This is a genomic window from Bartonella harrusi (assembly GCF_024297065.1).
GTDB lineage: Bacteria > Pseudomonadota > Alphaproteobacteria > Rhizobiales > Rhizobiaceae > Bartonella > Bartonella harrusi.
Genome location: NZ_CP101114.1, coordinates 1,990,857 through 2,048,527 on the forward strand (window position 1 = coordinate 1,990,857; position 57,671 = coordinate 2,048,527).

General features: G+C 39.3%; 42 protein-coding genes, 1 tRNA gene and 7 pseudogenes (2 of these 50 cut by a window edge). 17 read left to right on the top strand and 33 right to left on the bottom strand.

Annotated elements, in window-relative coordinates:
- Nucleotides 1-508, top strand: a pseudogene (cobT, locus tag NMK50_RS09420) (cobaltochelatase subunit CobT) (it extends 1,404 nt beyond the left edge of the window).
- A 366-nt stretch (nt 509-874) separates the two neighbouring features.
- Here the strand turns inward: cobT and NMK50_RS09425 are convergent.
- Entirely contained in the window at nt 875-1,561 is a 687-nt protein-coding gene (locus NMK50_RS09425; RefSeq protein WP_254770235.1) for a VUT family protein, read from the bottom strand.
- Between the two features lie 84 nt (nt 1,562-1,645).
- Nucleotides 1,646-1,951, bottom strand: a complete 306-nt coding sequence (gene rpmB / locus NMK50_RS09430; protein ID WP_254770236.1) for a 50S ribosomal protein L28 — start codon at nt 1,949-1,951, stop codon at nt 1,646-1,648.
- A gap of 267 nt (nt 1,952-2,218) precedes the next feature.
- Here rpmB and NMK50_RS09435 point away from each other — a divergent pair, with 267 nt between their 5' ends.
- Nucleotides 2,219-3,004, top strand: coding sequence for an SURF1 family protein (locus NMK50_RS09435; RefSeq protein WP_254770237.1), 786 nt, complete (start codon nt 2,219-2,221; stop codon nt 3,002-3,004).
- Between the two features lie 221 nt (nt 3,005-3,225).
- Here NMK50_RS09435 and NMK50_RS09440 read toward each other — a convergent pair whose 3' ends face one another.
- The 5 genes and pseudogenes from NMK50_RS09440 to htpX all read right to left on the bottom strand — a co-directional run bounded on the left by NMK50_RS09440 (nt 3,226) and on the right by htpX (nt 9,492).
- Nucleotides 3,226-3,378 (bottom strand): DUF1127 domain-containing protein, encoded by a 153-nt coding sequence (locus NMK50_RS09440; RefSeq protein WP_254770238.1) that lies wholly within the window; start codon nt 3,376-3,378, stop codon nt 3,226-3,228.
- 147 nt (nt 3,379-3,525) lie between these two features.
- The gene (gene purH, locus NMK50_RS09445; protein ID WP_254770239.1) at nt 3,526-5,142 is read right to left on the bottom strand and encodes a bifunctional phosphoribosylaminoimidazolecarboxamide formyltransferase/IMP cyclohydrolase; all 1,617 of its coding nucleotides are present in this window, start codon (nt 5,140-5,142) and stop codon (nt 3,526-3,528) included.
- Between the two features lie 154 nt (nt 5,143-5,296).
- Nucleotides 5,297-6,997 carry a heparinase II/III family protein gene (locus tag NMK50_RS09450; RefSeq protein ID WP_254770240.1) on the bottom strand — a complete coding sequence of 567 codons (1,701 nt, stop codon included), beginning with the start codon at nt 6,995-6,997 and terminating at the stop codon, nt 5,297-5,299.
- A gap of 64 nt (nt 6,998-7,061) precedes the next feature.
- A pseudogene (locus tag NMK50_RS09455) lies at nt 7,062-8,411 on the bottom strand (RsmB/NOP family class I SAM-dependent RNA methyltransferase).
- 40 nt (nt 8,412-8,451) lie between these two features.
- The gene (gene htpX / locus NMK50_RS09460) at nt 8,452-9,492 is read right to left on the bottom strand and encodes a zinc metalloprotease HtpX (RefSeq protein ID WP_254770241.1); all 1,041 of its coding nucleotides are present in this window, start codon (nt 9,490-9,492) and stop codon (nt 8,452-8,454) included.
- Between the two features lie 83 nt (nt 9,493-9,575).
- On the opposite strand from htpX, the gene NMK50_RS09465 reads away from it, so the two are divergent.
- A complete protein-coding gene (locus NMK50_RS09465; protein WP_254770242.1) occupies nt 9,576-9,788 on the top strand; it encodes a DUF1674 domain-containing protein in 213 nt (70 codons plus the stop codon).
- 125 nt (nt 9,789-9,913) lie between these two features.
- Here the strand turns inward: NMK50_RS09465 and rpsP are convergent, their stop codons facing one another.
- The 4 genes and pseudogenes from rpsP to NMK50_RS09485 form a co-directional block, all read right to left on the bottom strand.
- Nucleotides 9,914-10,279: a 30S ribosomal protein S16 gene (gene rpsP, locus NMK50_RS09470; RefSeq protein ID WP_254770243.1), complete on the bottom strand. Its 366-nt coding sequence runs from the start codon at nt 10,277-10,279 to the stop codon at nt 9,914-9,916.
- 16 nt (nt 10,280-10,295) lie between these two features.
- Nucleotides 10,296-10,624, bottom strand: a pseudogene (locus NMK50_RS09475) (chorismate mutase).
- Between the two features lie 24 nt (nt 10,625-10,648).
- Entirely contained in the window at nt 10,649-12,217 is a 1,569-nt protein-coding gene (gene ffh, locus NMK50_RS09480; protein ID WP_254770245.1) for a signal recognition particle protein, read from the bottom strand.
- 242 nt (nt 12,218-12,459) lie between these two features.
- The gene (locus NMK50_RS09485; RefSeq protein ID WP_254770246.1) at nt 12,460-13,110 is read right to left on the bottom strand and encodes a carbonic anhydrase; all 651 of its coding nucleotides are present in this window, start codon (nt 13,108-13,110) and stop codon (nt 12,460-12,462) included.
- Between the two features lie 265 nt (nt 13,111-13,375).
- Between NMK50_RS09485 and NMK50_RS09490 the strand changes: the two genes are divergently transcribed.
- The gene (locus NMK50_RS09490; RefSeq protein WP_254770247.1) at nt 13,376-18,064 is read left to right on the top strand and encodes an NAD-glutamate dehydrogenase; all 4,689 of its coding nucleotides are present in this window, start codon (nt 13,376-13,378) and stop codon (nt 18,062-18,064) included.
- A gap of 361 nt (nt 18,065-18,425) precedes the next feature.
- A pseudogene (locus NMK50_RS09495) lies at nt 18,426-18,550 on the top strand (integrase); the annotation flags it as partial.
- A gap of 42 nt (nt 18,551-18,592) precedes the next feature.
- Here the strand turns inward: NMK50_RS09495 and NMK50_RS09500 are convergent.
- The 5 genes and pseudogenes from NMK50_RS09500 to NMK50_RS09520 all read right to left on the bottom strand — a co-directional run.
- Nucleotides 18,593-19,137: pseudogene (locus NMK50_RS09500) on the bottom strand (integrase); the annotation flags it as partial.
- Between the two features lie 252 nt (nt 19,138-19,389).
- Nucleotides 19,390-20,445, bottom strand: a complete 1,056-nt coding sequence (locus NMK50_RS09505; RefSeq protein ID WP_254770249.1) for a DUF2125 domain-containing protein — start codon at nt 20,443-20,445, stop codon at nt 19,390-19,392.
- A gap of 147 nt (nt 20,446-20,592) precedes the next feature.
- On the bottom strand, nt 20,593-21,339 hold the full coding sequence (locus tag NMK50_RS09510) for a glutamine amidotransferase (RefSeq protein WP_254770250.1): 747 nt from the start codon (nt 21,337-21,339) through the stop codon (nt 20,593-20,595).
- An 82-nt stretch (nt 21,340-21,421) separates the two neighbouring features.
- Nucleotides 21,422-22,990 carry a heme biosynthesis protein HemY gene (locus NMK50_RS09515; protein ID WP_254770251.1) on the bottom strand — a complete coding sequence of 523 codons (1,569 nt, stop codon included), beginning with the start codon at nt 22,988-22,990 and terminating at the stop codon, nt 21,422-21,424.
- Nucleotides 22,991-23,001: 11 nt separating this feature from the next.
- The gene (locus tag NMK50_RS09520; protein WP_254770252.1) at nt 23,002-24,189 is read right to left on the bottom strand and encodes a COG4223 family protein; all 1,188 of its coding nucleotides are present in this window, start codon (nt 24,187-24,189) and stop codon (nt 23,002-23,004) included.
- A 385-nt stretch (nt 24,190-24,574) separates the two neighbouring features.
- On the opposite strand from NMK50_RS09520, the gene tsaD reads away from it, so the two are divergent.
- The 3 genes from tsaD (at nt 24,575) to NMK50_RS09535 (ending at nt 28,510) form a co-directional block, all read left to right on the top strand.
- A complete protein-coding gene (gene tsaD / locus NMK50_RS09525) occupies nt 24,575-25,669 on the top strand; it encodes a tRNA (adenosine(37)-N6)-threonylcarbamoyltransferase complex transferase subunit TsaD (protein WP_254771237.1) in 1,095 nt (364 codons plus the stop codon).
- A 473-nt stretch (nt 25,670-26,142) separates the two neighbouring features.
- Entirely contained in the window at nt 26,143-26,574 is a 432-nt protein-coding gene (locus NMK50_RS09530; RefSeq protein ID WP_254770253.1) for an EVE domain-containing protein, read from the top strand.
- Nucleotides 26,575-27,826: 1,252 nt separating this feature from the next.
- Nucleotides 27,827-28,510 (top strand): response regulator transcription factor, encoded by a 684-nt coding sequence (locus NMK50_RS09535; protein ID WP_254770254.1) that lies wholly within the window; start codon nt 27,827-27,829, stop codon nt 28,508-28,510.
- Between the two features lie 558 nt (nt 28,511-29,068).
- Here NMK50_RS09535 and NMK50_RS09540 read toward each other — a convergent pair.
- The 5 genes from NMK50_RS09540 to argH form a co-directional block, all read right to left on the bottom strand.
- Nucleotides 29,069-29,833: a class I SAM-dependent methyltransferase gene (locus NMK50_RS09540; protein WP_254770255.1), complete on the bottom strand. Its 765-nt coding sequence runs from the start codon at nt 29,831-29,833 to the stop codon at nt 29,069-29,071.
- Between the two features lie 271 nt (nt 29,834-30,104).
- Nucleotides 30,105-32,531 (bottom strand): TIGR02302 family protein, encoded by a 2,427-nt coding sequence (locus NMK50_RS09545; RefSeq protein WP_254771238.1) that lies wholly within the window; start codon nt 32,529-32,531, stop codon nt 30,105-30,107.
- A 333-nt stretch (nt 32,532-32,864) separates the two neighbouring features.
- Nucleotides 32,865-34,139 (bottom strand): diaminopimelate decarboxylase, encoded by a 1,275-nt coding sequence (gene lysA / locus NMK50_RS09550; protein WP_254770256.1) that lies wholly within the window; start codon nt 34,137-34,139, stop codon nt 32,865-32,867.
- Nucleotides 34,140-34,147: 8 nt separating this feature from the next.
- Nucleotides 34,148-34,327 (bottom strand): LPS translocon maturation chaperone LptM, encoded by a 180-nt coding sequence (lptM, locus tag NMK50_RS09555; protein ID WP_254770257.1) that lies wholly within the window; start codon nt 34,325-34,327, stop codon nt 34,148-34,150.
- 50 nt (nt 34,328-34,377) lie between these two features.
- On the bottom strand, nt 34,378-35,778 hold the full coding sequence (argH, locus tag NMK50_RS09560) for an argininosuccinate lyase (protein ID WP_254770258.1): 1,401 nt from the start codon (nt 35,776-35,778) through the stop codon (nt 34,378-34,380).
- A gap of 32 nt (nt 35,779-35,810) precedes the next feature.
- On the opposite strand from argH, the gene NMK50_RS09565 reads away from it, so the two are divergent.
- Complete coding sequence (locus NMK50_RS09565; protein ID WP_254770259.1) at nt 35,811-36,515, top strand: TlpA disulfide reductase family protein; 705 nt, start codon at nt 35,811-35,813, stop codon at nt 36,513-36,515.
- 1 nt (nt 36,516) lies between these two features.
- Here the strand turns inward: NMK50_RS09565 and NMK50_RS09570 are convergent, their stop codons facing one another.
- From NMK50_RS09570 to NMK50_RS09600, 7 genes are all read right to left on the bottom strand, one after another.
- The gene (locus NMK50_RS09570) at nt 36,517-37,011 is read right to left on the bottom strand and encodes a YaiI/YqxD family protein (RefSeq protein ID WP_254770260.1); all 495 of its coding nucleotides are present in this window, start codon (nt 37,009-37,011) and stop codon (nt 36,517-36,519) included.
- A 12-nt stretch (nt 37,012-37,023) separates the two neighbouring features.
- Nucleotides 37,024-37,878, bottom strand: a complete 855-nt coding sequence (locus NMK50_RS09575; protein ID WP_254770261.1) for a YihY/virulence factor BrkB family protein — start codon at nt 37,876-37,878, stop codon at nt 37,024-37,026.
- An 841-nt stretch (nt 37,879-38,719) separates the two neighbouring features.
- The gene (locus tag NMK50_RS09580) at nt 38,720-39,652 is read right to left on the bottom strand and encodes a prephenate/arogenate dehydrogenase family protein (RefSeq protein ID WP_254770262.1); all 933 of its coding nucleotides are present in this window, start codon (nt 39,650-39,652) and stop codon (nt 38,720-38,722) included.
- A gap of 780 nt (nt 39,653-40,432) precedes the next feature.
- Nucleotides 40,433-41,473 carry a DNA polymerase III subunit delta gene (gene holA / locus NMK50_RS09585; RefSeq protein ID WP_254770263.1) on the bottom strand — a complete coding sequence of 347 codons (1,041 nt, stop codon included), beginning with the start codon at nt 41,471-41,473 and terminating at the stop codon, nt 40,433-40,435.
- A gap of 4 nt (nt 41,474-41,477) precedes the next feature.
- Complete coding sequence (locus tag NMK50_RS09590) at nt 41,478-42,272, bottom strand: ABC transporter ATP-binding protein (protein WP_254770264.1); 795 nt, start codon at nt 42,270-42,272, stop codon at nt 41,478-41,480.
- Nucleotides 42,265-43,161 carry an ABC transporter permease gene (locus tag NMK50_RS09595; protein WP_254770265.1) on the bottom strand — a complete coding sequence of 299 codons (897 nt, stop codon included), beginning with the start codon at nt 43,159-43,161 and terminating at the stop codon, nt 42,265-42,267. The genes NMK50_RS09590 and NMK50_RS09595 overlap by 8 nt, the downstream gene beginning before the upstream one ends.
- 63 nt (nt 43,162-43,224) lie before the next feature.
- Nucleotides 43,225-44,202 (bottom strand): ABC transporter substrate-binding protein, encoded by a 978-nt coding sequence (locus tag NMK50_RS09600; RefSeq protein ID WP_254770266.1) that lies wholly within the window; start codon nt 44,200-44,202, stop codon nt 43,225-43,227.
- Nucleotides 44,203-44,393: 191 nt separating this feature from the next.
- On the opposite strand from NMK50_RS09600, the gene NMK50_RS09605 reads away from it, so the two are divergent.
- Nucleotides 44,394-44,468 (top strand) — tRNA-Gly (locus NMK50_RS09605).
- A gap of 947 nt (nt 44,469-45,415) precedes the next feature.
- Here NMK50_RS09605 and NMK50_RS09610 read toward each other — a convergent pair.
- Together NMK50_RS09610 and thiD are read right to left on the bottom strand one after the other, a co-directional pair.
- A pseudogene (locus tag NMK50_RS09610) lies at nt 45,416-46,270 on the bottom strand (phage late control D family protein); the annotation flags it as partial.
- 105 nt (nt 46,271-46,375) lie between these two features.
- Complete coding sequence (gene thiD, locus NMK50_RS09615) at nt 46,376-47,239, bottom strand: bifunctional hydroxymethylpyrimidine kinase/phosphomethylpyrimidine kinase (protein ID WP_254770268.1); 864 nt, start codon at nt 47,237-47,239, stop codon at nt 46,376-46,378.
- A 143-nt stretch (nt 47,240-47,382) separates the two neighbouring features.
- Here thiD and NMK50_RS09620 point away from each other — a divergent pair, with 143 nt between their 5' ends.
- The 4 genes and pseudogenes from NMK50_RS09620 to NMK50_RS09635 all read left to right on the top strand — a co-directional run.
- Entirely contained in the window at nt 47,383-48,177 is a 795-nt protein-coding gene (locus NMK50_RS09620; RefSeq protein WP_254770269.1) for a lysophospholipid acyltransferase family protein, read from the top strand.
- Between the two features lie 600 nt (nt 48,178-48,777).
- The gene (locus NMK50_RS09625) at nt 48,778-49,884 is read left to right on the top strand and encodes a D-alanyl-D-alanine carboxypeptidase family protein (RefSeq protein ID WP_254770270.1); all 1,107 of its coding nucleotides are present in this window, start codon (nt 48,778-48,780) and stop codon (nt 49,882-49,884) included.
- A 5-nt stretch (nt 49,885-49,889) separates the two neighbouring features.
- A complete protein-coding gene (locus tag NMK50_RS09630; protein WP_254771239.1) occupies nt 49,890-50,951 on the top strand; it encodes a CobW family GTP-binding protein in 1,062 nt (353 codons plus the stop codon).
- A gap of 338 nt (nt 50,952-51,289) precedes the next feature.
- Nucleotides 51,290-51,875, top strand: a pseudogene (locus NMK50_RS09635) (integrase arm-type DNA-binding domain-containing protein); the annotation flags it as partial.
- 445 nt (nt 51,876-52,320) lie between these two features.
- Here the strand turns inward: NMK50_RS09635 and NMK50_RS09640 are convergent.
- From NMK50_RS09640 to NMK50_RS09650, 3 genes are all read right to left on the bottom strand, one after another.
- Nucleotides 52,321-53,070: a L,D-transpeptidase family protein gene (locus NMK50_RS09640; RefSeq protein ID WP_254770271.1), complete on the bottom strand. Its 750-nt coding sequence runs from the start codon at nt 53,068-53,070 to the stop codon at nt 52,321-52,323.
- Nucleotides 53,071-53,107: 37 nt separating this feature from the next.
- On the bottom strand, nt 53,108-54,064 hold the full coding sequence (locus NMK50_RS09645; RefSeq protein ID WP_254770272.1) for an acetyl-CoA carboxylase carboxyltransferase subunit alpha: 957 nt from the start codon (nt 54,062-54,064) through the stop codon (nt 53,108-53,110).
- 79 nt (nt 54,065-54,143) lie between these two features.
- On the bottom strand, nt 54,144-55,082 hold the full coding sequence (locus tag NMK50_RS09650; RefSeq protein ID WP_254770273.1) for a site-specific tyrosine recombinase XerD: 939 nt from the start codon (nt 55,080-55,082) through the stop codon (nt 54,144-54,146).
- Between the two features lie 253 nt (nt 55,083-55,335).
- On the opposite strand from NMK50_RS09650, the gene NMK50_RS09655 reads away from it, so the two are divergent.
- The 3 genes from NMK50_RS09655 to NMK50_RS09665 all read left to right on the top strand — a co-directional run.
- Nucleotides 55,336-55,968, top strand: coding sequence for a shikimate kinase (locus NMK50_RS09655; protein ID WP_254770274.1), 633 nt, complete (start codon nt 55,336-55,338; stop codon nt 55,966-55,968).
- The gene (gene aroB / locus NMK50_RS09660; protein ID WP_254770275.1) at nt 55,943-57,076 is read left to right on the top strand and encodes a 3-dehydroquinate synthase; all 1,134 of its coding nucleotides are present in this window, start codon (nt 55,943-55,945) and stop codon (nt 57,074-57,076) included. Before NMK50_RS09655 ends, aroB begins: the two co-directional genes overlap by 26 nt.
- 410 nt (nt 57,077-57,486) lie before the next feature.
- Nucleotides 57,487-57,671: the 5' end (the start) of an MliC family protein gene (locus NMK50_RS09665; RefSeq protein WP_254770276.1), read on the top strand. The gene runs 211 nt beyond the window's last position; 185 of the gene's 396 nt are visible here — the first part of the coding sequence; the start codon lies at nt 57,487-57,489; its stop codon lies beyond the right edge, outside the window.

Consider the following 57,671-nt stretch of genomic DNA (forward strand, 5'->3'; position numbering starts at 1 on the left):
CGGAAAATCCCGTGAACAGTGGCTTAGCCAAAATAAACCTCTTAATCCGGGACGCCTCAATGATTTATGTCATATTATCTATAAAAGTGCGGATACCCCATGGCGTCGAGCACGGCGTAATTTAGGTTTAATGATGCAGGAGGGCTTACTGAAAGAAAATATCGATGGTGAAGCATTAATTTGGGCGCATCAACGCCTTTTATCACGACGCGAACAACGACGCATTCTCATGGTCATCTCTGATGGAGCCCCTGTTGATGATTCAACACTATCGGTTAATTCCAGCAATTATCTAGAAAAACATTTACGCGCAGTAATTCAAGAAATCCAAACCCATTCTCCTATAGAACTCATTGCCATTGGCATTGGTCATGATGTCACACGCTATTATCAACGTGCCGTCACAATTATGAATGCTGAAGAACTCGCCAACGCTATAACAAAACAATTAGAAGAGCTCTTTAGCAATAAAAAATTCCATCGCCATAAAAGATTAAAAACTTTTTAAATCAGCCGCACGATAGCATAGTATGACATTGAAAGAGATGCTCTACAAACCAGCGCTATCATTATATTTGCCCGCTTTATATTTATCCGCTCTCAATAACGCTAAAAACTTTTACATTTAAGCGCTTCTCATGAAGTATTTTCCATTTTTAAACGATTTTACCACCACATCTCTACCTATAACGTAAAAGTAAACACTCTTTATTAATTTATGATGAGAGTGTTTAAAATAAGAGAATCTTGTTATATTTGCGAATCTCATCGCAAAGTGCGAAATGATAAATATCATTATAAGCCAATATTTTATCATAGAATAACAAAGCACTCCCCATTCCATCTTCAAGAATAAGGAGAGAATAAATCAATACTATTCATTACCAACAAAAGACGATTTATCTTTTAAATGATTGTTATAAAGAGGGATTTTTATAGCTCTAAGAATTGTTCCATAAGGAATCAACATAAACAAACTCATAATAATTTTTACTGAAAAATCGCCAAAAGCAAGTGAGAGCCAAATCGGAATCTCCACCTCTCCCAAAAGAGTCGTCCCCAAGATTGAACTATCAGCATAACCTGTCATCTGATCAATAAAGGAAAAACAACTCGCAAAAGCAAGAGAAAAAAACAAAACCGTATCCAAAGCGGAACCAACCAACGCCGCTGCTAAAGGCGCTTTCCACCATGTCTTACGCCTTAAAGGCGTAAAAACCATAATATCAAGCAGTTGTCCAAATAAGAATGCTAAACTAGAAGCAATTGCAAGCCGTGGTGTCGCCAAGATCCAAGAAACAAAAACACCAGAAACAAAACCAGCATAAACCACACGCCGCGCTACGGCTGGACCACAAAAACGATTAGCTAAATCATTGATCAGAAAAGCTATCGGATAGGTAAAAGCACCATAGGTTAGGAGTTCATTTAAACCAAACCAATAGACAGGATACTGCACCAAAATATTAGAAGCAGTTACAGTAAGGCACATCGCAATGATAGAGAAAGCAATATACCTTCTCTTTTGCTGTGCGAATAAAAGACTCTGTACTGAAGACATTTTTTTAACTTGGGACATGGAACCAATAAAAGACAGTACTCAAAGAGTAAAAAGCCAAAACAAAAGCTTCAAAACGAAAAACAACTATGCTGCTTGTTCAGCCTTATTTTCAGCTTTTTTCTTAATGATTTGGCGTTTTAACAAACGCGCACGTTGCGACAATTCTTTATCATCAGCTTTGATCAAAAAGCCATCAAGACCACCGCGGTGCTCAACAGAACGCAAAGCACTTGCTGAAACACGCAAGCGATAACCTTGCTGTAACACTTCTGAAATCAATGTTACATTGCAAAGATTTGGTAAAAAACGACGACGTGTTTTATTGTTCGCATGGCTAACATTATTGCCATAAAGAACTGTTTTTCCTGTCAATTCGCAGGCACGAGACATAAACTTCACCTTTAAACCCTAAGAAACTGTAAAATCTCAATACCCGAAAAAAGAACAACGCAAAGAACGCCCTTAAACGGACATTATCGAGAAAGTATGTTTCTAATAGGGTGTCGACAATAAAAGGTCAAGTCTTTTATAGAGCCTTTTACATCCCTTGTAAGAGAATTTTTGCATGATTTTCCAGAAAAGACGTACAAAATGTTTTTTTTAGCACCCAATAGTGCTAAAAGAATGCTTATCATTCTAAAAGGGGAAGCGTTAATCATGAACAAAACAGTTTCTTCCATTGCAGAACTTCAAGAAAAACATATCCGCTTTTCTTCACTCCTCCTTAGCATTTTATTGACGTGTTTTTTCCTTCTCTTTAGTGCACTAGGTGTATGGCAAATACAACGATTAAACTGGAAAACAAATCTTATCACCAGTGTCAATCAACGTGTTCACTCACATCCCATCAAAGCACCACCACAAAATCAATGGAGACACGTTACTTTTGAGAAAGATGAATATCGTCCTATCATTATCACAGGAAAGTTTCTAACAGATAAAAATATTTTTGTTATTGCTGTTGCTCAAAATACCACGGGCTACTGGGTTTTAACCCCCTTACAAACAGCTGACAATACCCTGACCTTTGTGAATCGTGGTTTTATCCCCATGGATGCGCGTCAAAACTTTCAAAGAGCAGAACAAGCAGACACAGAGCGATCAACGCAGCAAGATTCTGCGCAAAAGTCAGAGCAAACCACAATCATAGGTTCATTACGAATGAGCGAAAAAAATGGATTTTTCCCACGGAAAAATAATCCTGATAACGATTTATGGTATACACGAGATCTTCCCGCTATGGCACAAAAACTTGGCTTATCCACCGTTGCCCCTTATTTTATTGACGCTGGAAAAAAAACAGCTCCACAAAAAAAGCTTCCCATTGCTGGCTTAACGGTTGTGCATTTTCGCAATAATCATCTTGTCTATGCTATCACGTGGTTTATTTTAGCTGCTGGTGTTCTCGGTGGTTCACTTTTTCTATTGCAACAAAAACGCTAAAAGAAACAAGGCATTCACCTCGTGAAAAGAGGCTGTTAAATGATTTTACTTTGAGGAGAATACTCCACAACAAAATATCCCCTCGCCCTATTGTGTTGAGAGTTTCATAGATGCCTTTATATACTTTATTTTCTTTTGCAAAAAAATATACAGGAACAACCAGCACACACAAACAGGTGCCGCTTCTTGCCATACTCTTTTAAATGTTATCACAAAAACAATTAAAAAGATTTATGCGAATAATAGCGTGCAATTGAACGAATATTGCCGCGACAAATACCAAGATCATTCAATTCATGTGTTGAAAGACGGCGTAACGCATTAACTGTTCGCCGATAACGGCGCCAATTACTATAAGAACGTAGAATATTCATATTTTTACCCCCAAACCTCATTTGAATCATTACTAGATTGTAAGATAAAGCAAATTACAAAAAAAGAGTCGTGCTATAATTTCATAACAGATATGCACTTATGGCAGGAGAAACTGATCCCATTGGCAAAAAGCAAGATCCTAAGCATCAATGGCGAAAATGCCGTACACCTGTAAAAACCATAGCTAAACCATGGGCATCAGCAGCAGCTATCACTTCCTCATCACGCATGGAACCACCTGGTTGAATAACAGCTGTTGCACCAGCGTCAAAAGCTGCCAACAAACCATCTGCAAAAGGAAAAAATGCATCCGATGCAACCACGGACCCTTTGGTTGGAGTTTCTGTTAATCCCGCTCTTTTTGCACTTTCTTCAGCTTTATGCGCAGCAATTTGAGCCGAATCAATACGGCTCATTTGGCCGGCACCAATACCAACAGTTGCACTATTTTTCGCATAAACAATAGCATTTGATTTAACATGCTTTACCACCCGAAAAGCGAATTGAAGATCACGCATTTCATCTTGACTTGGGGCCCGCTTTGTCACCACTTGCAAATTAAGATCATCCACCACCATATTATCACGCGACTGCACTAACATTCCACCAGAAAGCGTTTTGGTAACAAGCCCTCCACATCGTGGATCAGGAACACCACCTGTTATCAACAAACGAAGATTTTTTTTCTTAGCAATAATTTCACGTGCGGCCATTGTTGCATCAGGAGCAATAATCACTTCCGTGAAAATTTTGACAATTTCTGCTGCACATTCTTCATCAAGAGTTTGATTTAACGCAACAATTCCACCAAATGCGGAAACATTATCACATATGAGTGCTTTCAAATAAGCCTCTTTCAAACTCTGTCCTTCCGCAACACCACAAGGGTTGGCATGTTTAATAAGCGCAACAGCAGCAGTCCTTTGAGGATCAAATTCTGCTACGAGTTCAAATGCCGCATCTGTATCATTCATATTATTATAAGAGAGTGCCTTACCTTGCAAAAGTTTAGCTGTTGCAACACCAAAACGTTTCTCATTATTACGATAAAACGCCGCCTTTTGATGTGGATTTTCCCCATAGCGCATAACACTTTCAAGATGACCAGAAAAACTCTGCCACGATGGCATTTTAACTTTTAAATCCTTTGCGAACCAAGCCGCTATGGCGGCATCATAAGCCGCAGTGTGTGCATAAGCACATAGTGCTAACTGACGGCGCATAGACAAACTGAGACACCCATCATGCTTCTTTAATTCCGCAAGAACAGCATCATAATCACTCACTGCTGTAATAACACCAGTATAAGCATGATTCTTTGCTGCCGCACGAATCATTGCCGGTCCACCAATATCAATATTTTCAATAATCGTTTGTCTATCAGCTCCAGATTGAGAAGTCTCTTCAAAAGGATAAAGATTAACTACCAAAAGATCGATTTCACAAATACCATGCTTTTCCATAGCTTCCCTATGGCTAGGATCCTGTCTTACACCTAACAGAGCACCATGAACCAAAGGATGAAGAGTTTTAACGCGCCCATCCATTATTTCTGGAAATCCTGTAATTTCAGCGACATCTTTGACAGCTAACCCCGCAGCGATCAAAGCTTTAGCTGTCCCTCCTGTCGAAATCAATTCAACACCATAACGATGAAGCGCTTGCGCAAATGGCACCAAACCAGTTTTATCCGACACGGAAAGAAGAACACGACGAACCCGATGAAGATCAGGTATGGGAAAACTTTTTGCAACAACATCCATAAAAGGAATCCTAAAAATAATGACCATTTGAGAAAAACGCACTCACGCATCTATAGCATATGCCATTATCAAAATACACTGAAAGGAGAAAATATCTTTCTTAACACACAAAGAAAGGCTTTATCTTTACCAGTAAAAAATCTGATCATTATTTTCAAGGATGGCACGTAAAACGCCAACGAACTTTTTCTTGGAATGCAGGACAGCAATACAAAACGATCTGTTGTGTGCGTTGCGGACCTACAGATTCAGCAAAATCAATCGAATCTTCAAGAAAAATATCAGCATCAGGAGACATAAAATACCACTCTTGTCCACCTTGAGCGGCTAAACGCACACCATTTCCATCATAGTTAACCTCAACTTGGGGATGAAGATGAAACCGAACAGCAACATGATTCTGTTCATTTTGCTCTGCCTTATATCTTTTTGCAAGCCCCTTAGGTGGCACAAAAAAGCGGTCAAATCCCTCAATCATTGTTCCATTTGTTGCTAAAATAAGACCACGCTCATGAACAAGATTAAAAGGCCGCACATAGCCATCATGGCTCGCAATAAAACCCGTTTTTTCTGAATCCTCTATACGGCGCACTTTAACATCCGTTGGCCCTTCAAGCAAAAGTGAAGCGCCTTTCTTCTTTTTTTTACGAAAAATGCCCACCGAACAATCATTAACCGTTGCGGTTGAATGTGCCGCAGTCATACGTCCTAAATGCTGATATTCCTCACGTCCATAAGGGTTAACACCTGTATTGATAATAAAGCGACTTCCTCGTGAAGACATTTCAAACGACAAACATCCAGAACTAGCATGTTGTGCAACAGAACGTGGCGGAAATTTTCCTGTATCTGCAAGCACTGTCGTTTGATGCGCTTGTAAACGTTGAAACCCTGAATAACGTGCATAACTAAAAGGATGTCCAGCTGTCTCATCAAGCTCTAAAACGGTTGATAAATGCTTAGAGACAAGTGGTCCAACCCCATTAAAATGCGCCAATGTTTGATCTTCATGAATAAAAAACCGTAAAGCTGGCAACATACGTTCAACAGAATCAATGAGGATCCGCGGTGCTGTTTCATGACTCTTCGCAAACAGATGACGAAGCGACAATAAATCTGATAACAAATTGAGCAAAATGGCAGGACTACGTGAAATATGACCACCATCAACTAAAATCTGCTGTGAAAGTTCCTCTATAAGAAAGTTTTGCACCTTTTTTTTGATTGCAGCAGAAACAGGCAAAGCAAGAGAGGCAAATGTCAAAGCGGCAGCAGCTTGTAAACGTTGATCATCGCTTTCCATGCTACAAATCACTGTGCGCAAATAACGAAACTGAAAGCCAAGTGCACGTAAAAAGCGTTTTTCAAACCGTTCACTTGCCTTTTGCAACAATATTTTCGAATGGCAAATCCACGAAATCAAACGCCGAGCCACAACCGGACCACTCCAAGCAAGCCCTTTGACTGTTTTACCACCATGATCAAGCCAATCTTCTAAGAGAGAACGCGCATGTGCTACAGCCAAATCACTCTCTGCTGCCGCCATATGCCGTAACCAATGAAAATCATGCAAAGCAGCTTCCCATTCTGGTGCTGGTGGAACCAACGCAAAAGGTGAAACAGCACCAGCCTCAACCATATGACCAGCAAAAGCAAAACGACCATGATAAAATTCGTGTGCCATCACCGGATCAGCTAGATGCAAATCAATGGGATGCGCTAAAATTTTATGGGGACGAAATCCCGAAAACCGCCAACGAAACAGAGGGCCAACGGATAAACGCCGTATCAATTGGTGTATCCTATACCCAAAATCCGACGTCTTTACCTGATAACTTTTGACTGCAACCGCCACAATTTCAACTCCGTACGTACCAAATCACGTACAATTTCAGCCATTTTAGTAAATGAACCGTTAATTAAGCCACTTTCCGCAGGCGTTCCGCAAAAAAACCATCCATTCCTAAAAACAGGTTTTTCTCAACATCAAAATTTTGCTGACAAAAGTCAACAAGAGTCGTTCGTAAAGTCCCTCTCATAGAGAGCAAATGCGCCATTGCGCCCATTTCTTCTGCACCAATAGGTTCCAAAACAATGTCATTACGTGTCGATAAAATTTTCTCAATAAGATCTTCACCCTCTTCCCTTGCTAAGGAACAATTGGAAAAAACAAGACACCCGCCTATCTTCACCAAAGCAATTGCCATGACAAGCAAATCATATTGCAACGCCGCTAATTTAACGATATCGTCCATAAAATATCTGGATGACGGCGTATTGTTCCTGTGGAAGAACAAGGAGCATCGAGAAGGACAGCATCAGAAAGCTGTTGGGGATGAAAGTCTCTCATATCGCCCAACCACGTGTGAACTGTAAAATGCAACCGCTCCATATTCGCCTTTAAACGCGCTACCCGATGAGCAGACAGCTCAACTGCTGTCACTTTAGCCCCCTGCAAAGCCAATTATGCTGTTTTTCCACCAGGGCTTGCACAAAGATCAGCAACATTCTTCCCCTGAATATTTCCAAGTAAATAAGCAGGCAACGCCGCAGCAAAATCCCGAACCCACCAAGCCCCCTCAACCTGGTAAATCAGTCACAGAACAATCCAAACGACTCAACCGAATGGAACCATTCGGCAAAACAACACCTTCAAGCCGTTTAGCTCACCCAACACTATCGGATTTAACAGTCAAATCGAGGGGCGGCGGTGTACTTTGAACAGCCAAAATTTGATCTGCTTTTTCTTTTCCGTAAGTTGAAACCAAAAGCTGCGAAAACCACGCAGGAATCCCTTCCATGGGTAGAAACCTGTTGGCGCAACAACACCGCCTCACGCGCAATATTACGCAAAAGAGCATTCACCACTCCTGAAAAACGGCGCATACACGGATCAATTTTGGCCACACGCACAGCTAAATCAAGAGCAGCATGATCAGGGATATCAAGATAAAGGATTTGCACCACACTGACATGCAAAAGATGCTGAAGTGCAAGCGCTTGCGGGAGCAAAGGTCGCATCAAAAAGCATGATAAAGCAGCTATAATCTGCCCCCGATGATGCAATGCTGCTATCAAAATAGCACGACACAAAGAGCGATCGCGTTGTGAAAGCCCTAAATATTGCGGATGCCCATGTTCATTATCCGTTAAACCAGCAAGAGACGCCTTCTTATAAAGCACCGCTCCCAAAAGACGAACACCACCTGTCGAACAGCTAATCCGGGAACATTTCTTTCGGACACATGCCCCGCTTTCTTGTGTTTCAAATCAATACCCTTACACCTTTTTTCCCCCAGAACTCTATAATCAAGATTTCTTTGTCTTTTCATAACGAAGCCAAGAAGGACGCTTTGTAACACGTTGAAAGCCATTATTTTCAAGATCACTTGATAGATGGGTTTGAACACCCCGCTTCACACTTCCATACTCTAATCCCGTGCTTTTTTCCTGAAAACTATCTTCTCCATTCCACCCCATGTCTTTGACGATTAACCCTTTCATTTCTTTCGCCTGCCGATAAAGAGCAGCAATACGATTTGCCGTCGCCGGATGGGTAGAAAAAAGGCTATCAGCTCCTTCACCGCTCAAGGGATTAATAATAAACATATGTGCTGTTGCTGGATTATGCTCTGCTTCTTCATTATAAATCCCCCGTCCACCATCGGCAATTTTACGCAACGCAGAAGCCAACCATAATGGGTTACCACATATTTCAGCCCCGCGACGATCAGCAGCATATTCACGCGTACGGCTAATCGCCATTTGCACCAGCATTGCTGCAAAAGGCGCCACAAGCAGAGCGATAAGACTGCCAAGCCCTCCACCGTGAGAATGTTCTGAAGAATGACGCTGCCCACCCATAAAAAAAGCAAAATTACCAAGCATCGAAATTGCTCCAGCAATCGTCGCAGTCAACGTCATTGTTAACGTATCACGATGCTCAATATGTGCTAGCTCATGCGCCATAACGCCGGCAATTTCCTCTGGACTCAACATCCTCAACAATCCAGTGCTCGCAGCAACGGCCGCATTTTGAGGATTACGTCCTGTCGCAAAAGCATTTGGCTGTGCATTCTCAATAATGTAAACTTTTGGCTGAGGAAGAGAAGCTCTCCTAGCTAAATCACTGACAATTTTATAATAAACCGGCGAGGAATTCTGATCAACTTCATGTGCATTGTACATTCGGAGAACAATTTTATCCGAATTCCAATAAGAAAAAAAATTTAGACCACTTGCCATCAAGAGCGCAATGATCATACCCCCTCCGCCTCCAACAAGATAACCAACTCCCATAAAAAGAGCCGTCATAAAAGCCAAAAGCATGGCTGTACGCATTATGTTCATTACTCAAAAAACTCCATAATAAAATACAATCAATGTTATATGATGGGGTTTTCTTTCTGCTTCTTCAATGGAATAGGTGTAAAATGGATAACAAAGACCAGAAAATAAGCAAACAAAAAACAACGGATCAACAGCAGCCCCTCTCTCCAGCAGCACAGCGTGCCCTCCACGAAGCTGAAAAAAGGCGAAAAAATGAAACCAGTGAAGAAAAGCCTTTAGAAAAGGGTGGACGCGGCAGCAAAGATCCCTCACGCTATGGAGACTGGGAAATCAACGGGCGCGCCATCGACTTCTAGAAGAACCAATGTTGATTTTAAAAATCAAACGCCCCTTTAGAGAAAACCCGTTTTTGTTTATCAAAAACGGAGAGTTATCGTTGTTCTTCAAAAAACGTGTAGAAGGAATGATATTTGCAGAATCATTATACTTCTTCTGCTGCTGAAGCAGCAGCGTCTTCAGCGGCTTGCTTTGCCGCAGCGATACGTTCTTGTGCTTTTTTGCCAGGTTCACCTTTTTGCGGATTATTGCGGGTTGGACGCTTTTTCAAGCCAGCAGCATCCAAAAACCGCAAAACGCGATCTGTTGGTTGCGCTCCGTGACCAAGCCAATACTGAATACGTTCTTCATTCAGTTTGACACGTGGTGTCTCTTTAGGCAACATTGGATCCCATGCACCAACACGTTCAAGAAACCGCCCATCACGCGGACTACGAACATCCGCAACAACGATATGATAGTAAGGACGTTTTTTTGAACCTCCACGGGACAAACGAATTTTTAATGCCATATTTTATCTCCTATTATCAGTTTTGGCTTTCGTTTAAGTTGATTTATTTTGTTTGTGCTCTTCAGCAATGATTTCATGCTGACGCACCACCTCTTTAATAACAAAATTCAAAAATTTCTCAGCAAAATCGGAATCGAGATGACTCTCGATAGCCAATTGTCGCAACTGCGCAACTTGGTTTTTTTCGCGCTCAGGATCCACCGCAGGCAAATCATAACGGGCTTTTAAGTGCCCAACAGCCTTTGTGCAACGAAAACGCTCTGCCAAAATATGGACCAACGCTGCATCAAAATTATCAATGGATGCTCGTAAATGCACCAATTCATCCAATATCTTTTCCTGCATTATATTTCCTTCCCTCTTTGCATCTTATTTTTTCTTGGGATGCTGAGGAAATTTTTCCCTCTCTGCAGTACCATTGGCAAGCCCCGGAAATGTAAATCCACGCCCTGGCAGGCCAGGTAAGCCCTTCCCTCCATTATCGCTCTCAATCTGCTTTTGAAGTGTTGAGAACTGCTTTGGATCAAACCCTGATAAATCGGGAAGCACCCCAGAATCTCCACCAACAGCTCCCATACTCCCCAACCCCATCTTAGCACCAAGCCCTCCTAACATTTTTCCCATCAAACCGCTTTTGCCTTTGCCGCCCATGGCTTTGACCATATCAGCCATTTGTCGATGCATTTTCAAAAGCTTATTAATATCAGCAGCACTTGTACCAGCCCCCTTAGCAATCCGTTGTTTACGGCTATGTTTCAAAATTTCAGGATTGGCCCTCTCTAAAGGTGTCATTGACGAAATAATAGCCAATTGACGATTAAACAAACGATCATCAAGTCCCGCAGCAGCAATCTGATCTTTAACTTTACTAAAACCCGGTAACATTCCCATAATGCCACCCATTCCGCCAAGTTTTTTCATTTTTTGCAATTGCTCTGCCAAATCATTGAGATCAAATTTTCCCGCCTGCATTTTTTTTGCCAAAGCGGTTGCTTTTTCATGATCCATTGTTTCCGCAGCTTTTTCAACCAAAGAAACAATATCGCCCATTCCAAGGATGCGATCTGCAATACGACTAGGATGGAACTCTTCCAAAGAATCTATTTTTTCACCGATTCCAATTGCTTTAATAGGCTTTCCAGTCACGGCACGCATTGAAAGAGCAGCACCACCGCGACCATCACTATCCATACGTGTTAAAATAATTCCTGTAATTCCCACCCGCTCATCAAAAGAGCGTGCCAGATGAACAGCATCTTGCCCCGTAAGACTATCGGCAACCAACATAATTTCATGGGGAAGGGAACACGCTTTAATTTCGACCAACTCCAACATCAACGCTTCATCAATATGGTTACGTCCTGCTGTATCAAGAATCAGCACATCATAACCACCCAATTTTGCTGCCTGTACCGCACGTGATGCGATATCAACGGGAGACTGTCCAACAATAATAGGTAAACTTGCCAGTTTTGCCTGTTCTCCTAATTGGCGTAGTTGTTCCTGTGCTGCGGGACGGCGTGTATCTAATGACGCCATGAGAACTTTTTTATTATTTTTATCCGTAAAACGTTTTGCAAGTTTTGCTGTCGTCGTTGTTTTTCCGGAACCTTGCAAACCAATCATCATGATAACAACAGGTGCTGGAGCATTTAAATCGCTCAAAACACCTTCACTGCCTAGGATGTTAACCAATTCATCGTGAACGATTTTAACAACCATCTGTCCAGGTTTAATTGATTTAACAATTGCAGACCCAACAGCTTTCTCGCGAACCCTATCGGTAAAAGAACGTGCAACATCAAGAGCAACATCGGCTTCCAACAAAGCGCGACGAATCTCACGCAATGCCGCTGTTACATCCTGATCCGACAAAGCACCACGCCCTGTCAAATGAGACAGTATGGAACCAAGCCGCTCTTGTAAGGATTCAAACATTCTCTACCTCATTGCTACATAATAAACAAACTAAAATGGCACCCGAGAACGCATCGCGCCGTCGAATGTTGACCTCTGAGATCTCTTTATACCCTTCAACTGGGGTCTCAGTCGGTGGCTCCAAGTTTATTTTGTCACTGAAAGCTTGTTCTTTCAAACAATAAAAGCCCACCTTTGTCAAGATTTATCATGTAATAGCGTTCATTTTAAAGTTATTTTAAAGGATAGCAAACATTTACATTTCAAAATTCTCCAACCTCAACACGCATAAAATCACCTGTTTCTTGTTCTATACTCCACAATTCACCGCTTGAGATATCAAACCAAACTCCATGCAATGTTAAAACGCCCCGCTCTTTACGCGCCTTTATCCACGGAAATGTCTCTAAATTTCTCAACGAATGACGAATAGAAAGCTGCTCTAATGCGATCTGCTGCTCTTGCCTAGACAGTGATTTATAGCCAACAACATCTTGCGCGGCTGGTGCCAAAAGGTCAATCCATTGCCCAATAAAATCTTTTGACGATAAAGACTTATAAGTCCCTTTAAGAGCAGTACTCACCCCTCCACAGTGCGCATGACCGAAAACAACAATATGCTTAACTTCAAGCAATTGTACAGCATATTCAAGAGCTGCTGATGTTGCATGATATTGATTATCAGGAGAAAATGGAGGGACTAAATTCGCCACATTACGCAACGTAAAAATTTCACCAGGCCTAGCATTAAAAATCGTTTCTGGTATTGCGCGCGAATCACAACAAGCAATCACAAAAACTTCGGGTTTCTGCCCTTCAAGGGCCAATTGTTGATAATGTGCTGTTTCATAAGAAAAGTGATGTTTTATAAAAGACTGGTAACCACTTAAAAGTCTTTCTGGCAAACGCATCATTCCCCTCTTACTTTCCATTTTTATATTTTACGAACAGACCCTTAAGACAAAAATACCCAAAGTATTCTATCATCAACACAAAGCTCTTCGCCCAAGATAGCAAATTATTACTTTGAAATGGAAGCAACAAGTTAAACGTTTCTCAAAATAAATAACTATTCTCTTCGAGAAGAAGGTGTTACACTGCCAAGAGTGATATAATGGTCTGCTTTAATGAAGAAGGCCTCTAAGAGCAAAAAAGGGAAGTTTAAAGGGAAGAACTATCGTGTTACAACAAAAAGCAGCAGAAACAAAAAACCATCAAAATAACATAGAACAAATTCTTTTTGCTCATACCGATAAAGAAGATATCGTCTGTTACGAAAGCGAGGAACTCCAAAAAGCCGCAACCGCCGCTGTTGAAGCTTTCAACCGCCACCAAGCAGGAAAAACCATCATCTGCTTTGAACAAAATTTAACCCGTAACAACAAACCTATCACCGTCATCACGCTCGTAAACGATAACAAACCATTCCTACTCGATTCTATTTTGAATGTTTTCAATCAGAATAAATATCATATTTATTTGATTGCACATCCCGTACTTAATTGTGCCTCTGGACAACGCATTAGCCTGATGCAAATTCACATTGAGTCCTTAAACGAACCGCAAATACAAAAACTCAAAGAGGGACTCACTCTCGTTCTTGAACAGGTCAATGCAGCTGTACAAGACTGGAAGCCTATGCTTGAAGAAGTGAAAAAGCATATCCATACTTATCAAACAAATCTCCCGCAACACTATAAACAAGAGGGCGAAAAAGCTATAGAGTTTCTTAACTGGTTGATGGACAATAATTTCATCTTTCTTGGCATGCGTAGTTATCATTTCAAAAAACACCAAGAGCCTACAAAAGCTTTTATAGCCAGCGATGTTGAACTTGGTATTCTCACAGATGCCTCTATCCGTATTATCGGTGACGCGTGTGTGGAAGAACCTCCACAAGAAATCTTCTCCTTTATGGAAAGTGACAACTTGCTTATTGTAACAAAAGCAAACAGTCGTTCAAGAATTCACCGTCCTGTTTGGCTCGATTATATTGGTCTTAAAATCTTTGATAAAGAAGATAAGCTATGCGGAGAATTGCGTATTGTAGGATTATTCACCTCCTCAGCTTATACACGCTCTATTTTGCAAATCCCTTTTTTAAAAGAAAAAGCAGAAACTATTATTCAACACCTTGGATACAGTCGAACTGACTATTCTGGAAAAGCGCTCATCAGTGTTTTAGAAACCTATCCAAGGGATGAAATGTTTCGTTCCGACATTGATACATTAACAGAAAATGCCAAGCTTATTCTGCAATTAGATGAACGCCCCCGTTTACGGGTGCTTGCCCATACGGATTCTTTTGGACGTTTTGTATCTATACTTGTTTATGTCCCTCGTGACCAGTATAGCAGCAATATTCGCGAAAAAATTGGCGAATATTTTGTCGAACTCTATCAGGGTGATTTTTTTGAATCCTATCCGCTCTTTTTAGAAAGTACACTCATTCGCGTCTATTATATCATCCATCGCAAAGGAAACGAAAGCGCCCCTATTGTCGAGCGGATGACACTTGAACAAAATGTTCGTTCGATAGCAAGAGGTTGGGAAGATAGCGTTCAAACCATTGCTCTTACCTGTAAAGCAACAGACCAACAAATGTGTTTGGCTAGCCGATTTCCCAATAGCTATCGTGACTTATTTTCAGCTGAAGATGCAATAAAAGACGCTAGTCATATTCTCAGTCTTAATGATAAAAAACCCCTTTTCGTTACTTTTTATCATCCACAAAATAAAGAAAAACAGACCCTTTCTCTCCGGCTTTTTCACCGCCATCAAGCACTTGCTCTTTCCAAACGCGTACCCCTTCTTGAAAATATGGGATTTCGCGTCATAGCTGAACAAACTCTTGAATTACCAGACAGCAATGGAGACTCTGTTTATCTTCATGATATGCAATTGGAGAGTGCTTTCCAACTCTGTATCGATTTTGCAAAAAACGGTCAAAAACATGCTGAAACATTCGAAGCAATTTGGTCGCAAAATGCTGATAATGATGCCTTTAATGCCTTAACCCAAACAGCAAAGCTTCATTGGCGTGAAATTGTCGTTTTGCGCCATTACGGACGCTATCTGCAACAAACTGGAATTCCTTATTCACAAGATCGTGTTGCCCAAACTTTAAACGCTTACCCTGATATTACCCAAGATCTTTATACTTTATTTCATTTAAAATTTCATCAAAGCCATACAGAAAAAGAGCGAGAAAAGAACCAACAGATTATTCAACAACGCATTGAAGAAAAATTACAGAAAGTATCCGGTTTAGATGACGATCTGATTTTGCGCCGTTATCGTAATCTTATCGATGCAAGTTTACGAAGCAATGCCTTTACTCCTTTAGAAAATGGTGATCCACGACGTACTTTAGCAACCAAGCTAGACCCTCGCCAAATTGAAGGCTTACCTGAACCGCGCCCTTATAGAGAGATTTTCGTTTATGGACCAGAAGTTGAAGGGGTTCATTTGCGTTTTGGTCCTATTGCGCGCGGTGGAATCCGTTGGTCTGACCGTGCACTCGATTATCGCACCGAAGTGCTCAGCTTAGTCAAAGCGCAACAGGTTAAAAATGCTGTTATTGTTCCTGTTGGAGCAAAAGGTGGATTTTATCCTCATCGCCTTCCCCAAACGAATGATCGCGCCGTCGTAATAGAGGCCGCACGACAAGCCTATATCGATTTTATCACAGCTTTGCTTTCCATTACCGACAATCTGGTAAACAACCAAATAAGCACTCCTCACAATATTATCTGTCATGATGACCATGACCCTTATTTTGTTGTTGCAGCAGATAAAGGGACAGCAACATTCTCTGATACAGCCAACACCATTAGTCAAGCGAATCACTTTTGGCTCGATGATGCATTTGCCTCTGGAGGTTCAGCAGGTTATGACCACAAAGCCATAGGGATTACAGCGAAAGGTGCGTGGGAAGCTGTTAAAAGACATTTTCGTGAATCCTTTAATCACGATATCCAAACAACGCCTTTTACCTGTATCGGTGTTGGTGATATGTCCGGTGATGTTTTTGGCAATGGAATGCTTCTTTCCAAACAAACAAAACTCATTGCTGCTTTTGACCACCGCGATATTTTTATAGATCCCAATCCCAATATAGCTGAAAGCTATGCTGAACGTCTGCGTCTCTTTCAACTTCCTCGTTCAAGTTGGCAGGATTACGATCAAGCAAAATTATCAAAGGGTGGTGGTATTTTTTCACGAACAATGAAAACCATTACTCTCTCACCCGAAGCAGCACAAGCCATTGGTTTTGAAAAACAAACAGGAACACCCTTTGAAATTATCTCTGCTCTTCTCAAAGCACCTGTTGATCTTTTATGGTTTGGCGGCATTGGGACTTACATTCGTGCAACAACAGAACCGGATGCACAAGTAGGCGATCGTGCAAATGATGCTCTCCGCATTACTGGTGAACAAGTTCGTGCAAAAGTTATTGGTGAAGGCGCTAATCTTGGTGTCACACAACGTGGTCGTATTGAATATGTCTTAAATGGTGGGCGATGCAATACAGACGCCATTGATAACTCCGCAGGTGTTAATTGTTCAGATGTTGAAGTCAATATCAAAATCGTTCTAGCATCAGCCCTTCATGCAAAAACGCTTACCCGCGAAGCACGCAATGAGCTCTTGAAAGAAATGACTTCCCAAGTTGAACAATTAGTCCTACGCAACAATTATTTACAAACACTTGCTCTTTCTTTAGCTGAAAGCCAAAGCATTGCCGATTTACCTTATCAAATACGCTTTATGCATGATTTAGAACAAAAGAAACTTCTCGATCGCAGAGTTGAAATTCTCCCTGATGAACAAATTTTACGACAAAGAATAACACAAGGCCAAGGACTTATACGTCCAGAACTCGCGGTCATTTTGGCATATGCAAAGCTAACCCTCAAAGAAGAGATCGCTCATAGTGCTATTGTTGATGAAAGTTATTTTGACAAAATCTTATTACATTATTTCCCAACGCAAATTCAGACAAGTTTTGAAAAAGAAATCATTAACCACCAATTGCGTCGTCATATTATTGCAACCCTCATTGCCAACGATATTGTGAATCGTGGAGGGCCTACTTTTGTGAGTCGACTCCAAGATGCTACTGAACAAAAGGTTGAAAATATCATTCGTGTTTTCATCGCATTGTGTGATGGCTTTGCTATACCTCAATTGTCTGATCAAATTGATAGACTTGACAATAAAATACCAGGTCTTGTCCAAAACAAATTTTACGCAGCGATTACGTCAATGCTTTTTGAAACAACAAATTGGGGCTTGCGCAATATGGATCTCTCGACTCCATTAGAAGAACTGGCAAAAACAATAAAGCAAGCCCGTACTGTTCTTGAAGAACTGCTAACACATTCCAGCGATAACGATATCAATCAAAAAATCAAGGAAAAAACAAACCATTATAGCGAAGAAGGTGCACCAAAAACTTTAGCACAGCAATTGGCTCTTTTGGACGCAACCCCCATAATTTGTGACATTTCTTTGATTGCCAAACAAAGCAACAGCGACCTTATTAAAACCGCAAAGATTTATTTCTCACTTGCGCAAATCATTCGTATAAATCGCATTAATGAAGCAAGTCGAACAATTCCTGTCGTTGATTATTATGATAGTATGGCCTTAAGCCAAGCTAAAGAAAATATTGCCGAAAGTTTACGCAAAATTGTTCTGAAAATCCTGAAAAATTATGGAGCAAAAGAAGATCCTTTTGCAGCTTGGAGTAAAACAACAGAAGATCAAATTCATAATGTCACAAACCGCATTGGTGCTCTCATTGAAAATGATCTCAACATTTCTCGTTTTACCTTCGCAGCAGGTATGATTGCCCAACTTTAAAACATACCGGTCAGATTTAAAGCAATGCCTTCAGATGTACAGCAATGCAAAACATAAAAGTTTTAAAAACTTTCACTTTCATGATGTCACAAACCGCATTGGTACTCTCATTGAATGATCTCAACTTGCTGTCTTGTACGTAACAAGTAAGGGAAGAAAGAATCTGCTGTCTGCGCTTTTAAATCAAACAACGCATTGATTTATAATGATAATTAATCGTTTTGCATATTGAGTGCCCTCCCCAGATATTGTAAGATTCTCTCATCTTAAATCATCTCATTTTGAATCAATCATAATCATTTATTTGCACATTATAAGCGGAGCTGGTGTGTGGGTAAAAACTCTAAAAAAAGGAATAAAAATATCTCTTATGAAGAATCTCAATACCAAGAGCTATCGCAACATTGGGAAACCGGTAAAGAGTACGATGGGGCAGGCTTGTACCTTCATAAGCGTAAAAATGGCGGTGCTCAATGGCTTTATCGTTAAACAGAGCACTTAAAATACCTTATCCCCATAGTAAAATTGCCCCAATGCAACAGCATATTTGAGACAAATATTAAGATGGTTTAGTGTTTTTTAATTTTCCCAGCTTTTGTATGTCAAATCGGTGCAAACGTATTGCATATATTATCGGTTTGTGTGATCTCTAAAATGGTTAGACAGCCTAATTTGGGGAAAATATAAAGACGTAAAGGTGAAAATCAATCTCCAACCTTTTCATCTTCTTTTAATTTAGCTTTACGAATTTCAAAAGCATCCAAAGCAATATCTTTAAATAATGCAGACTACGCATTGCTTCACGCTTTTGTTTCTCACATTCTTTAATAGGGTCACGACTCACGCAAAACAGAACGTCATTGTATTGCACATTCACAAGCTTTTTTTTAAGAAACATTTCTTAAAACACAGAAGTCCATCTCACACCCCCACCCGTGGATGGTATAACGTAAAAACCATTGATCACCACCATCTTTACGCTTATGATGGTACAAGCTGGTCTCATCATACTCTTTACCGTCCCCCTCCAATGTTGCGACAGCTCTTGCAATAAGACGATTCATTAAAGGTATTTTTATTCCTTTCTAAATGGTTTTTATCCACACGATAATCCCACTTGTGATGTGCAAGGGAATGGATTTGATTGATTCAACATAAGCATGTTTTGAATAAGAGAATCTTAGGATATTCGAGGATATCATTCAACATGCAAAATGATGAATTATCATTATAAGTCAATATGTTGCTCTATCATAGAATTACCCTATGGTAAAATTGTCCCATGGTAAAATTGATTGGCAACATACAAAGAGTAGACTTTAGACTTAAAGTGGCGCAAGCCGGCCGAGTTTTAAAAAACCTAATTTTGCCCATCCATGGGTAATCTTCAAGGGCAGAATGGGAGAGCCATCTGGACTTTTAGGCATCATGCTCAAAACAAAGAATAAAGCTTGCAGATTATTAGCTTGCTCAGGAAACAAGCGTTGCATAGTGGTAAGAAGCTCCATATGCTTCACAAAAACAAGATCAAATTCTGCTGTCAAATAGCCTTCATCATCAAAGGAGAAAGGTCCACTGATACGCAGGAGACCACCTGTATGAAAAGCCAATTCACCACGCTTTAAAACACCACTTTTCCCATACAAACACTGTTTCCAACCACCTCTTCCATTTTCAAACAAATGAGAGAGATCATTGAAAGTCCATTTTAAATTGCCATTAATTTTTGGGAAATCAACAAAATAAGGTGCAAAAAATAGGGAAGAGTCAAAATCATCAACAATAAGGTGCCCTGATAAATGATTTTTCTCATTTTTCAGATCAAGTCGCAAAAATTCTGCCGCTATTTTTTGGGGCACATTCTCTTTATCTAACGAAGGTACCATCATATCCACAGCATCTTGCAAAGATGCTTGATTTCTAACATTTTCTTGTATGAGCTTCTTATTCTTCGTTTTTGATCCAAATTTTTCTGAAAATTTCTGATCCTTACGAGAGGAAGCAATGGTAGAAACCTCAAGCCCTTCAGCCATCAGTTTAAATGTCCTCACCGTTTTCCAATAAGGCTCTGTTTCAACTACAAGATTGCGCCATTGCAACGCAATAGGCATTTTTCCAGAAAAAACAATGGACGCAGGAGAAGAAACATTAAACTCTACAAAACGAGAAGCATAAATTGGTGCACCAACCATCAAACGCGCAGTTGATAAGGAAAACTCGTGTAAAGGCCAAGAAAACTGAAAGTTATCACAAGAAACACCAATACGTAACGGATAACCATTTTTACTGAGATGTTTGCATACAATCGTTATATCACGAGCAGAAGCTCTTGCGAGGAGATCAGAAACACGGTCTTCTATTTTACGTGAAAAAAAAACCAAAGTGCACTATAAACGCATATCACAACAAGACAAAACAGCCCAAAAAGCAAATAACGCAAAGAAAGGCTTTTTCGTAGTGATGTCAACTGAGAGATTATAGACACAATGACAACTTTCCTTATCTTCTATGAATAAAATTTTTAATGCTCAGGCACAAACGCTGGGTACACAAAAAATCTGTTGTAACGCATTTTCAAACCATTTACTCAAAGCCTGATCATAAATTAAACGACCTTTCAAATGTGCAGAAGCAGGTTGAGCACCTTTTTCAGTCAATTTGTGTGCTGAACGCACCACCAAACGCCGCATCATAGCACGTGTGAATTCGGCATGGAATTGCAAACCCCATGCATTATCTCCATAACGAAAAGCTTGTACAGGATATGTATGACCTGTTGCTAAAAGCGCAGCTGCTTTAGGTAAATCATAAATACCTTCATCATGAAAATGGTAAACCATTCCTGGCCAATTCATCAAAGCCTTGCCTTGTGAGGTTGCTTCCAGAGGGTACCAGCCAACTTCAACAATTCCATCACTTCTTGTACCAACACGTCCCCCTAGATTTCGCGCTAACATCTGTGCTCCAAGACAAATCCCCAAAAAAGGCTTATTTTCTTTCAAGGATAAGGAAATCCAATCAATTTCCTTGCCAATATAAGCTTCCTCATCATTGACACTCATCGGTCCCCCCAAAATAACCACACCGGCATAATGCTTCAATGTATCGGGGAGTTTTTGTCCTAAAATAGGGCGATAAATATCAAGAACAAAACCATTTTGTTGCAAAAATTTTCCCAAACGACCAGTATATGTAGATTGACGATGTATCACCACCGCAATTCTTGGTTTGCACTTTTTTTGCTTTGCACTAAAACACCTTTGATGTAAAAACATTTTTTAATCAATCATTTCTGCAACCAAGTCACTTTTCATTTTTTAAGAACAAGAAAATAATATGCACTATAACTTTCTTGATTTAAAATAAACGAAATTTTTTTCTTGACAAAAATGCCTCCTCTTCCTCTGTTTTAACTCCTGGATCATCAACATTTAAGTGGATTTGACTCAATACCGTAATATCTTGATCTTTTATATCTTGTTTCTGTAGTGGTGCATGATACTCAAGGGGACGCTCTACCGAAGATGACTCTCCAAGCATCTTATTTTCGATATCAGCACTCTTCCCTACCCCATTTGCTTTATCTTGATTCTGCTTTTCCAACTCACTCTTGGTCGCCTCCAATGTGAAGGGAGCCATACGAGGAGGCGCTTTCCATTCAAAACAGCCAAGACGTCCGCTAATTGGAGACACAACCGACCAAGAAGGAAAAATGTCCCCATCACACATCCACACCGGATCACGTTCAGCACGAAGTGCCAAAGAAAGCCATTGTCGCACAGCTCCTTGATTATTTCCCTGCGCTTCTTCAATATCTGCCAACAATAAATAAACACTTTCACGCGGATGATATTGCAGTGCTTTTTCAGCTTGTTCCCTTGCTAAGACTATCTCACCAGCATCCAAAGCAGCTTTGGCAATAAGGAAAGTCGCTTCGAATGTCTCCTTATTATAAGAAGCAAGAGTTTTAGCCCTCTTCAATCGCCCAACAGCTCCTTCTTCTTTTTCAAGATAAAGCACTCCCAAATCAGGATGAGGTTCTTTCTGCCAAGCTGTAATAATCATTTTATCCGCTTTACGTGTTTCATTGAGTTTATAAAGAATATCAGCAGCAACAATCGTTATAGGCACAAAATCAGGCAATAATTTATGCGCTTTTAAAATGGCTGAACGTGCTTGCACAGGATGCGTTTCAAACAGATGAAGAGCCTTCCCACATAACAATAAAGCTTGTGTATGTTGACGTTCTACAGTTGAACGAATTGCACGTGGCAAAGCTTTTTGTGCACGTTCAAAAACAGTAAGTGCCGTATCCCATTTACCCTCAACACTCAACCGTTCAAGCACAGCCTGATGCGCCCACAAAAGTGCTGGTGATAAAGCCAATGCTTCTTCTGCATATTGTTGTGCTGCTTCATAAGCTTTGCTTTTTAGAGCTTCACGAAACAAACCGTAAAGCCCCGCCAATTGTGTTGGTGCTTCTTTTCTCATCTCCTCATAAAGGCGGATGGCAGAAGCAGAGTCATTTTGCAAAGAGAGAATTTGAGCTTGTAAGAGTTTTACCAACGGTTCCTGTTTATCAGAAAAATATTTGCCAACATGTGCCTCCATTTGTTGTGCCAAAACACCATCACCGGCAAAAACGGCAAGGATTCCCTGTGAAAGAGCTTGATAACCACGCTTTTTACGACGTTGATAAAAATAATGAGAGAGAGCTCTAGGTACAGAAAAAAAGGCAGATAAAAGCCACCATAAAAGCGCTAAAACTCCAAGCAATAAAATGAATGCGCACAAAAACGTTAACAATGAAACAGAAAACCGAAAGTGCAAAAATGTTATAACAAAAACGCTATTGTGATTAGCAACCCATCCAAAAGCCAGGCCGATCAAACAGACAACAAAACTGTAAATAAAAACACGTATCATCTTGCGCCTGTTTACCTCTTCAGAGCCTTAACAGATCCCTGCTGTGCCGAGAATAGCAACTTCTGAAGCCGCTGATGAATAGCAATATGTCTTTCAAGTTTATGAACAAAATCCACCGAAACATCTTTCGCATTTTGAGGCAATGTTTGCCATTCGCTCAAAGCCTTTTCGTAATCACCCGCTTGAATAGCAACTTCCATTCGTGCCGCAATCGCCTCTAGCGTCATACCCTCGATATTTCCAATTGGTCGTGAAACGACCAAACCTTTTATCCATGCCCAAACCCGTTTAGAAAAAGCAGCATCTGATGCAACATTATTTTGCACACGAACGATTGCATCGGCAACTCTAGCAAACTCATCTGAAAGTTGCGCTGAATTTGGAAGTCCTCTATCTGCTGTTTTTTGTAACAAATCAAGTCCATCCATTGTAGGCGCTAATTGCTGTAATGTTTTCAGTTCATTGATATAAGACCCTCCACGTTCTATGGCATTTTTTAGCGAACTGATGGCAATAAACAGCGCAATACTTACCTCTTGTTTTTCACTCTCTTTAACAGCAATTTCTTCCTGCATGGTTCCTAACTGTTGCTTTAAGAGAGCAAGAGCGCTTGCATTGCTTTGCCCAACGGACAAAGCCGTTTCCATATCTTTCGACCTATCAACCAAAATCTGTACAGACTCTTCTAAACCTTTCACTTTTTCCTCTAAAACAGTAAAAGCTTTTCTGCTTTCTTGTTGCAAGTTTTCATCACCTTGAATTGTTTCAACCTGTTGCGATGAAAAAGAAGAAAACTCTGTTTTTAAAGCATCAATTTCTTGAACCACACGCCCCAATTGTTCTATTGTTTCTTCGCCTTGTTTTTTTGCGATTTCAGCAATTTGCAAAGCCTTTTTGTCTCCAGCATCATTTTCTACAAAAGAAAGAGGCAGCACACGTGCCCATTGAAGCCCTATGAAAAAGCCTAAAGCAATAAGGCCACCTAAAATTCCCGAAAGAAATAAGTACAGCCAAGAGAGATGAGATATAGATTGATGCGATATGTTTTTCTTGTTCTGTTTCTCTTGTGCATCAAATTCTACAGAATTTTGTGTTCTCTTTTCTTCATCATCGCTTACAGTTTCATGTTCAACCACCGGTTTTTTACGGCGCGTGGCAATGTAATGTGTTTTAGCTTTTGGTTTTGAAGAATCTACCATCTTAGTCACTTTTTGTGCACAGTTTTTTACAATTGTAAAAGAATAAAATGAAAAAAGTTTTAAAAATTAAGCTTTTTTCAAACATCATAACTTGTTTTATAACCTTTTTACAACAAATATAACTTTACAGAAATTTTTAACACTGCATTTTCATAAAAAATATTTACAATGATATACTTTAATAAACAACGTTTTTAAAAAATAGCATCATTTTATACTCAACAACAAAACCTCATTTTTTGATGAGCATTAACTCTTATATTCAAAGAAAATATTACAACGCGTTTTTCATGAAAGCTCTTAACATCAAGAGAAGTTCTTTGCATCTTTGCTTATCCGTGGTAGGCACACAATAAAGAATCTTCAACACAAGGTTTTGTCTAAAATGCGTCTGTTAGGAATAGAAACAAGTTGTGATGAAACTGCTGCTGCTGTTGTTGAACAGGACAATAAAGGAAACAGCAAAATTCTTTCCAATATTGTTTGGAGCCAGATTGATCATCATGCACCTTACGGAGGTGTTGTTCCTGAAATTGCTGCCCGTGCTCACGTTGAAATTCTCGACAGCTTAATTTTAAGAGCGCTAAAAGAAGCAAACATAAAATTAAGTGATATCGATGCCATTGCCGCCACCAGTGGACCGGGTTTAATAGGAGGGCTTTTAGTGGGCGTTACGACGGCAAAAGCGCTTTCTCTTGCCACAGGAAAACCTTTTATTGCCGTCAATCATCTGGAAGGTCATGCCTTAACAGCCGTGCTCACGCATAATGTCCCTTTTCCTTATTTATTATTGTTGGTTTCCGGTGGTCATACACAAACAATTCTCGTCCACGCAGTAGGCAATTACCAACGGTTAGGAACCACCATTGATGATGCCTTGGGAGAAGCTTTTGATAAAACAGCAAAACTTTTAGGTCTTCCCTATCCTGGTGGTCCAGCACTTGAAAAAGCTGCTTTATTGGGCGATAAAAATCGTATTCCTCTTCCACGCCCTTTAAAAGGTGAAAAACGGCTAGATTTTTCCTTTTCAGGTCTTAAAACGGCTGTTCGCCAAGCAGCAACAGCCATGGCCCCCCTTACAGAAAGCGATGTAGCCGATATTGCAGCAAGCTTTCAAGCCGCCGTAACCGACACCGTGCATGATCGTGTTCATTTAGCTTTGCAACATTTTATTCACCAATATCCTCTCTCTTGCGAGAAAGGGCATCATCCGCCTGCTTTAGTTGTCGCAGGCGGAGTTGCTGCTAATCAAGCTATTCGATTGACATTGCAAGAACTCGCTCATCAACATAGATTTGAATTTATAGCTCCACCTCTTTCCTTGTGTACCGATAACGCTGCAATGATTGCTTTTGTTGGTGCACAAAAACTCGCACAGGGAGAAACAAGCCCCCTTGATCTTACCCCTCGCTCACGCTGGCCATTGGATGAAAAATCTACCCCCCTCATTGGAATGGGACGCCGTGGAACAAAAGCATAACAAAATTAATGCTTATGCTGTCTAAAAAACGCACGATGAAGCACCATCGTAGAACATCTTATTCCTATAGACTTTGATCTTCCTAGAATCTGTTTTCTTAAACCATTTTTAGAGACAACTTTTAGACGCAACACGACCTACAGACTTAAGTTTTCGAGACAAATGTCAAAAACGACAAAATCTATTATATTTTTATCTTTAATAATTCACTTTAAGCTTATTCTTTGATCGACATAAACATCTTCTCTTCTGAAAGTAAACCAAAGACAAGACAGCCTTATGTAATCCATAAAAACAGGCAGAATGCTTAGTATATTACATTACAATAATTGAGTTTTTTCTAAAAAAGAAGAAAGAAATCGATAATGTGCGTTCTTTACCTCATTTTAAAAATCATACAGAATGGTACACTATAAATACATGGCAAAATACTTATCTTGTACAAGATCGATAATCTATAAAAAGGAAAACACATGGCTTATTGGCTTTTTAAATCTGAACCTCATAAATGGTCATGGGAGATGCAGAAGCAAAAAGGCACACATGGTGAACAATGGGATGGTGTGCGCAATTACCAAGCCCGCAACAATATGCGTGCTATGAAATTGGGTGATAAAGGTTTTTTTTATCATTCTAATAAAGGGCTAGAAATTGTAGGTATTGTAGAAGTATGTGCTGAAGCACATCCTGATCCCACAACCTCTGATCCACGCTGGGAATGTGTAGATATTCGTGCACTCTTCGATATGCCAACACCGGTTTCATTAAAACAGATTAAAGCAAATTCAAAGCTGAACAATATGGTACTCGTCAACGCCTCTCGCTTATCAGTACAACCCGTGACAGAAGATGAATGGAAAGAAGTTTGTTTAATGGGTAATCTTAAACAACAAATTGATTTATAATAATAATTATACTTTTGTAACGTGAATAAGAGCCCTAAACAGAATAGGAACTTTTATTCTCATCTTATCTTATAATGAATCAATAACGATTGCTTTTTTCCATCACAAGCAAGATTAATATGTGGATGATTGTTTAAATAAAAACGCCCTCTGTTTTCATAAACAATTTTAACGCAAGAACAATCTCAACAACGTTAAAATTTCAGTAACAGAAATGGTGATGATCGCTTATACATTATAGAATAAAAATGGTTGTACTCGATAAATTTTGCATTATCTTCTTCACGAGAATCATCGTGAAATAAAATGAAAAACCACGAGAGTAACTTTTTTAAGAAAAAAGAACTTTCATCTTAAGACTATAATTTCTGTCTGCTAACTAACATGCCGACAAAAGATGCTCCCTCTCATAGCCGTAAGCATAATATATCCTACTGTAAGCATGTAATTTTTTCGTTCTAAATAAAGAACAAGAGCACTCTCTCTTTATTTTTCATTCTATAATATTCTATTTCAAAATGAAAACACTTTTATAAAATCCATCTTTACAATACGTCATTTACGCATTGTTATCATTAGCAAAAAACACCAAACGACTATAATTGTCAACACATTGATTTATAAAGATAATTTATCATTTTACATGTTGAATGAGACCCCGAATATTGTAAGATTTTCTCATCTTAAATCCTCTTATGCTGAATCAAGTAAAACCATATTCCTGCACATCACAAGTAAGGCTGGCGTGTGGATAAAAAAACTCTAAAGAAAGGAGTCAAAATGTTTCAATCGTCTTCACGCAGGGATTGTCGCACTATTGGGGACTGGTAAAGAGTATAATGGCGCCAGCTTTCCTCTTCATAAGCGTAAAGATGGTGTTGCTCAGTGTTTTTTATGCCATACCATTATTCACGGATAACATCGTGAAATGGGCTTGAGTGTGCTTTGAGAAATGTCTCTTTAAAGCAAATGCGTGAATTGGCAGCACAGTATCTATTTGACGTTAGAATGCAAAGAAAAGATAAAAAAGAACAATAAGAATTTCTATAGCAACCTCGAAAACAATTTATACAATACCTTGCACGCAATTCTTCACTTTTTGGAAAACTTTTGACAAAAAACCATAGAAGAAACAAAATTTTGTTTTTTAGAGGTTTACTTTTTTAATTTTTCTTGCATGAAAACGTATTTTTCGTGAAACTACTCTCAACAAATTGGTGCATCAACATATCTTATCTTTATAAGGAAAAAAATGAATCATTATACCCTTTTAATCATTGAAGATGATGATGATTTACGCCCTATTTTGGTAGAACAATTGCAAATGCATCAAGAATTTGAAATATTGCCAACAAAAACAGCTGAAGCAGGAATAACAATAACGCAAGAGAAAAATATTGATCTCGTTATTTTAGGAATTGAATTGTCTGATTTTGATGGCCAAACAGCTGTTAAAAAATTACGTGCCCAAGGATTTCGTGCTCCCATTATTATGATCACGAATCATAGCACAAATTGCGATACTCTTTTAGATCTTGAAACAGGCGCCAATGACTATGTAATAAAACCCTTTCGTTTTGCGGTGTTATTAGCACGCATTCGTGTCCAATTGCGTCAATATGAGCAAAATGATGATGCAGTTTTTTCCATTGGTCCTTATAGCTTTAAACCTAGACAAAGACTTCTTGTTGATCAATGCAACAAAAAAATGCACCTCACAGAAAAAGAAGCAGCAATTCTTAAATACCTCTATTCTACCAATGATAAAATTGTAAGTCGAGAAACACTGTTAGAACAAATTTGGGGTTATAATAAAAATGTTGTCACTCATACCTTAGAAACCCACATTTATCGTTTGCGACAAAAAATTGAAAAAGACCCTTCTAATGCACAAATTCTTCTTACCGATCAAAATGGCTATCGCTTAAATCTTTAAAAGTTCTCTAACACTGACTGCTTCAAAAGAAATTTTTATCCTCTTACCTTTTTATGAAACACAACAACACTAAAAAGAAATACAATATTTTGGATTTATAAAGATCATTCATTATTTATAACTTCAATGACAGTCTGAAATAGAGTAAAATTGCTTCTTTTAAACCCATCTGATGGTGAATGCGTAAAATCGGTGACTTATAAAAAAATAAGAATAACCGTAAAACATATCTTGAAGAAGATATAATATAATGGATAGTTTCTTTTACTTACCCAGAAATAAGATTTGTTGTTTTAAACAAACGAGCGATTTTTTGCCGCCTATAGGATGGACTGTAACAAAAAGCTGCACAAGCATTACGTGCCCAAAACCAGAGCGGTTTTGCTTACCCATAACAAAGAGAATTTGTGGAGGAATAACCATTCAGCAAAAGCTTACTTATACCTCTCAAAAACTCTCTCAATATATGAACATTGTGATATTAAGCGAACGGAGAAAATGAGAGTACCGGTTCAGCTCTCTTATAAGCAGGTTATGCCCAATGGATTTTGTGTCTCTTCACAAATGCGATTGTGAGGGGGAATTTGCAACAATGTGAGAAGACCTCTCATAAGCTTGTGGTGATAACGCAGGAATAAAAACACGCTGCGATTGACGGCGCTTTACAAGCAGTCCTTGATAAACACGTTTCTGCGCCTGACACATTAAGAGACCTCCGAAATAAGGCAAAAGATAGCGTGAAAAGGGTTCATAAAAAAATGAAAACAATCGTGAAGCACGTCCTGAAGAAGGCATATAATGGACAATGTCTTGCACGGGTCCAGAAATAAAGTTTGTTTTTTCAAACAAACGAGCGATTTGTTGCCGACTATAGGGTTCGCCATAACCAAAAGGTGTAGAAGCATTGCGTGCCCAAAAACCAGGACGATGAGGAACAATAACGATCAAACTACCATTGGGCACCAAAACACGCCATATTTCATTCAGCGTTTCGAATGAATTTTCTGTATATTCCAGAGCATGTACCAATAAAATACAATCCACCGAAGCATCAGGAAGCGGTAAATCTTCTTCAAAAACAAGTGCCGTAGCGACATTATCAGCACAAGGCCAAGGTGAAGCTCCCTGAGCAGCCGGCATAAAAGCAAAACATTGTTGGGCGCGTGCACACAACACAGAAAGATAAGGAAGTGCATAGCCTAAACCCATTACCCTCTTATCAGTAAGATCGGGCCACCATAAATTTAATTGCTCACACAACGTCCTTTGTACACGCAGTCCAAGGGCAGAATCGTAAAAATCTCTCAGTGTGATTATATCCAACGCAACATACCATATAGAAAAAACTTCAAACCTAACAGGTCTTTACATATACCCCACTTATATGGACTTTTGCCTTTTTTCCGCAATGGCAAAAATTTTAATATTTCATATTTTAAACCCAAATAATAAAAACTGCACAAAATATTTTTCATAATCACTTCACAAAAAAGTACTCTCATCATGCTCTTTCTTTAAACTTTAGATTCTAAAAAGCTTCCAATGTGCTTTTTTTGACATTGATACTTTGGCATCAATGAGAAGGAGAAAGTAACTAATTGAAATGAAGGAGTCTTTCAAGATAGTTTTTCTCTGCTTCTAAAATATGCTCCTTACCAAGACGTTTGCGAATTTCCTCTAAAATCTGCCGTGCACGCATTTGATCATTTTCCTGCTGTAATACTGCCCCTTCTTGGTCTGTTTTTGAAGAGAGTGAACGCCCTAATGGATCTATAGGACCACGAACAGCATTTTGACTTCCATCCGTTTCTTTAAGCCTTTCGCGCATTTTTTCCAAAACATTTTGTGCACCTTGCCGCAAGGATTCTAAAGCATCTGACTGACTTTGCATGGACATTTGATTATTACCATAATCAAGAGCCTCTTCTGCAGAGTTCATTTTTTCTTCTGCTTTTTTGAATGCATCATTCGACGCAAATCCTTGCGCTGATAATTCTTTTTCTAACATTGATAATTCAGACTGCAACTCAGCTTGACGTTTTTTTAAAGATTGTCTTTGTTGTTCAGGAACAGTTTCTCCACGTTGTTGTTGCTTTTCTAATTGATGTGTTTCATTGAGAATTTCCTGCTGACGACGCATCAAATCTCCCAATTGATCCATTTTTTCTTTCATCTTTGTGGATTGGTTCCGATCTTGCCCTCCACCTTGATTACCTTTTCGCACTTGCAAATGATCAAGAGTTTGTTCCACTTCTGCCAACAGCTGTTCAGCTGCTAAAGAAGAGCCCATCTTGGCCATTTCCTCAATTAAATTAAGCTTTTTTTCTAATGAATCCTCTGAAAGATTGGGAGGACTAAAATTATTATTGTGAGGATTACTCTTATCTTGTGCATTTTCTGCCAAAGCGTGAATATAATTATCCATAGCCTGTCGTAAATCTGCCATCAGCCGTTCAATTTCTGTTGCTGGGGCCCCATAACGAAGAGCATCACGCAAAGCCGCTTGTGCTTGTTTAAGATTTTTTTGCACAGATTCGAGCTGATTTCCTTCAATTCCCACAGCAATCTGCCATAAATACGCGACAACACCACGCAAATCATCTTCTGTTTCTGCCATAGAAAGCCTTGTCCACGCACTCTGTAGAACAAGAAAATGTGTGAGATTTTGCAACCCCTTTTTTGGACGCACCAGCAAAGCAGCAAGCATATCAAGGGCTCGCTCTTTTTTAGTAGTATCCAGAACCAACATACGACGCAATTCAATCATCGCACGCGCAACAGGATTCGAAAAAACACGTTGTGGTAGTGTCATAACAAAAGTTTTACTGCGCCCTTCTTGCCCCGCCCCATCTTCTGCTACCAAAGTAATTTTAACGTCTAAGCCAGCCCAAGGATGCGCTGATACATCTTGTACCGTACGCATTTTACCCTTTCCCCCACGGGGCAGCAGAAGTTGTATTTCAGGTGCCTTATAAAGAGAAGAAGCACTTTTATGCCCATTTAAAAAAGGCTCTATTTCAACAAAAGCTTTTGTCACGCCATAATCATCATTGAGCGCATAATGAAGTTCCAATGAACCCGTTAAAATCCGCCCTGGCTTTTCTACCCAACGAATTGTTGGATTCTGGTCTTTAATCACTTGCAAATTCCATTGCTGTTTTTTATGCCGCGATGACACCACGAGATTGATTGAACGTTCTAAGCGTGTTTCAAAATGAACGATTGGATCATGCAAAGCACCCTTTTCATTTTTCTTAGTAAACGAAATTTCTCGTGCATCTTCTTTAGCACTCGCTTTTACTGTAACGCCAGCACCGTTGACAACACGGACAACCAAATCACTTCCTTCAGGAACAGCAAACTTTGTCTTGTTATCTTTTGTCAAATAAAGAGGGGGAACATTGGTATAAGCAGGAGGTGTTACCCAAGCATCAATCCGCATTGATGTTTCATCGATCACAGGACGTAAATCAAATGCATCTGCCAAACGTCCTCCTAATGAACCAAAAGAAAAACTAAAAGCACACACACAAAGGAGAATACCTATAGTCCTCAAAGCCAAAGGGTCATAAACCCCACTCTTAAGGTCGATAAATCCGGTTTTTAAATGATATAACTGTTTTGCCATACGGCGTTGATGTTCACGCCAAACAAGTACAGTCAAATCTTCATCATTCTCAGAACATAAACGATCTGTTTGAGCGCTTAAAGGTTGATTTATGAAGCCATTTATACGTTCAAGATGCTGATCAACTTCCCGCATTGTAGGAAAACGAAAACGAATAAGAAAAAATAAACTTCCCACAGCCAAAAAAAACATAAGCCCAAGTAGGAACACATGAGGCCAATAATCTAGAATGCCAAAAACACCCAGCCAACTAAGCGAACAAAAAAGACTGAGAACGAGAAAAAACGGCAACAACCGTACCCACATTCGTTCAAAGAAGAGGATAAACCACACAAAAATGCGCACAAACAAAAGCTTTATTCTTGCAAAACTTTTGATGTTTTCATTTCTCATAGACAAGCACTGTCCCCTTTTGCAGCGGTGAATTGAGATCTCAACTTCTTCTTCGTCTTAAAAGACAAAGATTCTTATCCACCACTCATTCGTAACCAGATTATTTCCTCTCAAATAGGTTTTATTCTCTGACTACTTATATGACTCACTCCATAGGATAACCCAGCAAATCTTACCCTGAATACCCCATTTAACTTTATACTTTTACACTTAGCTGATGCAAAAGAAAACTGAAATCAGAGAGAAACGGCATTACAGAGAAATTCTCTATAAAACAATTTCCAGACAATTAATTTTTTCATTAAAGTTTAGTAAAAATAAGACCAACTATCCTTAACAAGCTTCAATCCAATCTGGAATATGATCACAATCTATCAATTGGGCATAATCAAGACGAGGACGAATAATTGCATAACGCATATCCTGTACGAGAACTTCTGGCACCAAAAGTCGACTATTATAGGTACTTGCCATCACCGCACCATAAGCACCCGCTCCAGTAATCGCTAAAACATCACCTGCCGTTAAAGGCGGTATAGAGCGGTTTAATGCTAAATAATCACCAGTTTCACAAACAGGACCAACAATATCTGCATTGATCAACGCAGCATTCCCCGATGCTTTTTCCACTGGTATAACATTCTGCCACGCATCATAAAGTGTTGGGCGCATAAAATCATTCATTGCCGCATCAACAATAACAAAATTCCGTCCTTCACCCTTTTTTAAATACACAACAGATGTCACCAATAGACCGGCATTACCAATAATACTACGCCCAGGCTCTAGGATAATATTGATTCCTAAAGGTGCGATATGTTTCTTTACCAGCTGTGCATAATCAAAAGGAGTTGGTACTGGATGCTGCTCGCACCCATAAGAAATACCAAGACCCCCACCAATATCAACATGAGTTATTGCATAACCATCATTCCATAATTGACGCACGAAATCTGCGGCAATCATAAATGCATCTTCAAAGGGCTTTAAGTCACAAATTTGGCTACCAATATGAAGATCAACACCACAAACATGAAGACCAGGCAATTGTGCTGCCTTTTTATAAGCATCCCACGCCAATGACAATGGAATACCAAATTTATTCTCGGATCTTCCTGTTGTAATTTTCTTATGTGTTTTAGCATCCACATCTGGATTAATACGCAAAGAAATACATGCTTTCTTTGCAAGTGCCACAGCCCGTGCCGATAATTGTTCAAGTTCTGGTTCTGATTCAACGTTAAAACAATAAATATCTTGTTCAAGAGCAAAGTCTATCTCTTCAATTTTTTTACCAACACCAGAATAGACAATGCGATGAGCAGGAATACCAACAGCAAGCACACGCCGTAATTCTCCCTCTGAGACGACATCCGCTCCCGCTCCATTATTCGCCAAGAGTTGTAAAACCGCTTGATTAGAATTTGCTTTAACCGCATAAGCAATCAAACTCGGCATATCCCGAAATGCATTTTGATAATCTCTAAAATGTGTTACGAGTGCACTTGCTGAATAACAATAAAAAGGTGTTCCAACCTCCCGTGCAAGTTGCAAAAGTGAAACACCTTCAGCATACAGCACATCATGCTGATAAGAAAAAAAATGCATAAAAGCCTCTATTGTATCAATCGGTCGAGAACAAAAGGTTCATCTGCTTTGCTTTGCGGAACAGATGAACCTTGCGAAGAATCCACCACTGCTGAAGGGGGCAATTCTAATGCCCCTTTACGCCCACATCCAACAATAACAACACTCCCCAAAAGAACAATTGTTAAATTCTTCAAAATAATTTTCATACGCCTTTTTTCTCCCTCTTGTTATTTTTTTGGATTTACAAACCAACCATTCAGGTAGTTACAAGGCGTTTTTTCCAATAAGCAATTTGATCAAGCACTTTTGAAGGCGCGGTACCACCAAAACTTTTACGGCTTTTAATTGATTTTTCAACTGTTAAAACCTCAAAAAGCGTTGCACGAATCTCTGGACAAATCGTTTGGAGTTCACGCAACGATAAATCATTTAAACCACATTGTTTTTTTTCCGCCAAAGCTACAGCACACCCGGTAATATGGTGTGCTTCACGAAAAGGAAGCCCTAACTCACGCACCAACCAATCAGCAAAATCAGTTGCGGTAGCATAACCAGAATCAGCGGCGTGTTTCATAGCTTCTTTATTAACTTGCAAATCACCAATAATCCCTATCATTGCTGTCAGAGATAATTCTAGGTTCAAAGCTCCATCAAACACATATTCCTTGTCTTCTTGCATATCTTTTGAATAGGCAAGCGGCAATCCTTTCATCACTGTTAAGAGCCCCATTAATGCCCCATTCAACCGCCCACTTTTAGCACGCACAAGTTCCGCAGCATCGGGATTTCTCTTTTGTGGCATAATAGATGAACCCGTTGAAAAAGCATCCGATAAACGAATAAAATGAAATTGTGCACTTGACCACAGAACAATTTCCTCTGCTAAGCGGGAAAGATGCATTGCACAAAGCGCACCAACGCTTAAAAATTCCAGTGCAAAATCACGATCCGAAACACTATCAATTGAATTGCGCGTTGGTTCTCGAAAACCCAATGTTTTTGCTGTCATAAAACGATCGATTGGAAAGCTTGTTCCTGCCAAAGCAGCAGCTCCTAAAGGCGATTCATTCATTCGTTCAACCGCATCGCACATTCGTGACAAATCTCGACCAAACATTTCAACATAAGCCATCATATAATGGCCAAATGTTACAGGCTGCGCTGATTGTAAATGTGTAAAACCTGGCATAAAGGTTTCAACATGTTGTTCTGCTCGAATAAGTAATTGCTCTATCAATCTTTTTAAAGCTTGCATAATTCTCTGTGAGGCCTCACGCACCCACAAACGAAAATCAACGGCCACTTGATCATTGCGGGAACGCGCCGTATGCAAACGCCCTGCCACGGGACCAATGAATTCTCCCAATCGCGCTTCAATATTCATATGAATATCTTCCAGCTTTCGTGAAAAAACAAATTTCCCTTCCTCAATTTCTTGACGAATAAGCTTTAAACCATGAACAATTTTTTCATAATCCGATTGTGAAATGATCTTTGTTTGCGCTAACATTGCGGCATGAGCAAGCGATCCTTCAATATCTTGCCGATAAAGTTTTTGATCAAAATCAATAGAGGCATTAATTTCTTCCATAATTGCAGCCGGTCCTGCTATAAAGCGGCCACCCCACATCTGGTTCTTTAATTTTTCATCTGCCATACTCTAAAAACACCCATAAAAGGAAAAAAATCATGATTCCTCAAAATTTTACCAACCAAAACAAAAAGAATAAAAAGAGGCTTTTCATCGCATCCTTTTTTGCTGTCCTACTCTTAGCTGCTATCAGTTTATACGCACTAAAAAGCCGCTCTGACAAGAGAGAGTTCTCTTTTACCAACTTTATATCAGGAGAAAAGACCGCAAAAGTCCAAAAAGGACAAGAAGAAAAAATGAGAGCGATCCGAAAAGCAGCAAAAGGATTTTTTACGCACATACGATTTGCTGACACGCCATCAGATATGACACAGCTCTCTTTCAAAGATATTCAAGGAAAAAACCATAAACTCAGTGAATTTACTGGAAAGCCAATATTGGTCAATCTATGGGCGAGTTGGTGTGTACCCTGCCGCACAGAAATGCCAGAATTGGCACAATTAAAACGTGAGTTGGCTGGAGAAAATTTTGATGTCATGGCCATTAATATCGATAAAACTGCTTCTCCTGAAAGAATTCAGCAGTTTTTACAAGATGTTCATGCTGAGAATTTGCTATACTATCGTGATGAAACAATGGATATTTTCAACAATGTTAGAAAACAAGGGCTTGCTTTAGGATTACCCATAACGTTTCTCATTGATAAAAAGGGCCATCTTATTGCTTCCTTCAATGGCGCAGCTCCATGGGCAAATAACGATGCCAAAACCCTTATAAAAGCTATCATAAAAGAAGCATTATAACCTAATAACCACGCCTTTTTAAACGCTGTATCATAAGATCCAGTGCTGATAAAAAAGCAGAACGATCTTTGCGACAAAAAGGACGAGGGCCACTTATCATATTGCCCTGTCCTCGCAAATCTTCCATCAAGTTGCGCATTGCCAAAGCTTGACCGATAGAGCTTATATCGAAAATACGCCCCGTTGGTGAAAGGCAAGCACCTCCAGCCCGCACAACCCGAGCTGCTAAAGGAATATCACTGGTAACAACGATACCCGCTTCATTTACGTGTTCTACAATCCAATCATCGGCACAATCGAGTCCACCAGCAACAACCACTCTTTCAATGAGCGCTTCATCGGGAAGCGATAAGAAACGATTTGCTACCACAAATGTTTTAAGCTGATAACGATTCATCACACGATAAACTTCGTCTTTTACAGGACAAGCATCCGCATCAATCAATAAAGTGATAGCAGGCTTTACCGAACTACTGATATCTTGATTTTCACGCAATAATAAGTTCTTTCATTCATCTAAATGTTGCAAATTCCTGCGATAAAACATGACCGCGGCATTTATTTCAGCGCCTAAAATAAAAATTGCGCTTAATATATAAAGGAAAATAATAGCAACCATAATAGATGCTAACCCCGCATAGGTAGAAATATAATCAAACATTGTCAAATATTGTGCAAAAGCAATGGAAGCGACAAACCATACGAACATTGTCACCACGATTCCTGGGAGAATCTCTGTAAATTTGCGCCGCTCTGCCGGTAGCCATTTATGAACAATCAAAAGACTGACAAATAAAACAACTGCTGCGATTATATAACGCCATAAACGAATAACCCCAATATATTCAGTCATAAAAAAAGGATGATTGTGCATAATCTTGATGAGCAGAGGTGTTAAAATCAACAAAAAGCTGATCATAACCAAGCCAATTGCTCCAAGGATCACAAAAAACAAACTCTGAAAACGACAAAACAACAAACTACGCCGATCAACAACACGATACGCTTTATTCAAAGCAGTACGCAAAGCCTCTATCCCATTAGAAGCAAAATAAGCCGCCCCAATAACAGAAACCGTCAACACTCCTCCCCGCTGAATAGTTAAAACATTAATAATTTCTTTAGATAAAGGCTCTGCAATAACATCTGGTAATAACTGTACTAAAGCTTTGATTTTTTGCGGTGTATAGGTAAAAGCTCCGATAAAACTAGCAAGAGATGTCCCAAAAATGAAAAAAGGAAAAAATGCTAAAAGCCCTGAAAGCGCGATATGACTAGCAAAAGCCCCCCCATTATCACGCCAATAATGGCTTATTGCATTAACAAGAATACGATAACTATGCCAAAAGATATTTTTTAACAAATCTCAATACTTTCTAGTAACACTCTCTTCATCATCACCCTAAATTTTACAAAAATCATCAAGATTAAAAAAACCTTTTTCACTATAAAGGGCTATAATCAATACCGTCAAGTCTCGCTTTATACTAAAATTGAAAAACACAAACGAGCAATGTTACACGTGAAGAGCTAAAGATATGCATAAAACAAAGCATTGATTTATAATCATAATTCATCATTTTGCATACTGGATTAAACTCTCGAATACTGTAAGATTCTCTCATGTTCAATCCTCTCATTTAAAACAAGTAACATCACGCACCTACATGTCATAAGCGGAGTCGGTATCTGGTAAAAAACGCTAAAGAAAGGCATAAAAATGCCGTATGAATCGTCTTTAATGCAAGGGCTGGTAACATTACGAATTAGCAAAGAGAATGGTGTTGCCGATTGTTTCTACTATCCTTGAGATTATCGATAAAATAGATAATATGTTCCAATAAACAAGAAATCTAAGATGCAAATTTAAAGAAGAAACCAAATAATCTTTTTATTTCAAAATAGACCACCGACAGCCAGAAAGCCAACAAATGCACACATGAAATTATCGAGAAACAACATTTAAATGAGCATAAAAACTTTAATTTTCCAAAACGTACAATCACGCAATATGAGGAATTTCTCTGAAGCTTCGTGAGCTTTTTTTTACATCTATAAATGTTTCAAATAATACTCTTACCTTCACAAAACTTTTTGAACACTGATCATCTCTATCCCCAAATTCCCTTTGTTCTTTATGGCAATTCGCATCTTCAAGGAACAGAGATTTCGAAAAGAAACCAGCATAATTTAACAAAAACTTTTTACACATCTTTTTTAGAAACATTTTGGCGTCCAAAATCAGGAGCATCAATTTCCTGTCCCGCTTCAATAATATTACGGCGCACGGCACGGGTACGTGTAAAAAAGTTAAATAACGTCTCACCATCTCCCAAATGGATTGCCCGTTCCAAAGAAGCAAGCCCTTCACTAAAACGGCTCAACATTTCTAAAATAGCATCCTTATTATGCAAACAAATATCGCGCCACATAACCGGATCAGAAGAAGCCAAACGCGTAAAATCACGAAAACCCGAAGCAGAATAAGCAATCACTTCAGAATTTGTCACTTTTTCTAGATCACTCGCTGTCCCAACCGTATTATAAGCAATCAAATGCGGTAAATGCGAAACAATAGCCAAAACAAGATCATGATGTTTGGCATCCATTTTTTCAACACGTGCGCCACAAGCTTCCCAAAACGCTGTCAATTGCCCAACAGCCACAGCATCACTTTCAGCCAAAGGCGTTAAAATACACCATCGATTCATAAATAAGTCAGCAAAACCAGCATCTGGCCCTGAATATTCCGTTCCCGCAATCGGATGACCAGGAATAAAATGAACAGATTTTGGTAATAAAGGTGCTATTTCTGCAATGACCAACGCTTTTGTGGAACCAACATCACTCACAATCGCTCCAGATTTTAAATGATCACGAATGTTTTTTGCTACCTCCACACTTGCACAAACAGGAACAGAAATAATCACGAGATCTGCCCCTTCAACAGCTTTGGCATTATCAGTTGTATAAAAATCTCCAAGTTCTAATTCACGCGCCCTGTCCAATGTTTTTTGACGACGTGTTGCAATAGAAATATGACCGGCGAGATTTTTCTTTTTAATCACCCTTGCTAAAGAAGAGCCAATAAGACCAATCCCAATGAGTGCTATTTTTTCAAATCGGCTTTGGAGCATTTTTTTCCTTTAAAAACTCTTTGAAAACAGAGCAACAAAACAAAAATCCATCTTTACTGTTTATTCAAGATTTATGTATCAAACATTAAAAAAACCACAAGCTACGAAAAAATAAATAATAAAAGTCATGCATCTCCAATACTGACCTAAGCAAACCACCAACAGATTATTTTTTACCTAGAAAATATAAAAAAAGAGAGAGAGAATACGTAACATTAAGCTCTAAAGCTTATCAATCCATCGTTTACAAGCAAAAATGACTGATATATGTTATTTTTACTTTAAAAGAGCACTATTTTATTAAAAAAACAAATAAATTTTACAAGCAAAAAATCTATTTTATAGAACCTCCAAGGTCTTCAAATCAACCACCATAAATACAAACTTTCTCTTCTCAGTAGAGATGTTCCATAGATTATATTAAATTTGATCTTTATGGATATGACACAAAGGATTTGTGTGAACACCTATAAGGATAAGCAGACGCAACAAACCTATTGTGTCATCGTTGTTGTTTTGCAAACTGTTTGAGAAAAATCCGATATTTTTTTCCAAGCCATTGCCGCCCTATTCATAGTTTTATGACGTTGTTTATCTAAAACAATATATTGATTTATAAAGATAAATCATGTTTTTACAACTTGTATCATAATCAGAAATATTATAAGATTCTTTCATCTTGAATCAAGTAGGACTGAAATAAAATAATCTTACGATTATTCAGGAATCTTATTCAACATGCAAAACGCTAAATTATTATAAATTAATATTTTGTCTGTTTTAAGCAGCTTTTTGACGCCGTGCAGTAATTGTAAGTCCCAGCAAAATTTGACGAACGATCGCTTCGCTTAAAAGTGGGTTTTTACGACTTTCTAAAACAGCACTTTGAATTCTTTCCATTGCATAGGAAATATGTTCTAACTTCCAATATCTTAAAGCTTGTTCAACTGCTTTTCTCCGTTGAAAAAAAATGGGAGGGCGGGCTTGAGAAATCGCTATAGAAGGAGATTTTCCTTCAATCTCGACTTGATAACGTAACAATTGCAATTGTTGAAAATGTCTTTGTGCCGTACTTAAAATAAGAAAAACTGTACTCTGCAATGTTGCATGTCTACTAAAATGATTCTCAAAACCTGTTATATCACCCAATAAAAGAGCATCAATCACGTCATCAAGAGAAAGAATGCTGACATTACTTACAACAGCTTTGACATCTTCGAGAGTGATATGAATACCCGAAGCATAAAGACAAAGCTTTTCTAACTCACTTCGTGATACAAGACGATCCCCACCCAAACTTTCGTGCAACCACTTTCGTGCATCCAAAGAAAGAGTCTTCTTAAAATGACCCAAAACCTCATCAATCAGTCCATCAAGAGAACGAGCATCATCTGCAAAACAGGGCAAAGCCATTGCTTTTTCTGCCGTTTCAACGGCATTACGCAATCCTGTTCCTTTTTTCAAATCCCCTGCCTCAATGAGAATAAAACTTTTCTCTGGTGGTCCCTCAATTAAAGACTTCAAAGCTGTAAGAAAACCTTTTTGATTAGCAGCATGAGAGATCCATATTAAACGGTCTCCTCCGAAAAGTGATAAAGTACGAGCTTCATTTTCTAAACGGGTAGGATCTTTATCAATTTCAGTTGCATCCAAACGAATCGTTGAAAACGGGTCTTCTATAGCTATCCTTGTAAGCTTAGCAAAATGCTGCGCACGTTCACAAACAAGACCACGATCTGGCCCATAAATGAGGACAATAGGAAAAGAACGTGAAAAACGCGTTAGAAAATGATCAACTTCATGCGCTTTTTTCTGAGCCAAAATATTAATCCATTAAGAGTTCATCATCATCGAGAGCTTCTCCACGAACCTTCTGAAACATACCGATAAGATCGCTTACATCCAATCCTTTACGTTCCTCTTGACGCACATCTAAAATCACTTTCCCCCCATGCAACATCAGTGTACGATCTCCATGATCAAGAGCCTGGCGCATAGAATGTGTTACCATAATAGTTGTTAATTTTTTCTCTTCAACAATTTTTTCTGTCAACCGCATAACAAAATCAGCCATTCCAGGATCTAATGCTGAAGTATGCTCATCAAGCAATAAAACATCTGCATAGGCTAAAGTTGCCATCACAAGACAAACAGCTTGACGTTGCCCCCCTGACAAACTGTCCATAGGGTTATGAATACATGTCTCAAGACCAATGCCTAATTGGGCAATTTCATCACGAAAAAATTGCCGTTTTTTATAATTCAACGCTGAACGAAAACCACGACGCCTCCCGCGCATAGCAGCAAGAGCCAAATTTTCTTCAATGGTTAAAGAACCGCAGCTACCCATTAATGAATCTTGGAAAACACAAGCAATTCTATCGGCTCTCTCACTGACTGATTGTTTGGAAATATTTTGCCCATTGATAATCACTTTTCCCTCTGTAGGGGAAATCGCACCCGCTAGCACGCTCAGCAAAGTTGATTTACCGGCGCCATTCGAACCAATAATCGTGACAAAACCACCCCGATCAATTTTGAGATTAATGTCAATGAGGGCTTGTTTTTCCAAAGGTGTTTTTGGTTTAAATGTGACTCCGACATGAGAAAACTCAATCATGTTTAAGCCTCCCCCAATAACGCGGTATAATGAGAGCTGAAGCAACTAACAACGCGGTAATCAATTGAAGGTCTGTCGACGTATCAATACCAATCGCATTTGCTTCAAAAGCAAACTGCACTGCAACACGGTAAAGAACAGATCCAACAATACAACTGATGATAATCCACAAAATACTACGCGTACGAAAAAGAGTTTCACCAATAATAACCGCAGCTAAACCGAAAACTATCGTCCCAGCGCCCCCGGTAATATCAGTAGCAATTGCAGTTTGAATATAAAGGGAACCTCCAAGCGCAACGCATGCATTTGAAAGCCCCATACCAAAATAAATTAACGCTGATCTGTGAATCCCTTGTGCCGTAGCCATACGTGGATTGGTGCCCATTGCTCTCATAGCAAGACCTATTTCGCTTTCTAAAAAGCGCCAAATAAAAAATGCCACAATCAATAATACAGAACCAATAAAAAGAGGACGCACAAAAATATCAGGTAACCCCCATAAACCATAGAAAGGAGTTAAAACAGTATCAGAAAGAGCCAAATTAACATTAGAGCCTCCCATAATCCCCATGATACGGAGATTAACCGTATAAAGCGCTGACATTGTTAAAATTGAAGCCAAAAGATTTAAAATACCAAAATGCAAATTCAGCAACGCTGTTAACAAACCAGCAAGCATACCCGCGCAAAAAGCGCACGCCATCGCCACCCATGGATTGAAGCCCAAAAGAATCAAAACACCACAGACAGATGACCCGAGAAGGAATGATCCATCAACAGTTAAATCAGGAAAATCTAAGACGCGGAATGAGAGATAAACTCCAATTGCAACAAACGCATAAATAAGACCTAATTCTACCGCACCAGAAAGTGCAAATATATTCATCCAAAGTATTCCCCATAAAAACTTAATACACGTTTACCGTATCAACATCACATTAATGGAGACCTATTGAAGAATTTTTGTTGCACGTTCAATAACTGCTTGCGGGATAATAATACCAGCTTTTTTAGCTGCTTTCATATCAATACGGATATCATTATTAGCCGCTAGTACAACATCAATATCACCAGGCTTTTCACCCTTTAAAACACGCACAGCCAACTTCCCAGCATCAACCCCCACATCATAGAAATTGACACCTTGGGTCATAAAAGGTCCACGTCCTATAGAATTAAAGTCAACAGAAAATACAGGAATGTTTGCTTCCTGAGCAACTTTTACTGCTCCTTCTAAAGAAGACAGGATTGTATTATCAGCAGGAATAAAAACCATATCGACCTTACCAATTAAGGCACGTGTTGCCGCTTGAACATCAGAAAGCTTAGGCGCAGATGAAGGAACAACTTCAATTCCCACTTTAGTGGCTTCTTCTTTTAACGTCTTAAGCGTTGACACTGAATTTGCTTCAGAAGCATTATAAAGATAACCAAGTTTTTTCAAATTTGGTTTTACTTCCCGCAAAAGATTAAGACTCCCCGCAATATCTATACGATCAGAAGCCCCTGTTACATTACCACCAGGCTTGATAAGGGAAGGGACTATTTTTGCTCCAACAGGATCAGAAATTGCAGCAAAAACAATAGGAATCGTCTTTGTTGCTGCAAACATTGTTTGTGCTGAAGGCGTAGTAATTGCTACAATAACATCAGGTTTATCACCAACAAATTTACGTGCAATTTGTGTTGCTGTAGAAATATTGCCCTGTGCTGATAAAAAAGTGAGTTCAAAATTTTCACCCTGCTTATAGCCACTTTCCGCCAACGCATCTTCCACTCCTTTGCGCACAGCGTCTGCAGCAGGATGTGACATAATTTGCGTAATTGCCACTTTAACATGTTTAACGTGATCACTTGCTTTTGCAAAACCATTCATAATAAAAAAAGTTGCAATCACAATCCCCCATATGCTTACCCTTTTCGACATTCTACTTCGCCCCTCTTAGCAACAATTAAAGGAGGATAATCTATTGAAAAGGAATACTAAAATCAATCTTTATTTTCATTTCTGAAATATTCATAAAATAAATCAAACTGAAATGTTATTTTTTTGTTGCAATTCGCTAAAGCCTACGCCATACAAGCAGCATCTGAAGCGAATATATTTCGAATCGATGAGCGGGTGTAGCTCAGGGGTAGAGCACAACCTTGCCAAGGTTGGGGTCGTGGGTTCGAATCCCATCGCCCGCTCCATAAGTTGCAAAGGAATTGTAGCTTGCTACTAGTGTAGCTTGCCACTAGGTTTTGCAGCAATTCATTTTTTTTCACAGAGTTTTTAAGCGGTTTTCAGAGAAGCTTTAAGAGGTGTTTAGAGTCTGTAGCTTGCCACTAGGTTTTGCACAATTTGACACTAGGTTTTGCAGCAATTCATTTTTTTTCACAGAGCTTTTAAGCGGTTTTCAGAGAAGCTTTAAGAGGTGTTTAGAGTCGCTTTCATGAGTTCTTATTTTGCCCTGACCAGAATCACAATTTAAGATGATTCATCTCTTCCAATAACCCCATTATTTGACACCTAAAATCTGTAAAACATGCATGCAGAGACCAACAAATTTTGTATCATTTGCATCATATTTTGTAAAAATAACCTCCTTTTCAAAGGATTTTCATTTTTTCAAAGGGCTCTCAAAGGGTCTTCAAAGGCCTTTCAAAGGTCATTTATTGCCTCTTTTAGGGGAATTGAATAATCGTTTCTTCCTATCCCAAGCATATTACTAAAAAGAGAAAAAGCATTTGAGCAATTGGGGCAACTTGACCCTATTGCTCTTTAGCATGCAATTGTGCAATGTTTGCACTATTGTTGGTGTAAGGAATTGGGTAAACATTACCCTATTGCTCATCTTCACGCACTTGGTGCAACCTACACCAATTTCTTCAAATGCCTATCATCATCAATCAAAAGGTCAAGTTGACCCTTTGATTTTTTATCCCCTTCACACTTTATATATTGTGATTTAAAAATGCATTATCGCTTCCTTGAGCAATTGGGGCAACTTGCACCTATTGCATGATAACAAATAATTCGGTCAACTTGACCCTATTTCTCATCAGCAAACCAAAGTGCAATGTTTCCACTTTGATTCACATGCGCATCACCGATCAAAGGGTAAACTTTACTTTTTGATTTTCTTGTGCACGGCATTCTACGAGGTTGACTTTTCCCATGGCTGTTTTCCCTTTTCTGGTGCCTCTAAGGTGATTTCTGTGGTATAGCCGCTTTGTTTCTCATAGCGGTGGGTGACGGTTGCGGCTTTCCATGCTCCATTGATTTGCTCGCGGAACCCTTGCAAAATGAGAGGTTGATCGGCCATGATTTCTGGACGCCCCTCTAAAGCCAAAGAACCACTGCCCATACCACGACAAAGCCGGTCCGATTCTGATGCGGCAGCAGCCAAAGCTTCCTCTCTGCAAGGATAGCAACCACGCAAACGCCGTGTGGGGCCTTGGAGATTCGTGCGATATTTGACAGACAGCTGTTTTCCTTGCGAGCGATCAAAATAGGTTGATTCAACGCTGCCATATTGGGTGCGTGGCTCGAGGGTAAATTCCCAACTGGAACAATCATGCTTGGCAAGAGTGATTGCCGGTAAATTGTTGCCGCTTAAAAATAAAAACTTATTGTCTTTGATAAAAAAACGTGCCTGCATACGCTCCGCAAGGCGGGTTAAAAAATCAATTGTCGACTGATTGGTGCACACCACATAAGGCAAGGTTTTGCTATAAAACTCTTGGTCGACTTTGGCTTGATAACCATGACGCTTGGCTAAGCTTTCGACAATCTCACCAATGGTTTGATTGTCAAAATGCTCACTTGTCTGTTCTTTGAGTTCGCCACGCATCGAAGCGCTTTTGCCGCAAAGGCGTAAAATCTCTCCATCACTGCCCCCGATACTGATAACCGATTCGACAACAAAACGCCCCATAACAGCACTGATGCTGTCCTGATAACCAAACTTCACCTGCAGAGTGCTGTTCTTTTGTGGAACCTCTAAATCATTGTCACATCTTATACCCAATCAAATCTTTATCAGTCTTTGTATAATTGGAAAACAAAGCAGAACGAATCAACAAACCACAGAGTAATTTTTTTTACATCAATTGCATTATTCATTCTTCCATAATTCATAAAAATGGTGCAGTGGTCCTCGCCCTTTTCCTACATGTAAAGCGCTTGAAGCAGATAAAGCACCACTCAAATAGTTTTTTGCTTGTTTAACAGCACAAACCAAAGGCTTTGTCGGCAACAAAGCTGCGATAGCAGCAGAAATGGTACAACCTGTACCGTGATCATGCGTGGTGGTAAGACGAGGGGCTTCAAGCATGATAAGGTCTTCACCGTCACAATAAAGATCTGGACTAGAAGAATCGTGATTTGCTGTCCTTTTGCTTGCAGGATTATTTAAATGCCCCCCCTTCAATAGGACTGCATGGCATCCTAATGCCAAAAGCTGCGGCCCATATTGGTACATAGTATCTAACGACCATTGCACTTCACTTCCCAATAACAAAGCTGCTTCAGGCAAATTGGGCGTAACCAAAGTCGCTATTGGCACAAGAACATCACGCATAACTTCAATTGTATCAGGTGTTAAAAGAACATCTCCACTTTTTGCTACCATAACCGGATCAAAAACAATAAAACGCGGTTTATGATAAGTTAAACGCTCCGCTATAATTTGCGCAATCTGAGCATTTGCCACCATACCAATTTTAACGGCATCGACCTCAATATCTTCAAATACAGAATCAATTTGATCAGCAACAAAAGAAGCGTCCAATGCCTGAAAAGCACGCACACCTTGTGTATTTTGTGCAACAACAGCTGTAACCACGCTCATGCCGTAGGTTTTCATTGCTGAAAACACCTTTAAATCCGCTTGCATTCCAGCGCCACCAGAAGGATCAGTCCCTGCAATAGATAAAATTCGTGGAATAAAAAGTTTGTCTCGGCTACTTTGTGGTTTCATCAGCCTATTTCCTTATGTTTTTAAATATCAGAAAAGAGGTCCCTGAAAAAAGAGAGCTTTGAAAAAACATAAAGAATGATGTTTTCTCATGTAAAGTACGTTATATACACAGTCTCACGATAGATATAAAATGGAAAATCATAGTGCTTATTCTTCGTTCTCTTCTTTTTACATTCGCTTTTTATACAACAACTTTTGTACAAATGATTCTTTACGCTCCAGTCTATTTTCTAATGCCACGTAAAAAAGCATGGATTGTTCCTAAAACATGGGCGCGCGTTACACTCTTTTTACAAAAATACATTGCGGGCACAGACTATGAAATTGAAGGGTTAGAAAATCTCCCCAAAGGGGCCTACATTATCGCTCCAAAGCACCAATCCGCATGGGAAACCTTTGGTCTTGTTCCCTTTCTTGATGACCCTGCTCTAATCCTAAAACGTGAATTAACATGGATTCCGCTTTTTGGCTGGTATATGGCGAAAACACAAATTATCCCCATTAATCGAACAACACCCATTAAAGCCTTAAAAACCATCATACAAAAAGCGAAAAAAAAAGCAAAACAAGGGCGTCAAATTTTGATTTTTCCGGAAGGGACACGTCGACAACCAGGTCAAGAACCAGATTATAAATCAGGGATTGTGGCTCTTTATAATGAGCTAGAGCTTCAAGTTGTTCCCATTGCGCATAATGCTGGTTTATATTGGCCTCGAGGGAATTTTCGCCGCTATCCCGGAACAATCCGTGTTCGCATTCTTCCCCCCATAGAAGCTGGTTTAAGCAAACGTGATTTCCTAGAGAAACTTGTGCAAAAAACAGAAAAAGCTTGCGATAAATTGCTTTTATTAGCAGCCCAAGATCCTAATGCTCCACCTATGCCACCTTCTGCTGTAAAAAAGCTTCAAGAATTAAATCATGATGAAACCACGCAATGACTTAATAGCGGGTAATTTATCACTTTTTATATCGAACTGAAAGTATAGAATAGGGAATATTTATTCTCATTCCTTAAATAATGAAGCATCAAAATTTGCTTACAGCTTACAAAAGAAAACAGCATGTAAACAAAAATATGTGAAAAAGAAACGAACATATCTCTTAGTGAATACTCTCAAATGCAAAAGCCATTGAAGATTTAGAAATAAGCAAAGAGAGTGTAATGTCAACTTATATCTCTATAAGAACAAAAGTGATGATACCCTATAGACTTTATATTATACTATTTGCAAGCAGTGCTAAAATATGAAACTGGAGCGAATAAAGTATCTCTTTAAAGAAAAAGCTTAGACAAACAAAAGACAAAGCATTACACAATATCCATTGTGAAAAAGATAGTGCCATAAAGATATTTGAAAATTGCAAAGTTAAATTCAAAGGGAAAAAGCAAAGTTAAATGCTGATTTTATCCCTGAAGAAAAGTGAAGACAATATAAATGGTATTAACCATCTATCTTCTCTGTTCTGGATTCAAAAGTTTTGTGTGCTACATTAAAACAGTTCTAAATAATGAATAAGTAGAAATTGGACTTAACTTAATGCGGCAACTTTTCTATAATTTACTTTTAGCTCTCATTTTAAGTTTTACGAGTACCTTTGCTTTCGCTCAACCCTTTATCTCTGTTGACGTTGCAACTGGACGCATTTTAGAACACCATCAAGCTTTTGAGCGCTGGTATCCTGCCTCTTTAACAAAATTAATGACTGTTTATGTTATTTTTCGTGCCATGAGTCGAGGGGAAATTTCACCAAACAAACACATCACTCTTAGCGAATATGCAGTAAAGGCTCCAGCTTACCGTTCAGGTTATAAAGCTGGTTCCGTTCTCAGCCTTGATACAGCCTTAACGATTACTCTGGTTAAGTCCACCAATGATTTAGCTATTGCTATGAGTGAAGCGGTTGCTGGTTCACAAGAAGCTTTTGTACGAAAAATGAATGCTGCTGCGCGACGTCTTGGCATGTTTGGAACACATTTTGCGAATGCAAGTGGATTACCAGACCCACACAATTATTCTACAGCCCGTGATATTGCTCTTTTAGCGGTTCAAATTCGTCGAGAGTTTCCTCAATATACGCATTATTTTTCTATTCCAGCCATTGATTTTGGTAACAAACGAAAAATTCAACAAAATTCAAACAATCTCATTGGTCGTTTTTATGGAATAGATGGTATGAAAACAGGCTTTATTTGTGCTTCTGGTTTCAATCTTGTTGCCTCAGCAACCCGTAAAAACCGCACAATTATTGCTGTCATTTTAGGTTCTAACAACGTAAGTGAAAGAGAAGAAAAAGCCGCACAACTGCTTGAGACAGGGTTTTCCCATAAAGGTCTACCCCAATTAACACTGGAAACACTAAAACCCTATGGTGCCAAAATAACAAAAGTAAGCAATATGAGGCAACAAATGTGCACTCCTGAAGCCATAAAAATGCATGCGGAATCTTATGACAATCAAGGAAAGATTATCCTCACCTCACCTTTCATCACTCCTTCACCTTCTTCTGTACATCCTTTACAAGTACGTCTTATTCGCGCACCACAAGAACACAAAATTATAGCAAAACCGCCCAAAAAACTTTACATTCCGCATCAAAAGCCATCCCCTCGCCCTATAACAAAGGCAATAAACCACGGTCGATGATACATATGAAAACAAAGCGCATCCCTCTTACACTTATTACCGGCTTTTTAGGCTCTGGTAAGACGACTTTGCTCAATCGCATGTTGCGAGATCCTCTTTTGGCTGACTGTGCCGTTATCATCAATGAATTCGGTGAAGTAAGTATTGACCATCTTCTGGTTGAAAAAACAACAGAAGGAATCATTGAACTTACCAATGGATGCTTATGTTGCACTTTACGCAGTGACCTTATCGATACATTAACGGATTTGATTGACCGCATTCATAGAGGACACCTTAAACCACTCAACCGTATTATCATTGAAACAACGGGATTAGCAGATCCCGCCCCTATTTTACAAGCTCTTCTAAGCCATCCTCTCTTAATTCAAAAATTCTCAATAGATGCTGTTCTTACAACATTTGATACATTCAACACGCCTTCCATATTGAAGTGCTATCCTGAAATACAAAAACAACTCGTCTTTTCTGATAAAATTATTCTTACCAAAACAGATCTTCTTGACAAAAAAACACCCTCAAATACGCTCATCAACACACTCAGAGCAATGAATCCTACAGCACAAATTATAGATGTCCATTCTGAGCACTGTTGTTCAAAAATATTAATGGATAAGACATTATGGGATGAAAAACAAGAAAACCCAGAACTTAAACAATGGCTTACTCTTGCTCCACACGATCATACTCCCCAGAACACCATTCATGCCTTTTCACTAGATTACAAGGAGCCTATTGATTATACGACTGTCGAGACTTTCCTAGATCTCCTAAAAGAGCGTTATGGCACAAAATTATTACGTCTCAAAGCAATTATTGCCTTGCGTGATGACCCACACCATCCCCTTGTATTACACGGTATACAGACATTATTTCATCCACCCATAAGGCTTTCAACTTGGCCACAAGGAATGATACACAGCCGTTTTGTTATCATTGTCGATGGGGTTAAAAAAGAAGAAATACAAAAAATCTTTGATGCTTTTTTTAACAAACCCGCAATAGACACAGCAGACAAAACTGCTCTCCTAAACAATCCTTTAGTCATTCCAGGGATGAAGTTTTAATTTTTTCTCTCATTCTCAATAAATGAAAATCTTTCATGGATACATAGAGTAGATTTTTAAACACCCTCAACTCCATCTTATCATAAATACACACACACCTTTCGTGAAGAACAAAGCATTCTAACACGAAGAGAGAAAGAGACCTTTATAATTCAAAATACATGCAAGATATTGATTTATAAAGATAATTTATCTTTTTTGCATGTTAAATGAGACCCTCGAATATTGTAAGATTCTCTCATCTCAAATCCTCTTATGTTGAAGCAATCAAAACTATGTTTCTGCACATCATAAGCAGGATTATCGTGTGAGTAAAAAACGTTTAGAAAGGAGTAAAAATGCCTCTTATGAATCGTTTTAATGCAAGGACTGTCACTACATTGCGGGCCGGTAAAGAGTACGATGGTGCCGGCTTGTACCTTCATAAGTGTAAAAATGGTGATGCTCAATGGCTTTATCGTTATATCATCCACGGGCGTTGTCGTGAAATGGGCTTGGGTGCCTTAAGAGATGTTTCTTAAAGAAAGCGCGTGAATGTGCAACGCAATGGTATTGTATTTTGCATGAGGGTCGTGATTTCCATGACAGAACGTAATAAACAAAAGCACGAAGTAATGGGTAATTTTCATTACTTAACAGATATTGCTTTGGACTCTTTCGAAAGCAGCAAAACTAAATTAAAAAATGATGCTAAAGATGGTAACTGATTTTTACCTTTAAAACTTCATATTCTCCCAAAATTAGGCCGTTTACCGGTTTCAGAAATTACCCAAACAGATATACGCAATACACTTGCCCCCATTTGGCATACAAAAGCTGGAACAGCAAAAAAAGCATTAATCCGCCTTAATATTTGTTTCAAATATGCTACTGTATTGGGATTGGATATTGATCTTACAGGCAACAAAGAAAACACAGGCGCTCTTTTAAAAAACATTTTTAAGCACACAAATCCATTTCACACCGCTGCCTGTAAATGGTACATTAATAAAGCCATTGAGCACCATCATCTTTATGTTTATGAAGTAGTAAGCAGGTAACACCATCAAACTCTTTAGCAGTTCCCAATGTTGCAACAACCCTTGCATGAAGACGATTGAAGCATTTTTACTCCTTCTTCTCGTGTCTTTACTCACACGACAATCCACTTGTGATATGCAAAAGAATGGTTTTTCTTGGTTCAAGATGAAATGATTTAAGATAAGAGAATTTTACAATATTCGGAGTTATGATACAAGCTGAAAAACGATAATTTATCGCTATAAATCAATATATTATCTTAGAAAGACAACGTCATAAAGTTACGAATAGGTCAACAATGACTTAGAATAATATACCGGATTTTTCTCAAACACTTTGCAAAATACCTTCACGGTTTTAAGGAAGCTGAAACTTTATCAGTATCATGATTGAAAACATAACGTTGTTCATAAACCTCAACGATCGGAGGTTTACGATTTTCCTCAAAGAAATCATACCCTTCCTTAAGCATAACCCAAAATTGATAATGAGGGCCAGAGCGATGGCGTTTCATATTAGCATCAGTCATGCGAAAAGGAAAAGCTTGCAATTGAAATTCTGTTTGTCCCCCTCTAAAAGCATCCCGTGCAAAAGCATAAATTTGCGCCATATTTCTATCACTCATAGAGTAACAACCTGCGGAAAAACAAGAACCATGCACCATAAGATTACTTCCTGTACGACCATGTGCCTGATCATAAAGGTTTGGAAAACCTATATTAAAGGAAAGGTAATATTTTGAGTAAGGATTCATTTGGTTTGCAGTAATAGTATAAAAACCTTCTGGTGTCTGAAAATCCCCTTCTTTATATTTTGGTCCAAGCTGCCCCGACCATTTACAAATGCCATAGCGAGCAACCAGCACGAAAGGCCCTAAACGAGACTGCTTCCAAATTTCAGCAACATTTTCCTCCTTAAAAAATCGCATTAGAATTGGAGCATAAGGGTCAATATTGTAGAGAGCCATTCTATTTTGGATTTCTTGTGGGAGGGGTTGCTCAACTTTAGCCCGAATAGATGCTGGCAGTCTTCCCCCACATGCCGTCAATATGCCCATTGCGAACAAAACACACACAGTGAGGAATCTGTTGAATGTCATCGAATAAAACTCCAATCTATCCCCTCACAAAAATAATTTATGCTAAAGACCTACCAATTTGCAGATATTTTTCCCAACGTTCTCGTTTAAGAACTTCACCAGCTTTGCCCGCCATAGACTCTAAAGCAGAAGAAATCACATTCCCCGTTTCATCAATCACGGCCTCTTTACCACGATGTGCACCACCTAAGGGTTCTGGAATAATATCATCAATAATTTTTAATCGATGTAAATCTTGGGCAGTAATACGCATATTCATTGCAGCATCTTTTGCACGGGTTGGATCACGCCATAAAATAGAAGCCGCTCCTTCTGGAGAAATAACAGAATAAATTGCATGTTCTAACATATAAACTTTGTTGGCTGCTGCAATAGCTATTGCCCCTCCGGACCCCCCTTCTCCAATAACAACGGAAACCACAGGAACTTTTAAGCGTAAAGTTGCTGCTGTTGATTGAGCAATTGCCTCGGCTTGACCACGCTCTTCAGCACTCACACCAGGGTAAGCTCCTGCCGTGTCGACAAAAGTGAGTAATGGCAGACCAAACCGATCAGCCATTTCCATAATACGTACAGCTTTGCGATATCCTTCCGGACGCGCAGAACCAAAATTATAGCGCAAACGCGTTTGCGTATCATGCCCTTTCTCCTGACCGATATAGGCAACAGCTTCACCTTTGAAGCGTGCAAACCCCGCTTGAATAGCCTCATCTTCAGCAAATTTGCGATCTCCTGCTAAGGGTGTCACATCACTGAACAAACGTGCCGCATAATCCATAAAATGGGGACGATCAGGATGGCGAGCCACTTGTGTTTTCTGCCATGGCGATAATTTTTTATAGAGATCACGCAATGCTGTTTGCGCACGTTTTTCAAGACGTGCGATTTCATCGCTCATATCAAGACTACCCTCTTCTTGAGAAATCTGTTTTAACTCAAGAATTTTTCCATCGAGATCAGCAACCGGTTTTTCAAAATCAAGATAATTATACATTCTACTCAACTTATTTGGTATCACTTATAAACTTATAGTTTGCTTTATAAAGTATTTTTCAAAAACATCACCATTTTCTTTACTGAGCGTTCTGTTCATCCGCAAGGGGATGATGTTCATTAACTAAACGATAAAGACCTTCTTCCAACACATGCGTGTAAATTTGAGTAGTAGCAATATCAGAGTGACCTAACAAATGCTGAACGGCACGCAAATCTGCACCATTTTGCAAAAGATGGCTCGCAAAAGCATGGCGCAACACATGGGGAGAAAAGTGACTGCTTTTTATTCCTGACCTGCTTGCAAGACCTTTCAACTCCCGTGCAACAACTTGTCGAGCAATATACCCTGTCTCCGAATGAGCAGGAAAAAGATAAGGACTTTTCGCATCTTTTCTTTGATCACGCAAATTTAACCACTGAGAAAGAACTTGGCACGCCTTTTTTGATAACAACACCATTCGTTCTTTTTTGCCCTTACCACGAACCAACAGACTACACCCGCCCCCTCGAACAGCCTGAACCGGGAGACTCACCAACTCACTAATACGCAACCCTGTTGCATAAAGCATTTCAATCAACACCTGAAGACGCAATGCTCGGAAATGATTCTTTGACCCATAATCTGCTTGTTCCACTTCCAATTGCGCTAAATCAAGCAATTTTGTCACGGCACCCTCACTGATAATTTTGGGCAAAAGACGCCCTTGACGAGGGGCATCAATATCATAAGAAGGATCATCTGCTCTCAAACCTTCTGCGTAAAGAAACTGATAAAACTGACGCAAAGCAGATAAACGACGCGCTTGCGAAGATGCTGTAAAACCAAGAGTATGCATAAGTGACAAAAGACCTATTAAATCCTTTCTTTGTGCTGAAAAAAGCGAACTAGAGCGGGAAAACAATTCATTTTGTGCCCATTGCAAATCATGCTGATAAGCCGAAAGCGTGTGTGTAGCGGCACCTCGCTCAGCACTCATCATCTCAAGAAAACGCTCTATCACAACATCATTTTTCATTGATTCGCCTTTGAAGAAAGGTTCAGTGAATTTAAAGGAACATCGATATATGTGTCCACCCTCACCGGCTCTACCAAAACCACGAGAGCAATCATTATGCCGAGAAAAACAGCAAGTAAAATGAAAAGAATCATCAAAAATCTGGTCAATGTTGGCATAAAACAATAAACTATCTAAAAGTACTCCATCCTTATTATGCCTTACAAAGATTAACAAGAATTGACTTTAAAGCAGATAAATGTCGAAATAGGTTATGAAAAATCATCGATCTCAACATATCCCGATAACACAGATAAAAAAACAACTTTTATCCTCTCTTGATAAACGTGCCCTTGTCTTTGTTGGTCTGATGGGAGCAGGAAAATCAGTCATCGGAAAGCGCGTCGCCACCATGCTTCATTTGCCTTTTTATGATTCTGATCAAGAAATTGAAAAAGCTTCAAAAATGACCATTACGGAACTTTTTAAAATTTATGGTGAACCTGAATTCCGTGCTCTTGAACAGCGTGTTATTTTAAACCTTATAAAAAAAAGTCCCCTTGTTTTAGCCACAGGCGGTGGTGCCTATATTAATGAAAATATTCGAAAATCTATTCATGAAAATGGAATATCCATATGGCTCAAAGTAGATCTTGATATCCTCATGAAACGTGTTTCACGGCGCCCAACACGACCACTCCTTCAAACAGCAAATCCTCAAGAAACCATGAAAAAACTCATGGAACAGCGTTATCCTATCTATGCAAAAGCCAACTTAACAATTAACAGTCATAAAGAAAGCCGCCATACCGTAGCAAAAAATGTCATATGGTCTCTACAGCACTACCTTAACACAGAAAATAACGATAGGAATAACAAACATGCAGGCCAAGACCGTCACTGTTAAACTGGACAAACGTTGTTACAATATCATCATTGGTCCAGATTTGCTTACACAAGCGGCTTCACACATTAAGCGTTCTCTTCACCAAAAAGGCTCCGGTAAGATGCGCTTGGCCGTTGTTACAGACACAAATGTTGCACCTCTCCATTTGACTAAATTACAAGAAGAACTAACAAACAACGAAATTCATACTGTTTCCATTATTGTAGAAGCAGGGGAACAATCAAAATCATTTTCAACTCTACAAACTGTTATCGATAAAATTCTTTCTGCACGTTTAGAGCGAGGTGACTGTGTTGTTGCTTTTGGTGGTGGCGTCATTGGTGACCTAGCAGGATTTGCCGCAAGTATCATACGCCGTGGTATGAATTTCATTCAGATCCCGACAACTCTGCTTGCACAAATTGACTCCTCTGTTGGAGGGAAAACGGGTATTAATAGCCAATATGGTAAAAATCTTATTGGTACTTTTTATCAACCAAGCTGTGTTATTGCTGATACCTGCATTCTTGATACACTACCACCGCGCGAATTTCGCGCTGGCTACGCAGAAGTGGTCAAATATGGCCTCATTAACCAACCTGATTTCTTTGAATGGCTTGAAAAAAATGGACAAAAAATCTTTTCCAATGGTCCAACACGAACAGAAGCCATTGTCCGTTCATGCCAATTTAAAGCCGATATTGTAGCACGTGATGAATATGAGATGGGAGAACGTGCACTCTTAAACCTTGGTCATACATTTGGGCATATGCTTGAAACAGCGACCACTTACGATTCAAACCGCTTAATCCACGGTGAAGCTGTAGCAATTGGAATGGTTCTAGCACATCAATTTTCTGCTCAACTGAATTTAATCGACCCTACGCTCACACAACGTGTCGAAACACACCTTAAAGCCATGGGACTGCCTACACAATTAAAAGCAATTCCAGGCGAACTCCCAGATGCTAAGACACTCATGGCTCTCATTGCTCAAGACAAAAAAGTCTCACAAAACAGTTTGACCTTCATCCTAACACGCGGACTTGGCCAATCATTTATTGCAAAAAATGTTTCTCCGGAGACAGTTTTAACCTTTCTGGAACAAAAATTAGCAGAAATTCGTTAATTCATATTGAATATAATTGATTCGTTTTTATACTTCTATTAAAGGAGTAAAGTATGATGATGTCTGCGTAGCTCAGTAGGATAGAGCACAGGATTCCTAAGTAAATTGGGCGCATTAAGGAGAAATCTTTAAAGTGGATCTGCTCAAATTCGGGGAAAGCTTCATAGAGGACTATATGCCAATCCCGAGCCAAGCCTTTTTTAAAACAAAAGGAAGGTGTAGAGACTGAACGGGCAGCACCTAAAAGGCGTAAGCTTCAAGGTGAAGAGACAGTCCAGACCACAAACAGCCTACAAAGCTGGCGGTGAAAATCGAAGTGGTATGAATCCTGGGGTCGCAGGTTCGAATCCTGCCGTAGACACCATCTTATAAAGCAAATTATTTCGTTATGCATAATACAGGGAAGCATTATGAAAAAAACTCTACAACTTTTAGGATTTTTTGCCGCTTTAATTCTATCATCTTTCAGCTCGATTAATGCCTTCGCTGGCTCTATAATCATTGAGGTACCAGACACTCCAGAACCAAAAACACAAACCATTGCCTATCAATGTGATACTGGAACCAGTAAAGAACGTGTTGAGGCCATTTATCT

Bases quoted from the DNA above. Each gene is read 5' to 3' on its own strand.
- NMK50_RS09440 (WP_254770238.1), bottom strand. From the start codon at position 3,378: ATGAATATTCTACGTTCTTATAGTAATTGGCGCCGTTATCGGCGAACA.
- NMK50_RS09600 (WP_254770266.1), bottom strand. From the start codon at position 44,202: ATGTCGAAAAGGGTAAGCATATGGGGGATTGTGATTGCAACTTTTTTT.
- tsaD (WP_254771237.1), top strand. From the start codon at position 24,575: ATGCGTCTGTTAGGAATAGAAACAAGTTGTGATGAAACTGCTGCTGCT.
- NMK50_RS09590 (WP_254770264.1), bottom strand. From the start codon at position 42,272: ATGATTGAGTTTTCTCATGTCGGAGTCACATTTAAACCAAAAACACCT.
- lysA (WP_254770256.1), bottom strand. From the start codon at position 34,139: ATGCATTTTTTTTCTTATCAGCATGATGTGCTGTATGCTGAAGGTGTT.
- argH (WP_254770258.1), bottom strand. From the start codon at position 35,778: ATGGCAGATGAAAAATTAAAGAACCAGATGTGGGGTGGCCGCTTTATA.
- aroB (WP_254770275.1), top strand. From the start codon at position 55,943: ATGCAGGCCAAGACCGTCACTGTTAAACTGGACAAACGTTGTTACAAT.
- NMK50_RS09515 (WP_254770251.1), bottom strand. From the start codon at position 22,990: ATGATACGTGTTTTTATTTACAGTTTTGTTGTCTGTTTGATCGGCCTG.
- NMK50_RS09520 (WP_254770252.1), bottom strand. From the start codon at position 24,189: ATGGTAGATTCTTCAAAACCAAAAGCTAAAACACATTACATTGCCACG.
- NMK50_RS09435 (WP_254770237.1), top strand. From the start codon at position 2,219: ATGAACAAAACAGTTTCTTCCATTGCAGAACTTCAAGAAAAACATATC.
- NMK50_RS09630 (WP_254771239.1), top strand. From the start codon at position 49,890: ATGAAAACAAAGCGCATCCCTCTTACACTTATTACCGGCTTTTTAGGC.
- NMK50_RS09535 (WP_254770254.1), top strand. From the start codon at position 27,827: ATGAATCATTATACCCTTTTAATCATTGAAGATGATGATGATTTACGC.
- NMK50_RS09595 (WP_254770265.1), bottom strand. From the start codon at position 43,161: ATGAATATATTTGCACTTTCTGGTGCGGTAGAATTAGGTCTTATTTAT.
- NMK50_RS09625 (WP_254770270.1), top strand. From the start codon at position 48,778: ATGCGGCAACTTTTCTATAATTTACTTTTAGCTCTCATTTTAAGTTTT.
- NMK50_RS09465 (WP_254770242.1), top strand. From the start codon at position 9,576: ATGGATAACAAAGACCAGAAAATAAGCAAACAAAAAACAACGGATCAA.
- htpX (WP_254770241.1), bottom strand. From the start codon at position 9,492: ATGAACATAATGCGTACAGCCATGCTTTTGGCTTTTATGACGGCTCTT.
- rpmB (WP_254770236.1), bottom strand. From the start codon at position 1,951: ATGTCTCGTGCCTGCGAATTGACAGGAAAAACAGTTCTTTATGGCAAT.
- purH (WP_254770239.1), bottom strand. From the start codon at position 5,142: ATGGATGTTGTTGCAAAAAGTTTTCCCATACCTGATCTTCATCGGGTT.
- lptM (WP_254770257.1), bottom strand. From the start codon at position 34,327: ATGAAAATTATTTTGAAGAATTTAACAATTGTTCTTTTGGGGAGTGTT.
- NMK50_RS09655 (WP_254770274.1), top strand. From the start codon at position 55,336: ATGAAAAATCATCGATCTCAACATATCCCGATAACACAGATAAAAAAA.
- NMK50_RS09565 (WP_254770259.1), top strand. From the start codon at position 35,811: ATGATTCCTCAAAATTTTACCAACCAAAACAAAAAGAATAAAAAGAGG.
- NMK50_RS09645 (WP_254770272.1), bottom strand. From the start codon at position 54,064: ATGTATAATTATCTTGATTTTGAAAAACCGGTTGCTGATCTCGATGGA.
- NMK50_RS09640 (WP_254770271.1), bottom strand. From the start codon at position 53,070: ATGACATTCAACAGATTCCTCACTGTGTGTGTTTTGTTCGCAATGGGC.
- NMK50_RS09650 (WP_254770273.1), bottom strand. From the start codon at position 55,082: ATGAAAAATGATGTTGTGATAGAGCGTTTTCTTGAGATGATGAGTGCT.
- NMK50_RS09580 (WP_254770262.1), bottom strand. From the start codon at position 39,652: ATGCTCCAAAGCCGATTTGAAAAAATAGCACTCATTGGGATTGGTCTT.
- NMK50_RS09545 (WP_254771238.1), bottom strand. From the start codon at position 32,531: ATGAGAAATGAAAACATCAAAAGTTTTGCAAGAATAAAGCTTTTGTTT.
- ffh (WP_254770245.1), bottom strand. From the start codon at position 12,217: ATGTTTGAATCCTTACAAGAGCGGCTTGGTTCCATACTGTCTCATTTG.
- NMK50_RS09485 (WP_254770246.1), bottom strand. From the start codon at position 13,110: ATGATGCGTTTGCCAGAAAGACTTTTAAGTGGTTACCAGTCTTTTATA.
- rpsP (WP_254770243.1), bottom strand. From the start codon at position 10,279: ATGGCATTAAAAATTCGTTTGTCCCGTGGAGGTTCAAAAAAACGTCCT.
- thiD (WP_254770268.1), bottom strand. From the start codon at position 47,239: ATGAAACCACAAAGTAGCCGAGACAAACTTTTTATTCCACGAATTTTA.
- NMK50_RS09510 (WP_254770250.1), bottom strand. From the start codon at position 21,339: ATGTTTTTACATCAAAGGTGTTTTAGTGCAAAGCAAAAAAAGTGCAAA.
- NMK50_RS09530 (WP_254770253.1), top strand. From the start codon at position 26,143: ATGGCTTATTGGCTTTTTAAATCTGAACCTCATAAATGGTCATGGGAG.
- NMK50_RS09425 (WP_254770235.1), bottom strand. From the start codon at position 1,561: ATGTCTTCAGTACAGAGTCTTTTATTCGCACAGCAAAAGAGAAGGTAT.